A 55,231-nucleotide genomic window follows, 5' to 3' on the forward strand; every position below is an offset into this window, starting at 1 on the left:
TCTTAACATAGTCAGCGTGGCCTGGGCAGTCGACGTGTGCGTAGTGACGGGTCTCGGTTTCGTACTCAACGTGAGCGGTCGAAATGGTGATGCCGCGTGCTTTTTCTTCAGGTGCGCCGTCGATCTGGTCGTATGCGCGGAAGTCACCAAAGTATTTGGTGATTGCTGCGGTCAATGTGGTTTTACCGTGGTCAACGTGGCCAATCGTGCCGATGTTAACGTGCGGTTTGTTACGTTCAAACTTACCTTTAGCCATCTGGTTGGCGCCTCGTGATTTCGGGGGCCTATCCACAGGCCCGTTTCAACATCGCGGGCGATGTATTGGCAAAAGGAACGGAAATCAAGAGTCAGTTGACGGGTTCTTGCGGAACTTGTGTCGGTGTTTCCAACGAAACCGTCCCCTCAATGATCGTCGGGTCATCCTCAAGAACCTCTGGAACGCCACCGAATTGGTCAGCGTGCTCGCGCATGTATCGCTCAATAGCTCTTGCTGCGTTGAACGCGAGCCCGTCGATTTGTTCTTCGCGGGATCGTGTCAGGCCAGAGCCCAGAATTGGCGTGCAGCACGGCTCAAAGACCGTCATTTGAATCGGCTCTTCGTTCAATTTTGATTGGGTGGCGTCCTCGATGAAGGTCACGCCAATCACCAGAACGGATTTCGGCGAATAGATCAGAGGAATGCCGGGCATGGCAACGACGTAGCCCTGAACTCCGACAGCGACATGAAACCAAGCGTCGCCATCATACCGACCGAGGCGATTCTGGATCGCGCCTTCGACGGCTGCTTTCCATTCCTCATTTGTCACATCGCGGGAAAACGGCCCTTTGGTCGGGTCATTCGCAACGGTGATATTGTACCCCATTAGGAAATTGCCGATCGGCTCCGGAGCCTCCGTAAGGTCATCGCGCATCCGCCCGCAGGCGCTGACAAGAACGCACAGGGCGAGCATGGACAGAACTTTGCGCATCAAATGACCTCCGAATGTTTCAACCTTGATCGGTAAATGACGGGACAGCACCACACAAGCGTGTCCAGCCTTCACATTTTAGGTAAAGCGGTTGTCACGCGGGAAGCCGCGCGGCGCCATTCGACCAGACCCCGCCCGTTTGCCGAGCCACTCGGCAAGATCAGGTTCGGTGCGGGTACGGCCTGCTGGATCGAGCCACGATAGCCCCTCGGCCAGCGCAAATGTCGTCGCATCCGACAAACCACCGTCTTTGTATTTCTGCAGTCGAACACCTTTACCGCGGCCCATTTCAGGCAGCTCATCAATCGCAAAGACGAGAACCTTACGGTTTTCACCGACAACGGCGACGTGATCGCCCGCGACTGGTTTCACGACCTTCAGCACAACGCCGTCTTTGACGTTCAGCACTTGTTTGCCTGCACGGGTCTGAGCGATCACATCGTCCTCTGCGACGACAAAACCATCACCATCCGACGAGGCAACGAGAAGCTTACGCCCTGCCTTAGCCGTAAAGATGTCGACGATTTCGGCTTCGTTGGGGAGATCGATAATCAGGCGGACAGGTTCGCCCATACCGCGGCCACCAGGTAGGTTCGCGCCGAGAACAGTAAAGAAGCGGCCATTCGACCCAGCCACGATCAACTTATCGGTCGTCTCCGCATGGAATGCAAAACGCGCCTCATCACCGTCTTTGAACTTGAATTCGGAATCGAGGGCCTGATGCCCCTTCATCGCGCGGATCCAACCCATTTTCGAACAGATCACCGTTATCGGTTCACGTTCGATCATCGCTTCCATCGGTACGTCTTCGACCATGCCTGCTTCAGCAAAGGTCGTCAGACGCTGGCCGCGTGGAGCGCTATTCCCGAACTGTTTGCGCGTTTCACGCAGTTGTTCAGAAATTTTCGCCCATTGTTTGTCTTCGTCACCCAAGAGCTCGGCGAGCTCTTCGCGCTCCGCCAACAGCGCATCACGTTCGCGGACCAGTTCCATCTCTTCGAGACGGCGCAAGCTGCGCAGACGCATGTTGAGGATAGCTTCGGCCTGAACCTCAGTGAGTTCGCCGCCTTTAGACGGCAGAGGCGATACGTAGTCCTTTTCAGAGGTCGCACGCACTCGCTTGGTCGACCAATCCTCGCCCATCAAAGCGGCTTTGGGATCGTTGTCGTAACGAATAATGTCGATCACGCGATCAAGGTTGAGGAAGGCAATGATCAAGCCTTTCAACACCTCTAAACGGTGGTCGATTTTATCCATGCGGTGCTGGCTACGACGCTGCAGAACGTCGCGACGGTGATCGAGGAACGCCCGCAGGACTTCCTTCATCGAACACACCTTCGGCGTCAGCCCGTCAATTAGCACGTTCATGTTCATGCTAAACCGAACCTCTAGGTCCGAATTGCGGAACAGCATGCCCATCATCACTTCGGGATCGACGGTCTTTGCACGCGGCTCGAGCACGATGCGAACGTCATCCGCGGATTCGTCACGCACATCAGCGAGCAGCGGTACCTTTTTAGTCTGGATGACCTCGGCCAGCTTTTCGATCAGCTTGGATTTCTGAACCTGATACGGGATTTCCGTGACAACGATTTGCCACATCCCACGCCCAAGGTCCTCAATCTCGTATTTCGCACGCAAGCGGATCGAACCGCGGCCCGTGCGGTAGGACTCAGCGATGCTCTCACGGGTCTCAACGATCACGCCACCTGTCGGGAAATCTGGGCCCGGAACGTAGTTGAGCAGCGTTTCATCCCGCGCATCTGGCGCTTTGATCAGATGCAGACACGCGTCAATCAATTCGTGGATGTTATGCGGCGGGATGTTCGTCGCCATACCGACTGCAATGCCCGACGACCCGTTTGCCAACAGGTTCGGGAACGCCGCAGGCAGAACAATCGGCTCCTCAAGCGTACCATCGTAGTTCGGACGAAAATCGACAGCGTTTTCGTTCAGACCATCGAGCAGCGCTTCAGCAGCAGCAGTCATCCGCGCTTCGGTGTATCGGCTCGCCGCTGGGTTATCGCCATCGATGTTACCAAAGTTACCCTGACCATCCACGAGTGGATAACGGACGTTAAAGTCTTGCGCCAAACGCGCCATCGCATCGTAAATAGCCATATCGCCGTGCGGGTGATAGTTCCCCATCACGTCACCGCTGATCTTAGCAGACTTACGGAAACCGCCTGTCGACGACAGTTTCAGTTCGCGCATCGCAAAAAGGATTCGGCGGTGAACAGGCTTTAGACCATCACGCGCATCGGGCAACGCACGGTGCATAATCGTGGACAGTGCGTATGTCAGGTACCGTTCACCAATTGCGCGGCGAAGGGTTTCCTTATGCTCGGTAAAGCCGATTTCGGTGTTGTCTGTGCTGTCGGTCATACATGTTGTCTAACGGCTGGTCTTTTCTGTTTCCAGCGCGATTTGCGCCAAAGTCATTTTCGACCATTTTACAACACTTTCAGAGACCACTCATTCTCTGGTTTTCAATCGTGACGCTATGCGCGAAAAGTGATACATTAATCATGTTACGGTTGTGTTGGGGGATGTTTCCGTGCGTATTTTTTTGACTGCCAGTTTTCTATTTTTAGGTCTCGCGTTTTATGAATTGTCAGGCGGGGCCGATTTCGAAGCCGAAGTGCGGCCCGAACGTAGTCGCGAAGCGATTATTGACGTAACTCGCGATTCCGCTGATCTGCCAGACGGCTTTGCCTCTAGCACCGTTTTGGTGTCATTAGATCAGACCGAAGTGGCCGAAATTGCCGATCCGACCCCAGTTCCAGAGGTTATCTTTGACGTCAGAACCGTCGCTGGTGCGGGTGTGAACATGCGGACTGGTCCGGGAACCAGCTATGGCATTTCGGCTAGGCTAGATCGCGGCACCGAGGTTGAGGTTCTCGAAACCCTCAGCAACGGTTGGGCACATTTGCGCGTTATCGAGACGGGGCGCGTTGGTTGGATGGCTGCACGCTTTCTTGATGCAAACGACGCTTGAGATCGGCGCGACATCAAGCGACAAGTCGGTATGACACAGAAAACCATTCTCATCACCGGCTGCTCTTCTGGAATTGGCTACGACGCGGCACATGGCCTTCGTGAAGCGGGCTGGCGTGTCTTTGCAAGCTGCCGCAAGGCCGAAGACTGTGACCGTCTCAAAGCGCAAGGTTTTGACGCGCCGCAGATCGACCTTGCCGATCCAGAATCGATCCGCAGAGGTCTAGCCGAAGTTCTCGCCACGACAGGTGGCACACTGGACGCGCTCTATAACAACGCTGCCTTTGCTTGCCCTGGCGCCGTTGAGGATCTGCCCGCCGGTGCATTGCGTGAAATTTTCGAAACGAACCTCTTCGGCACCCATGACCTAACCCGCGAAGTGATCAAGGTCATGCGCGCCCAAGGCCACGGACGCATCATCAACTGTTCCTCCGTTCTCGGCCTCGTAGGTCTCAGCTGGCGGGGTGCCTACGTTTCTACGAAATTCGCGCTGGAAGGATTAACCGACGTACTGCGGATCGAAATGCGCGACACGCCAATCAAAATCATCCTTATTGAACCCGGCCCAATCACGTCCAAGATCAGGGCAAATGCCATCCCGCATTTCGAAAAATGGATTGATACAGCAAACTCTGCACGCGCAGCCCAGTACGAAACGCTAAAGTCGCGCCTCTATGAGGACAATGGCCCCGACAACTTCGAATTGCCCGCTTCAGCCGTAACGCAAAAAATCTTGCATGCTCTGACTTCAACCAACCCAAAGCCGCGCTATTACGTCACAACACCGACCTATCTTATGGGTTCTCTCAGACGGTTACTGCCTACGCGCCTTCTGGATTGGGTGATCGCAAAAGGCTGAAACCCTTTTCTTTCCAACCTTGCGTGATACATCGGTATCAAATCACAGGGGGAGCCCGTTATGTTCAACGAGCCATTTAAATTCATCGTCCTGATTGCGGTTGTGGCCGTAGCCCTCATTTTGATGTGGGGCCTCGGGACTTTTGGCGTTGGCAAAGCGGACTCTGGCAAGCAATCGAACAAGATCATGCGATATCGCATCTACGCGCAGGCCGTTGCGGTCGCTTTGATTGCTGCAATTTTTTACCTGCGCAAATAACAGGGGTTCAGAATGGTCGTTCTCAACAAAATCTACACTAAAACTGGCGATGCGGGTGAAACTGCTCTCGGTAACGGTAGCCGCGTGGCCAAACACTCTGCCCGCGTTACGGCCTACGGAACTGTGGATGAATTGAATGCGACCGTGGGTATGGCCCGCCTGCATGCAAGCGCCGAGATCGCGGCGCAACTTTCGGCGATCCAGAACGACCTGTTTGACCTTGGTGCAGACCTGTGCCGCCCTGACATGGAAAAAGATGCAGACGCGCCCTACCCTGTGTTGCGCATGGTCGAGAGCCAAGTTGATCGCCTTGAGGCCGAGATTGACGCCATGAACGCGCAACTCGAACCGCTCCGCAGTTTTATTCTGCCGGGTGGGTCGGCCCTGTCGGCCCATTTGCACCTATGCCGCACCGTTGCCCGCCGCGCTGAACGTCTTTCGGTCGAATTGGCGAGCATGGAATCGGTCAATGATATTGGCGTGAAATACTTGAACCGTCTGTCAGACTGGTTCTTTGTTGCCGCTCGCATGGCGAATGACGCGGGCAAATCCGACGTTCTTTGGGTGCCTGGCGCGAACCGTTGATCGCCTGATTCCAGCAGAATCAGTCGCCCAGCCAAACTCTACGACCAATTGCTCATTCCGCGGCGCAACATAGTTGCGTCGCTAACAGTCCTATTATCATGAGCTATACGCATTGAACCGATGCAAAACGTGGCGTCTTAGCGTCTTGCCGCGTCGATTTTGCACTGTTTTCCATGTTCTGCGCTTGCTAACAACCTACCGAGAGTGTCCCTTGAGTGGCACATTTAAAAGGGAGATTACCGCCGATGAAGGTCCTCGTGCCTGTTAAGCGCGTGATTGACTACAACGTGAAAGTTCGCGTGAAAGCGGACGGCACGGGAGTTGATCTTGCGAACGTAAAAATGTCGATGAACCCGTTCGACGAGATCGCTGTCGAAGAAGCGATCCGCCTGAAAGAAGCCGGCAAAGCTGACGAGATCGTCGTTGTTTCGATCGGCGTAAAGCAAGCGCAGGAAACTCTGCGGACTGCTCTGGCGATGGGTGCTGACCGCGCGATCCTCGTGACCGCTGCGGACGACGTTCACACGGACATCGAACCTCTCGCTGTTGCGAAGATCCTCGCCGCTGTTGCGAAAGAGGAAAATCCGGGCCTGATCATCGCGGGCAAACAAGCGATCGACAACGACATGAACGCAACTGGCCAGATGCTGGCAGCGCTCTTGGGTTGGTCGCAGGCGACTTTTGCGTCGGAAGTTGCTGTTGATGGCGACACCGCAACGGTTACCCGCGAAGTCGACGGCGGCCTGCAGACCGTTAAGGTTAAAATGCCTGCCGTTATCACCGCTGACCTTCGCCTGAACGAACCGCGTTATGCGTCGCTGCCGAACATCATGAAGGCGAAGAAAAAGCCTCTCGATGAGAAAACCGCAGCAGACTACGGCGTTGACGTGTCTCCGCGCCTGACCGTTGTCAAAACCTCCGAGCCGCCGGTTCGTCAGGCTGGCATCAAGGTTGGTTCGGTTGACGAACTGGTATCGAAACTCAAAGAAGCGGGGGCACTCTAATGGCTGTTCTTCTTCTCGCAGACGTTGCGAACGGCCAATTGGCCAAAGACGCAGTATCCAAGACCGTTTCCGCGGTTGCGGCGCTGGGTGATGTGCATGTTCTCGTTGCTGGCGAAGGCGGTGACGCTGCTGCTGCCGAGGCTACGACCATTGCAGGCGTGGCAAAGGTTATCTTTGCTGGCGATCACGGTTTCTGCCACCTTCTGGCCGAACCGACCGCTGACCTTATCGTGTCGATGGCTGGCGCATACAGCCACATCGCAGCGCCTTCGGCGTCGGATGCGAAAAACATCCTGCCGCGCGTTGCAGCCCTGCTCGACGTGATGATCCTGTCGGACGTGACCGCTGTCGTTGACGGCGACACATTCGAACGCCCGATCTACGCAGGCAACGCGATTCAGACCGTGAAATCGGCTGACAGCGTGAAGGTTATGACCATCCGCACCACCTCGTTCGAAGCAGCGGCTGACGGCAACTCTGCACCTGTTGAAGCACTGGGCACCGCAGCCTCCGCCGGCCTGTCGGAATGGGTTGAGGACAAAGTTGCAGCAAGCGACCGTCCGGAACTCACCTCGGCCAAGATCGTCGTATCGGGTGGACGTGGTGTTGGCTCCGAAGAGGACTTCAAAATCATCGAAGCTCTGGCAGACAAACTGGGTGCAGCTGTTGGCGCATCGCGCGCAGCGGTCGACTCTGGCTTTGCGCCGAACGACTGGCAGGTTGGTCAAACGGGTAAGGTTGTGGCGCCAGAACTCTACATCGCTTGCGGTATCTCGGGCGCGATCCAGCACCTTGCTGGTATGAAAGACTCGAAGATCATCGTCGCGATCAACAAAGACGAAGAAGCCCCGATCTTCCAAGTCGCAGACTTCGGCCTCGTCGCCGACCTCTTCGACGCCGTGCCGGAACTGACCGCGAAGGTCTGATCCTTCGGGACAAATGACATAATAACAAAACCCGCGCTTTTAGCGCGGGTTTTTTCATGGCCGATTGATCAACGGAACGATCTTCTGAGCTGCAATCGCATGGGCACTGACAGGAAGACGTTCGGCAGCGGCTGGCATCTCACCATCAGGCACAATCAGCCCAGCGCATCCGTCAGGAACCATGGGTTCAACCTCAACAATCCCTTTCACCAGCGGCCTCAACATTTGCACCATCGATCGCGTAATAAACATCGGGTCGCCGCGAAACGGGTCTGATCGCTGATACCAAGGGGCATTCGTGAGCGGCCGATCCGACCACCAGAGCAGCACCACACGCCGCCCGACCGTCGTCAACATTGTCCGCATCCGCGACAACCACGCCAATTCGAGCTCTGCTTGGATCGTTGCAAAACGCTTAGGTGATTTCAGGAAAAGCGCGGACAGCATATGCCGCGTAAAACTATACTCAGTGAAATCGATATCAGGATAAAGTGCGCGCATTACGGTCGACGCCTCAATTAGGCGATCATTCCTGCGGGGATGAACGCGATAGAACCTATTCGATAGGTTTTGAGCACCTGTAATTTGGATCACGGAAAGCTCCGCACGACGACAAAGCTCCATCATCGTGGGATCATTCAACTGAACGTCCACTGATCCGTTCGGAACCCCTAAGTTGACGCAACTGCGCTTTATTTCACGTTCAACCAAAACTGGAAGCGGCCTCTCGACATACTTCCCAAAGACATCCGTGCCGCCCACAAAAGTGATATACGGCTTGTCCGTCGGACGCTTGGGCCCGCGAAACAGTAATCGCGACCCACCATACCTACACACAGCATAATCGAGGCCCGCTGCCTCCAGTTTTTCATGTCTCATGGCTCCCACCAGTTTTCACTCACCACTGCTGAGAGTCGGCCCCAAACCTTGCCAAATGGATAAACTTGGGAATTAGAACAATGTTTAAGGAAACTGCCGCCTTGAACGTTTGCCCATTGCGGACATATGGTTCCCCAGAACAGATCAGAGGGCAAAGCCATGGCGATTAACAAAGTAGGCGTTGTCGGCGCAGGACAGATGGGCAACGGCATTGCTCACGTGTTTGCGTTGGCCGGATACGATGTGATGATGACTGACATCAGCGCGGACGCCTTGGCCGCTGCCGTCGCATTGATCGACAAGAACATCACGCGCCAAGTGTCCAAAGGTGTCGTCACCGAGGAAGACAAAGCCGCCGCAATGGGCCGTATCTCGACGACGCAAACGCTCACTGATCTTGGGCCTTGCGATCTGATCATCGAGGCAGCGACTGAACGCGAAACGGTCAAGCAGGCGATTTTCGACGAACTGCTCCCTCATATCACGCCGACAACGATCCTCGCATCAAACACGTCGTCCATTTCGATCACGCGTCTCGCCAGCCGCACGGATCGACCCGAAAAGTTCATCGGCTTCCACTTTATGAACCCAGTGCCCGTGATGCAGCTGGTCGAATTGATCCGTGGCATCGCAACCGATGACGAGACTTACCAGCAATGTCAGGAAGTCGTTGAAAAGCTCGGCAAAACCTCCGCAACGTCCGAGGATTTCCCTGCATTCATCGTGAACCGCATCCTGATGCCGATGATCAACGAAGCCGTCTATGCCCTTTATGAGGGCGTGGGTAATGTGTCCTCCATCGACACATCGATGAAACTGGGCGCCAACCACCCGATGGGCCCACTGGAGCTTGCCGATTTCATCGGCCTCGACACTTGTCTGGCGATCATGAACGTTCTGCACGAAGGTCTCGCGGATACGAAATATCGCCCTTGCCCATTGCTGACCAAATACGTTGAAGCGGGTTGGCTGGGTCGCAAAACCAAGCGTGGTTTCTACGATTATCGCGGCGATAAGCCCGTTCCGACCCGTTAATCACATGCGTTCGATCCCGCTATGATCGAATGGCAGGACGAAGGCGCTCTTCTTGCTTCGCGCGTGCATGGCGAGACCTCGATGATTATCGAGGTTTTTACGCCGTCCAGAGGGCGTCATGCAGGCGTAGTGCGTGGGGGTGCAAGCCGCAAAATGGCGGCAACGCTTCAGCCCGGCTCGCAGGTTTCAGTGACATGGAAAGCCCGCCTCGACGATCACCTTGGTAGTTTTACGATTGAACCGCTGCGTAGTCGGTCGGCGCAGGTGATGTCAGACCGGCTCGCACTTAGCGGGCTTGGGGCAGTTTGCGCCCTACTATGCCAATCCTTACCAGAGCGTGAGAAACATGAACCGCTCTATAACCGGACTGTGCAACTTCTCGATCTTCTAGGTCAGAACGACGTTTGGCCGCTCGCTTACCTGCATTGGGAAATGTCACTCCTCGATGAGCTCGGCTACGGATTAGACCTTTCCGCATGCGCTGTGAGAGGCGTGAACGAGGACCTTTCCTATATTTCACCCAAATCTGGCCGAGCGGTAAGTAAAGAGGGCGCTGGGGAATGGGCGAACCGCCTATTGCCCTTGGTGCCCGTGATGAAGGGCGAAGGCGATGCATCTGGCGGGGAAATCGCGCGCGCCCTCGGAACGACCGGATATTTCATCGAAAATCGTCTATTCGGAACGCAAACGAGCCGCGAAGTTCCCGCGGCTCGTCAGAGATTGATCGACGCAATAGCGCGCCTTGATTAACCCAGAATACGGCGTGCGATAACCTGCGCCTGAATTTCGGCAGCACCTTCAAAGATGTTCAGGATGCGAGCATCACATAGGATACGGCTGATCTTGTATTCCAGAGCAAAGCCGTTGCCGCCGTGGATTTGCAGACCGTTATCCGCACAGGCCCATGCAATACGCGCACCGAGAAGCTTTGCCATACCAGCTTCGAGGTCACAGCGACGATCCGCGTCTTTCTCGCGAGCCGAGAAGTAAGTCAGCTGACGCGCGATCATAATTTCAACAGCCATCATCGCCAACTTGCCCGACACACGCGGGAAGTTGATTAGGGATTTACCGAACTGTTTGCGGTCAATCGCATACTGCATCGCCACATCCAGAGCGGACTGTGCAACACCGATCGCACGCGCTGCGGTTTGGATACGCGCCGATTCAAACGTCTGCATCAACTGTTTAAAACCATTACCCTCTTCACCGCCGAGAAGGTTTTCGCCCTTAACTTTGAAGTTATCAAAGCCAAGCTCGTATTCCTTCATCCCGCGATAACCGAGAACCTCGATCTCACCGCCCGTCATGCCTTCGGTTGGGAACGGATGTTCGTCAGTTCCCGGTGTCTTTTCAGCGAGGAACATGGACAGACCTTTGTAGTCCGTCGTATTTGGATCGGTCCGAGCCAGCAGGGTCATCACATGCGTACGAGCCGCGTGGGTGATCCATGTCTTGTTGCCCGTGATGCGGTAATCACCGTTTTCGTCTTTCACAGCTCGGGTGCGGAGCGAACCAAGGTCAGAGCCCGTGTTAGGCTCAGTGAATACCGCAGTCGGAAGAATCTCAGCAGACGCAAGTTTTGGCAGCCAGTTTTCCTTCTGCTCTTGCGTACCGCCTGCAAGGATCAGTTCCGCCGCGATTTCGGAACGAGTGCCGAGCGAACCGACGCCAATGTAACCACGGGACAGTTCTTCGGAGACGACGCACATGGACGCTTTGGACAGGCCAAAACCACCAAATTCTTCGGGGATGGTGAGACCAAAGACACCCATTTCGGCGAGTTCTTCGATGATCTCCATCGGGATCAATTCGTCCTTGAGGTGCCATTCATGGGCGAACGGCTCAACTTTTTCCAACGCGTAGCGGCGGAACTGGTCGCGGATCATCTCCAGCTCTTCATCCAGACCGGATGCACCAAACATGGTCGAACCGGCTTGATCCTGCATGATCTCGACCAAGCGGGAGCGAGCCGCTTGAGAGTTCCCAGCGCAAACGAGTGTAACGACCTCTGGCTGGGCAAGCGTATCCGCAACACCGAGATCAGAGAGGCGCAGAATTTCGCCCTGCGACATTGGGATGCCGCCTTTGATCTGCGCGAGGTATTCGCCAAATGCGATCTGGAGGATGATCTGTTCGACTTCGCCGAATTTGCCCTCGGCATTCAAACGATCAGCCCAGCCGTGCATTTCTTTCAACGCTTCGACATATGTCGCCAACCACGCGAGGCCATGCGCAACCGACTGATGTTCCTCGACCAAACCGCCAGACACGCGACCATCGACGCTCACCTTGGATCGCACTGTGTCTTTGGCCGTCGAAAGAAGTTCTTCGAGGGGTGCAAGCGTTGCACCAGTTAGACCCAAAAGGTTCTCAAGAATGGGCGAGGTTGTCATAACGATATCCTGTCCGTCGTGGGGCATGTCGCGCTCCTTATTGTGCTAGTGCAGAGATAAACTCTTCGCAACTGCAGCGCAACTTAATTTCGTTTAGACAAAAGTCAAAGAACATAAATGTCGCGCGGGATTTTTCGTGCGAAGCGAACAACTTAGCGATATGCACCTAGCCTATGGATAGTATTTTTTCCCTGATTTCGCCCGAACTTCTGGTCTTTGCCTTCGCTGTGACGCTCGTTGCGGGCGTCGTTAAGGGGGCTATCGGATTCGCGATGCCGCTCATCATGATCTCGGGAATGGGCATTCTCATTGACCCGAAAGTCGTGGTGGCGGGGATCATTCTGCCTATCGTGATGTCCAATATTTTGCAGATCGCAAAGGCGGGTTGGGCAGAGGCAAGAGACGCGCTGCGCGAGTATGGCCTGTACGTTCTGATCGTCTGCGTGATGATCCTAATCACCTCGCAATTCGTGGCCTATGTTTCGCCTGACACGATGCTCTTGGGCCTTGGCATCGTCGTGACCGTGCTCTGCATCATTCAGATTTCTGGCGTTAAGCTGCATATCAAGCCCGAACATCGGCGGAGCGCGTCCATCGTTGCTGGTTTCTTATCAGGCACGCTTGGTGGTTTTGCGGGCACGTGGGGCCCAACAACAGTTCTTTATCTGGTTGCCGTCAACACGCCCAAGGCACGGCAATTCGTTGTTCAAGGCGTGGTGTACGGATCTGGCGCTTTCATGCTTCTGGCTGGGCACCTCAAGTCTGGAATTCTCAACATGAATACACTGCCGTTTTCCGCGATCTTGCTCTTGCCCGCATTCGCTGGCATGTGGATCGGGTTCCGTATCCATGATCGCATTGATCAGGCCTTGTTCCGCAAGGCGACCCTATGGGTGCTGCTCATAGCAGGTGTAAACCTAATCCGTCGCGGCTGGATGGGGTGACTAGGACAGAAGTCCCTCACCCGAGCAAAGCGCATCAATTGTCAGCCCAGCCGGCGGCGGCACGACATCGAATTCAGCGATGAAATGCGTCTGGCCGCCCTGCTCGACAGAGAACGACCATGTTCCGACCAGCAATTCGTACGGAAAATCGAAGCGATACATACTCAGTGAATAGGTTTGATCGTTAAAGTTCGGATACCAACGCTGTTCTGTCACGCCCTCTGCCCCCATCGGCGGATGACGCACGACAATCTCAGCACCAGGGAGCGTGACGCCTTCGGCCAGACGAAGCTGCACCCCAAACCCAAGGTCAGGAATAGCTGGAACAGTCGTTGTATGCGCAATGACCTGCGGTTCGCCGCTGATGGTATCAATGACACCATTTTCGGTATTTGGCGCAGGTTCGCTGCCCGTAATCTCGTACGGGCAATGCAACCCAATGTCCCCAACAACGATGGTGGGCTTTGACCGATACCCTTCGGCAAAGGAAACGGCAGGCATACAGAACAAAGCAACAAGGGACACATATTTCATCATGGCTGCATGGTGCCCTTTCATTGGGCGAAGTCAATAAAAAGGGCCGGACAGTTTCCCGTCCGGCCCCTCAATTTTCTGCGACGTGGCATTAGCCGATTGCAGCAGCCTTAACGTCCTCATCAATGTAAGGAACATACTGAGCAAAGTTCTCAGCGAACATTTCGACCAGTTTGTGAGCCTGCGCATCAAACGCAGCCTTGTCGCCCCAGGTCGCGCGCGGATCGAGAAGTTTCGCGTCGACGCCTTCAACAGTGACAGGCACGTCAAAGCCAAAGTTTGGATCCTTACGGAAGGTTGCTTCGTTCAGCGAACCGTCCAGCGCAGCGGTGAGCAGAGCGCGGGTTGCTTTGATCGGCATACGGCTACCTGTGCCGAATGCACCACCAGTCCAGCCAGTGTTCACCAACCAGCAGGTCGCGCCATGGGATGCGATTTTTTCTTGCAGCAGCTTACCGTAGACTTCCGGACGACGCGGCATGAACGGCGCACCGAAGCAAGTCGAGAAGGTCGGGATCGGTTCGGTCACGCCAATCTCGGTGCCTGGGGTTTTCGACGTGAAGCCCGACAGGAAGTGGTACATCGCCTGCGCAGGTGTCAGACGCGCGATCGGAGGAAGAACACCATATGCGTCACAGGTCAGCATGATGATGTTTTTGGGGTGACCGCCCAGCGCAGTGTCAGATGCGTTGGAAATGTAGTGCAGCGGGTAAGCGCAACGCATGTTGTCGGTGATCGAGTTGTCTTGGAAATCAAGAACCTTGGTCTCGTCGTCGTAGACCATGTTTTCGATGACGGTGCCGAACATTGAACAGGTCGCGTAGATTTCAGGCTCAGCTTCTGCCGACAGGTTGATCGTTTTTGCGTAGCAACCGCCTTCGAAGTTGAAGGTGCCACGATCGGACCAGCCATGCTCATCGTCGCCGATCAGAACGCGATCAGGGTCAGCCGACAGGGTGGTCTTACCAGTGCCCGACAGACCAAAGAAGATCGCAGTATCCACTGGGTTGCCAATCGCGTGGTTGGCAGAGCAGTGCATCGGCATGATGCCTTTTTCAGGCAGCAGGTAGTTCAGAAGGGTAAAGACCGACTTCTTGTTCTCACCTGCGTATTCAGTGCCACCGATAAGGATCATCTTCTTGTCGAAGTTCAACGAGATGACAGTCTCGGTGCGGCAGCCGTGCTTTTCAGGGTTCGCCTTGAAGGTCGGGCAGTTGATGATGGTCCATTCAGGGGTGAAGTTATCAAGCTCTTCACGCTCTGGACGGCGCAGCATGGTGCGAATGAACAGCGAATGCCATGCAAGCTCGGTCACCATACGAACGTCCAGACGATGCGCAGGATCAGCGCCACCGAAAAGGTCCTGAACAAAGTAGTTCTTGCCCTTCATGTGCTCTAGCATATCGGCGTAGAGAACGTCGAATTTGTCGGCTTCCATCGGAGCGTTGTTTTCCCACCAAATGGTGTCTTCTACAGACGCAGTGCGAACAACGAATTTGTCTTTGGGCGAGCGACCAGTGTGTTTACCAGTCGACACGAGAAGCGCGCCGCCGTTGCCAAGTGTGCTTTCACCTGCCTTCAACGACTGCTCAATCAGCGCCGGCTCCATCAGGTTATAATAGACATAGCCCAGTCCAGTGATGCCCTGATGTTCAAGCTTCATGGTTGGGTTGACCCGTCCGTGGTCCATTGTCTCTCTCTCCTGATTGCGGGCGATGCGCCCTAGATAGAGGTCCACATAGCACTATGATTTTTCATCAGAAAAGGCGGCTTTGTCGCAGTTAGCGCAATCATTTTCGTGTTAGCGCAACCATTTAGCGCGACCATAGTCGAGTGTGACCCGAAAGTCCTCGAACGGGTTTTTTTGGCACAATCATGTTGCCGCAAACATAGCCGAATTCAGTTTCTGATTGATTCGCTCAGCCAAAAAAGGGACAACGGTCTCAAAAAGAGCAGTATAAAAAATCAGGCTGAAGAGGCGACACCCCATGCATCGTATTGCGTTGGTCGATGACGACCGGAATATTCTAACTTCTGTAGCAATGACCCTCGAAGCCGAAGGCTTTGAGGTCGAGACATATAATGACGGCCAGCAAGCGCTGGACGCTTTCAATAAAAAATTGCCCGACATGGCAGTGCTGGACATTAAAATGCCCCGCATGGACGGCATGGACCTTCTGCAGCGTCTCCGCCAGAAAACCACGATGCCGGTGATTTTCCTCACCTCCAAAGATGACGAAATCGACGAGGTATTGGGGCTTCGCATGGGCGCTGACGACTACGTCAAAAAGCCCTTCAGCCAGCGTCTTTTGGTCGAACGCATCCGAACCCTTCTGCGCCGTCAGGATGCCATGAACGGCATCACGCCCGAAGAGGTCGATGAAAACAACAAGGTGATGGAACGTGGCCCGTTGACCATGGACCCACTGCGGCACGCCGTAAAATGGAAGGGTCGCGATGTATCGCTGACCGTTACCGAATTTCTGTTGCTGCAAGCACTAGCCCAGCGCCCCGGCTTTGTTAAGTCGCGTGACCAGTTGATGGACGTTGCCTACGACGATCAAGTCTACGTCGACGACCGGACCATCGACAGCCACATCAAACGTCTGCGTAAAAAGATGCGTCAGGTAGACGACGAGTTCGGTGCGATCGAGACCCTCTACGGCATCGGTTACCGTTACAACGAAGAATAAGACATGAACTCGTCTCCCAAAATTGACGTTCGTGATCTCCGCTCGGTTCGAAAGGCCGCAGCGGACACGGATGTCTATTTGGGGGATGAATATGTTTCGCCAGAAACAACGCTCGACCGCGAGATCGTCGACAGGCGGCGCCGTCGTGGCGTGATAACCCTGAACCGATCGCCGCTCGCCCGCAAAATTATAACGTTTAACCTGCTGGCTATTATGGTGCTGGTCAGTGGTGTGCTTTGGATGAACCCGTCCCGCGACAACCTCGCGTTTCAGCGGGCGAACGGGCTGGTCAACGAGGCCGAACTCATCGCTGATGTGTTCGAAGCTCAGCTCCCCGATGCGGCACCCGTTAACCTACTGACAGGTGACGGTATCGACGCGACCGCGACCTTACAGGGCTTGGACCTGCGCGGCGGTGTTAAGGTCTATATTTTTGATCCGTCAGAAACCTTGATCGTGACGGCGACCGCCCCGATGGGCCCCGACGTGACGGGCCTCAATACCCAAGGCGGCGGCACCATTATCACCGACTTCCTCAACGGCGCGTGGGAGGGATTGGCGAGCCTCATTTCACCCCGTTCCGCTGATCAGACGGTTGTAGATCCCGAAGTCGCTGCGCAGACTTCGGTCGCGGATGCGCTTGCCAATGGCACACGCGTGCATTCCGAATACGATAGCGCAGGCCGCACGGTGTTCCGCGTGAGCACGCCAATCCTTCAGGGCGAAACCCCCGTGGGTGTCGTCGTTCTGCAAGGCGCCGCTGGCGAACTCGACATCTTGGTCCGTCGTGAACGTGAGCAGGTTCTGCAGATGTTTGTGATCGGCATCTTGGTGTCCATCGGTCTATCGCTCATTCTTGCCTCAACAATTGCGAACCCGCTTTCAGACCTTGCCGCGGCGGCAGAGGCTGGACGTGACCGCAACGCACGGAAAATGTCACCCGGCAGGGTCCGCATCCCCGACCTGACCGCCCGTCCTGATGAAATTGGTCGCCTGTCGGGCGCACTTCGCGGCATGGTCGCGGCTCTCTACGATCGGATTGAGGCCAACGAACAGTTCGCCGCCGACGTTGCGCATGAGATCAAAAACCCGCTCGCGTCCCTCCGCTCTGCTGTTGGTACGATGCGCGTTGCGAAACGCGACGATCAGCGGGAAAAACTGCTCGAAGTGATTGAGCACGACGTGATCCGCCTTGACCGTCTGGTGAGCGACATTTCCAACGCGTCACGTCTGGATTCCGAACTCGTCAAAGAGGATGAGGAAGACTTCGATCTTCTCAAAATGCTCGGCAACCTCAATGAATTCTTGGGTGATCAGGCACGTGACAAAGGGATCGAATACCTCACCGATCTACCTAAAGAGTCAATCACCATCACTGGTCTCGAAGGCCGTTTGGCACAGGTCTTTGTGAACCTCATCACCAACGCGATTTCGTTCTGTGAAGATGGTGATGCGATCCGCGTGTGGGCTCGCAAACGCGAAAACCGCGTTCTTGTGGTGGTCGAAGATACTGGTCCCGGCATCCCTGACGGCGCACTTACTAAGATCTTTAAACGGTTCTATTCCGAACGCCCCGAAGGCCAATTCGGTAACAACTCTGGCCTCGGCCTCGCGATTTCGAAGCAGATCGTCGAAGCACATGGCGGCGTGATCTGGGCCGAAAACATCCGCCCAACCGATGCAGATATCACCTCTGACCCGCTCGGTGCGCGGTTCGTGGTTGGTCTTCCGGTCTAAGGGATGTCTGACGCGCTTTGCCTCCACGCGTCTTCCGTCGCTTATGATGGCCGTGCGGTTCTCATCCTTGGTAAATCTGGCGCTGGAAAATCTAGCCTAGCCCTCCAACTTCTCGGTCTTGGGTGTGATTTGGTGGCGGATGACCAAACCCTGATCGATCCAGACCTGACGACACGGTGTCCCGACAACATCGCCGGAAAAATCGAGGCGAGAGGTGTCGGCATCCTAGCGGCACCCTATGTCACGGCTAAGATCACGCTCGCCGTGGATTTGGATACGGAAGAGACGGAGCGCCTGCCCGCATGGCACAACCTACATCTTCACGACGCAGACATACCACTTTTGCGCAAGTCAAACGCCATTCACTTCCCTTTTGCGATCCTGCAGTATCTCAAACATGGGCGGATTGACTAAGCGAGATATGACATGACGTCGAAGCAGAGCATTATCCTTGTCACTGGTCCATCTGGTGCAGGTCGCACGACAGCTGTTCGCGCACTCGAGGATATCGGCTTTGAAGTCATCGACAACATGCCCCTCTCACTCATCGATCGCGTTATAGAAGGCCAGCCGCTTGATCGCCCACTCGTTCTCGGCCTCGACGTTAGGAATCGCGATTTCACCGTAAATGCGGTCATCGGGGTGATTGACCGTCTGGGACATGATGAACGGTTCGACCTTCAGGTGGTTTATATGGACTGCTCGGACGACGTGCTGATCCGCCGCTTTTCCGAAACCCGTCGGCGCCACCCCCTATCGGTCGAAACTGCCCCGACAGAGGGTATTATCAAAGAAAAGGACCTGCTGATTCCGATACGAAGCCGTGCGGACATCCTGATCGACACCACGTCGATGACCCCGCATGATTCTCGGGCGGAAGTGCAAAGCTGGTTCCAAAAACCTGACGGCCACCCCCTCGCGATTACGGTGCAGAGCTTTTCTTACAAACGCGGATTGCCCCGCGGGTTGGATATCGTGCTCGATTGTCGGTTCTTGCGTAACCCACACTGGGAACCAGAACTGCGCGCACTGAACGGCCAAGATGCTGCCGTCGTGGAATATATTGCAAAAGACGAACGTTTCGACGCATTCTTCACGGGCGTCAAAGCCATGGCCGCGCTATTGCTGCCTGCCTTTGAGGAAGAAGGGAAAACGCACCTCTCTGTTGGCTTTGGATGCACCGGAGGGCAACACCGTTCTGTCGCAATGACAGAACTCCTTGCGAAAGCCCTTGCAGAAGACGGATGGCAGGTGTCAAAACGCCACCGAGAAATGGAACGCCACACAGACGGTGGGGCGGCAGATCGGGGTTAAAAACGCGTGATCGGAATCGTGATCGTTGCTCATGGTGGCCTAGCAGGTGAATACCTCGCGGCGATGGAACACGTTGTGGGCCATCAAGCGGGCGTCGTTGCTATCGCAACCCGCCCTGAAGACGACCGTAGCGCCAAACAAGCCGAAATCTGCGATGCCGCCGATTCCGTTGATACGGGTGCAGGCGTTGTCATCGTCACCGATATCTTTGGCGGATCGCCCTCAAACCTTTCGCTGATGGCCTGCGGGCCAAGCAACCGCCGTATTCTCTACGGCATGAACCTTCCCATGCTGATCAAGCTCGCGAAAAGCCGTCAACGTGACGTGCCAGACGCCGTCGAGGCCGCATTGACCGCCGGACGTAAATACATTGATTGCCATCAAGTACAGAGTGACTGACTTCTATGACTGTTTCCCGCCGGCTCCAGATTGTGAACATCAAAGGGCTTCACGCCCGCGCGTCCGCGAAATTGGCCGAAGTGGTCGAAGATTTTGATGCCACTGCCACCGTCTCTAAAGATGGCATGAGCGCATCAGGCGACAGCATCATGGGTCTTTTGATGTTGGCAGCTTCCAAGGGAAGTTTTATTGAGGTCCAAACCGATGGGCCGGCAGAACTTGAGCTTGCCGATGCGATTGAGGCGCTGGTGGCTGACATGTTCGGCGAAGGCAACTGACCTAGGTCAGCCCATCAATTCAAGGACGTGAACTTTGTCAGACGTAACCCCGGACCAAACAGCGGATGAATCCAACGTGCAGGATGGGCAAAAGTTCTATGACCGCCGTAGCCTTACCTACTCCAACACATTCGACAGCGGCCTAAAGCGCAACTTTATCCGCGCGGTCGAATGGCTGACGGGCAAGATCACGATCATCCAGCGTGTTAAGAAGTTCGAACGCCTTGGTGCTCCAACGGGTCAAGCATTTTGGCCTGCAACCATGGAAGCCATGGGGATCGAGCTGCAAACCCCGCAGGAACAGATCGATCGCATTCCCGCTGAAGGCCCCGTTGTGTTTGTCGCGAACCATCCGCATGGGCTCGTCGACGGGATGATCCTTGCAGACCTTATTGGGCGTCGCCGCGATGATTACCGCATTCTGACACGCTCTTTGCTGACAGGCATCGATGAGAGCGCGGCGAGCTACATGATCCCCGTGCCCTTCCCACACGAGGAAGACGCGCAGCGTAAAATGATCGAGATGCGCAAAATCGCGATGGAGCATCTGGCGAAAGGCGGGTTGATCGCACTATTCCCATCGGGCGTCGTCGCTGCAGCGAATAAACCCTTCGGTCCCGCCATTGAGGCGGAATGGAACGTCTTTACCGCAAAGATGATCCGCACGTCGGGCGCTTCGGTCGTGCCTTGTTATTTCCCGGGATCGAACTCGCGAGCCTACCAAATCGCGAACTGCATATCGCCCACGCTTCGTCAGAGCTTGCTCTTGCACGAAGTGGCACATGCGTTCGACAAACCGCAAAAACCAATCATCGGAGAGCCGGTCTCTGCTGAAGAGGCCGCTGAGCGCAGCAAAGACCCCCGTGCGTTTATGGCGTGGCTGCGTGAACGGACGCTGTCTCTCAAGGAATGAGCCTAGCTCAAACCGTCCTCGTCCAATAACGTGCGGCCCTGACGGTCCTCAACCTCGATCACCCAGAGATCGCAGTCAAAACTGCGCTGTTTCGCAACAGATACATCAACGTCTTGCTCAGCACCCTCGGCCAGCACCATCCATATGCGCTCGCCGGTCATCATATCGAACGACCGATGAAACGCTTTGGCATTGCCATCCAGCGTATTCAGCTTAACCAGAACAGCGCCCGCGGTTTCGTCACCGCGTGCCACGACAAACGCAGGAATATCAGCCAGCCTGAGCCGCGTTAGATAGGCCGAAACCCAAACGCCGCTGGCCAGTCTCACGCGTTGCCGTCCTTAAAGTCGAGGCCCATTTCGGTGTAACGGTCTTTCTCTTCGAGCCAGTTCGGGCGCACCTTCACCTGCAGGAACAGGTGAACCTTACGGCCCAAGAACTCTTGCAGCTCTTCGCGTGACGCTTTGGATACGGCCTTAGCAGTCTCGCCACCCTTGCCCAGAATGATGCCCTTGTGGCCATCGCGTGACACATAGACCACCTGATCGATGCGGGCGGTCCCATCAGGACGTTCCTGCCAATGCTCGGTCTCTACGGTCAACTGATAGGGCAGTTCCTGATGCAGACGCAGGGTCAGCTTTTCACGGGTAATCTCTGCCGCAATCATGCGGAGTGGCAAATCCGCGATCTGATCCTCGGGATACAGCAACGGTCCAGCAGGCACCTGATCCGACAACCATGTCTTCAGCGCCGCACATCCATGGCCCCGCTCTGCCGAGATCATAAAGGTCTCTTCGAACGGGAATGCCTCGTTCATTTTCTGCGACAATTCCAACAGGTCTTCGGCTTTGACGCGGTCGATCTTGTTGATGGCAAGAGCCACTTTGGCTTTACCAACCCGTTCAACGAGCGCCTCAAGGATCGCTTTAACACCGTCGGTCAGTCCGCGATGCGCCTCGATCAAAAGCACGACGACATCGGCATCAGATGCACCACCCCATGCAGCAGCAACCATCGCACGGTCCAGTCGACGGCGCGGGCGGAACAGGCCGGGGGTGTCGACAAACACGATCTGTTTGTTGTCGCCTTCCATCGCAACACCACGGATGCGGGCGCGGGTGGTCTGAACCTTGTGGGTCACGATCGACACTTTCGCGCCAACCATCCAGTTCAGAAGCGTGGATTTTCCAGCGTTCGGTTCGCCAATCAGCGCGACAAAACCTGCGCGGGTCTGAGTTTCGGTCATGATGATACCTTTGCAAGCAGCGACTTCGCTGCGGCCTGTTCGGCCTGTCGTTTCGAGCCGGCGGTTGATCGCTCTGTTTCACCGCTCTCCAATTGGACTTCGATGGTAAAGATCGGCTGGTGATCGGGTCCGTCACGGCCCACCTCTACATACTTCGGTGGGGTCTGACCACGGCCTTGTGCCCATTCCTGCAATGCAGTCTTTGCATCGCGCGCGTCTTCTTCAACGGAGTTAATACGTTCGCCCCAAAGCCGCAGGATTGTTGCCCGCGCTACGTCGAAACCCGCATCTAGGTAAACCGCAGCAATCACGGCTTCCATCGCATCGCCCAAAAGCGCCTCTTTGCGACGACCGCCAGACTTTTGTTCAGAGCGTCCGAGTTTCAGCACAGCCCCGATATCCAGTTCGCGTGCTACGGCGGCGCAGGTCTCTTTGCGGACCAGCGCATTAAACCGAGGAGCGAGAACACCTTCGGAGGCAGTCTTATCCGCAAGGAACAGCGCCTCAGACATGACGAGACCCAGAACGCGGTCGCCGAGGAACTCCAAACGCTGGTTGTTATCGCGATGAGGCGACGACATCGACGGATGCGTCACTGCCCGAACCAATAGTTCAGGACGCGAAAACCGGTGTCCCAGTCGAGCGCTGAAGGACTCCAATTCAGCAGACAACTTCATCGTACAGCTTTCAAAAAACGCCCAAGGCGCCAATTCCAGATCAGGGCGGGGCTCTGCCCCTCGAAGGAGTAGAGTATCCGAACAGCGCGCCCAACAACAGAGCCTTGGCTCACCATCCCAACACCGCCCGCCAAAACAGCGATCCGGCTATCCGCAGAGTTGTCGCGATTGTCACCCAAAACGAAATATTGACCCACAGCCACGCGGTATATTTCTGTCGCGTCTTGGGGGCCAGCGGGCAGAATGTCCAGCACCTCATACGAACGCCCGTCTTGGTTTGTCTCAATCAGCTGCTCTTTGCGGCAGGTTGCACCTTGCCCGACTGCACCATTGGCGCAGCGCGGCAGGAGGCGGAGCGGTCCTTGGGGAACCATAGGCTCTAAGAACGGATCGGTGGTCGACTGCGCCCAAGCAACGCCATTCACCACGACCCGCCCATCTACGATCTGCACCTCATCGCCGGGCAGACCTATCACGCGTTTGAGGTAGACGTCGGTAGATCCATCAGGGCGAAATGCGATCACATCTCCCCGATCAGGATGACGCGACAGGCGGTTCACAGCAATGACATCCCCAACGTAAAGCGTCGGCTTCATCGATCCCGCAACGATCGTGTATGGGCTCCACGCAATACGGGAGAAAGCAACTGCCGCGAGGCCAAAGGCGAGCACGTATGCCGCCATCCGCAAAGGCGTCATCTCATAGAGGCGACGCTGCCCCTGACCTTTCAATAGAACGACCAGCATCACGACGGTGCTCACATAGGGCACGAACAGCAGCGCAATCACCCAGAACGGCCAACGCATCTCGTTTAATCGTCGGACCGTATGCCCGAGGACAGGAACGACGAGCATCGACAATGCAACCCATATGGTCACTTCGACGAGGCGTGCACCTGCACCAAAAAGGTCGAGCAAAAGCAGCGGCGCGGCCACCAAAGCCCACACCGCATAGACTACAAACAGACGCGGGCGCGAAGTGCGCCCGGTCCAATCATAACCGTCTAGGTAAATGCGTATTGGATTATAGGATTGCCGCATCGGTCCTATTCGATTGCTTTAAAGAACCGATCGCTGCGCCATGTCCAGAACGCCAAGATCGACTGCCCAGCAGACGAGAAGATAACCCGATCCGCACGTCCGACGATATCTTCGCGACGCACAAAGCCTACGCCAGACCCACGCACAGGATCCCATGCAACACGACTGTCGATAGAGTTGTCACGGTTATCGCCCATGAAGAAATAGTGATCTTCGGGCACGACATAGATTTCGGTATTGTCGGTATCGACGGCTGCCGAAACACGGTTTCCATCACGAACGTTTAGGATGTGGTGCGAAACGCCATTCGGGAGAGTTTCGATATACATATCCTTGATACAGTCGGTGCCTTGCACGTCCATACACTGCGGACGTAGCTGCTGTGGACCCTGCGGACCCGCGACTTCGATGAACTGACCTGCGGGTTCGAGGCCGACAGGCTCCCCATTGATTTGGAGGTGACCGTTGATCACTTGGATGCGGTCTCCGGGCATACCAATCAGTCGCTTGATGTAGTCTTCGCCCTTGCCGCGATGGCGGAATACGACAACGTCACCACGTTCAGGTTCGCTCCCGAACAGACGGTCGTCAGCCCCCATAAAGGCGCCACAGAAATCATCGGGGCCAAGGTCGATGCCAAGGCTCGGCACTTTAACCGCAGGGCACGATGCATAAGAGTAGCCGTAGGCCATCTTATTCACGAACAAGAAGTCGCCGATCAGCAGCGTGTCTTTCATTGAACCCGACGGGATCCAGAACGGCTGGAACAGAATGGTACGGAATGCGCCTGCGATCAAAAGGGCATAGACAACGGTCTTTACCGTCTCTTTGATGCCCGCCCAGAGGCTGCTTTCTTCGGACATAGTCTGCTCCTGCAAGTTTGTTGAGGTTACATGCTGCCGTGCGTGGGAGGTGTCAACCCGCTGATCGGGCGGGCTTCGATCACGACAAAGGCCTGTGCCCAAGGATGATCGTCAGTGAGAGTGACGTGAATGACGGCTTCGTGACCCTCTGGCGTCATCGCCTGAAGCCGCTCTGCCGCCCAACCCGTCACACGCATAATCGGTTGTCCCGTTCCGAGGTTGGACACGGACATGTCTCGCCACGAAATCCCCATCCGAAGCCCAGTGCCCAGCGCCTTTGAGCAGGCCTCTTTCGCAGCCCAGCGCTTTGCGTAAGTACCAGCAGTATCAGCGCGACGTTCGGCTTTGTTCTGCTCTTCGGGCGTAAAAACACGGTTCCGAAAACGGTCACCAAACCGTTCAAGGGTGTTTGCGATACGCTCTATGTTCGCAAGATCAGTTCCGATACCAAGGATCAAGCGCGCGCCTCGTCCATCAGGCGGCGCATCTCACCGATCGCATCTGCCAACCCGCGGAAAATCGCTTCACCGATCAGGAAGTGACCAATGTTCAGCTCCATGATCTGCGGAAGGGCGGCAACAGGTTGCACCGTTTCATAGGTCAAACCATGACCAGCGTGCACTTCGAGCCCGAGGCCGTCAGCAAACGCGGCCATATCTGTTAGGCGTTTCAGTTCGTCGTCGCGCTCCGCGAATTTACCCTCGGCGTGATAGTCACAATACGCGCCTGTGTGCAGTTCGATGACCTCGGCACCGATGCGGTGCGCTGCTTCAATCTGACGTTGGTCTGCGGCAATAAAGATCGACACACGCGAACCCGCCTCCCGCAGTGGCGCAATGAAATGAGCTAGACGGTTTTCCTCACGCGCCACCTCAAGACCACCTTCGGTCGTGCGTTCCTCACGTTTTTCAGGGACGATGCAGACCGCGTGGGGCTTATGACGCAAAGCGATGCGCTGCATTTCTTCGGTCGCTGCCATTTCAAAGTTCAGCGGCTTTGTCAGCGCGGCCATCAATCCTTCTATGTCAGAATCAGAGATATGACGCCGATCTTCACGCAGGTGCGCTGTAATCCCATCAGCACCGGCCTCTTCGGCCAGACGCGCAGCACGCACGGGATCAGGATATGCGCTCCCTCGAGCGTTACGCACTGTTGCGACATGATCGATGTTTACGCCAAGGCGCAGTTTACCTTTGCTCATCGGGATCTCCTGACTCGAACCGTTTGGCCGAACCCTATCGACAATTCCGACCGCCGTCAGTGCGATTTTTAGCTTATTTTGTTCAATTGCTTGAGACGGGATTTCAGACGCTTTCGACGGCTGTTCTGATAGACCTTAATCACGGGTAATGTGACGTAATACATGACGACGGCAGCGGTGAGGCCAGGAATAATGGACCCGACCGCAAACGGCAGAAACACATCCTCAAAAAAGATAGAAAGCGCATGCCAATCGGCCTTGGCGTCAGTGAAGATCGCTAGAAAATTGTGCCAGAGATCGCTCCACGCTCCGCTAAATTTACCCATGAGCGACACATGAACCGTGCGATCTGGACGCGTTCCCAGCAGGAAATGCCCCATCGTCAGTGACGAAACCGCAATTGGCACATAGGTCAGCGGATTGCCGAAAAACGTCCCGAGCAAGGCGGCAGGCACGTTGCCACGCAATGTCCGCGCAAAAAGCCACGCCATGATGAAGTGCATCCCGAAGAACGGCGTGAAACTGGTAAATACGCCTGCGCTGATGCCGCGCGCGATCTTTTCAGGGGTGTCGGGCAGACGGCGCAAGCGGTGCTTTACATATTCAAACGCGCGGACCCAGCCACCTTTCGGCCAAATCAAATGCCACAGCGACTGCCAAAGTGGTTTTCTATCGCGCCGCTTGAACACTATTTCCGATCCTCTGAAGGCTTGCGGTTTCGGGACGGATCCCGAAGCCGTGCGATCGAAGATACGTTACTCTCTGCCTCTAACGCCGTCATGACGCGGTGCAGATGTTCAATGTCGCGTAGGTCGACATCCACAAACAAACGGTAGAAATCGGGCTTGCGATCGATGAAGTTGAGGTCCGAGATATTTGCGGCCTGCTCCCCAATAATCGTGCAAATCCGCCCCAAAACACCCGCATCGTTGCTGATCGTAAGATCAAGAGTAACCGTATGTTTCGGTTCGTGGCGTCCGTCTTGCCAGTGCAAGTCGACCCAACGTTCTGTCGTGTCCTCGAAATCTACCAGCGACGGACAATCGATCGTATGGATCACGACGCCCTGACCACGATAGGCGATCCCGACAATGCGCTCCCCCGGCACGGGCTGGCAGCATTGTGCGCGGGTGTAGGATTGATCACCTGTTAGACCGACGACCGCCTTGGCGCGCTCAATCTCGTCACCCTTGCGTTCGGCCAAATCGGGATAAATCGCCCGAACAACCTCGCGCGAGGTAACTTCCGCACTACCCAACCGAGCGAGCAGTTCATCAACGCTCTCAAGCGCGAGTGTCTTTGCCGCCGTGCGAAGCGCCTTTTCGGTCGCTTTTTTTCCAACGTTTTCAAAGGCAACGCGAGCCAACTCTTGGCCGAGTTTGATGTAGCGCTCACGATCTTCTTCGCGGAGCGCACGACGAATAGCCGTTTTCGCCCGCCCAGTGACGGCAATATCAATCCATGTTGCTTCGGGCTTTTGACCTTCAGCTGTGATGATCTCGACCGACTGACCGTTTTTGAGACGGGTCCACAGCGGAACGCGCAAACCGTCCACCTTTGCACCGACGCAGGCGGCACCGATCCGCGTGTGGATCGCATATGCAAAGTCGATGGGCGTGCCGCCGCGTGGCAGTTTGTAAACGTCACCCTTGGGCGTGAAGCAGAACACTTGGTCTTGATACATCTCGAGCTTCACAGCTTCGAGGAACTCATCGTGATCCGTGTCATCATCCAGACGCTCGGACAGCTGCGAAATCCAGCGCACGGGATCAACGGCAAAGCGGTTTTCGACACGTTCACCGTTCTTGTAAGACCAGTGCGCCGCGACGCCCGTCTCAGCAACCTCGTGCATTTCGCGGGTGCGGATTTGCACCTCAACCCGTTTACCATCACGGCCCGAAACCGTCGTGTGGATCGAACGATAGCCGTTCGATTTTGGTTGGCTGATGTAGTCCTTAAACCGTCCGGGAACCGCGCGCCAACGCTGGTGGATCGCACCGAGGACGCGGTAACAATCAGACTCGCATTCTGTCAGGATACGGAAACCCCAGATGTCGGACAGTCGGCTAAAGCCCTGATCCTTCTCCTGCATTTTCCGCCAAATCGAATAGGGGCGCTTAGCACGGCCATAGACCTCGGCCTTAATGTCCGCCTTATCCAATTCAATCCGCATGTCGGTGGTGATCTTTTCGATCACATCGCCGGACTCTTTTTCCAGCATAACATAACGGCGAAGGATCGATTGGCGTGCATCAGGGTTGAGAACCTTGAACGCCAGATCTTCGAGTTCCTCGCGCATCCACTGCATACCCATACGGCCAGCGAGTGGTGCGAAAATCTCCATCGTCTCGCGGGCCTTTTGGGCCTGCTTTTCTGGACGCATAGATTTAATCGTCCGCATGTTGTGCAGACGGTCGGCAAGTTTGACCAAGATAACGCGCAGATCGCGCGACATCGCCATGAACAGCTTGCGGAAGTTCTCAGCTTGTTTTGTTTGGGTAGAAGTCAGCTGAATATTGGTCAGCTTTGTAACGCCATCGACGAGTTCGGCGATTTCACGGGTAAAGAGGCGTTCGACCTCAGAGAAGCTGGCCTTGGTGTCTTCGATCGTATCGTGCAAAAGTGCCGTCACGATTGTGGCATCGTCCATCTGTTGATGAGCGAGAATACCTGCGACGGCCACCGGATGGGTGAAATACGGTTCCCCAGAATGACGAAACTGCCCCTCGTGCATTTCTGCGCCAAAGGCAAATGCATCACGGAGCAGTTTTTCATTAGTTCTAGGGTTGTATGCGCGGACCAGCGCGATCAGTTCCTCGACTGTCGAAATCTGGTCCTGCCCCATAGTTGACTAGAGCCGCGATTAACGCTGGCCCTGCGCCTCCATCAATTGACGAAGAAGTTTCTCTTCGGACATGTCGTCATCAGACGGTTTGTCAGCTTCTGCACCCATGAGAAGCGCCATAGCGTCATCTTCAGGTTCGTCAACTTCGATCTGGGTCTGGTGCGATTCGATCATGCGCTCACGCAGATCGTCAGCCAGCTGGGTTTCGTCAGCGATTTCGCGAAGCGAAACAACGGGGTTCTTGTCGTTGTCGCGATCAACAGTGATCGGGGAACCAGCCGCAATTTCACGTGCACGGTGTGCAGCAAGCATCACCAGCTCAAAGCGGTTAGGAACTTTATCAACGCAATCTTCTACCGTTACGCGGGCCATAAGCGCACTCCACTCTCTGTCGTGTGGTCCTAGGAAGCCCTCCGTTTAGTCGGTCGCCCCCCAAAACACAAGTCGATTCCGAAACGTATTAGGTCACGAGATAGGGACAACTTGATCGATTTCGTCCCGAGGCAATTGTTCAAGCATTTCAAGGACGGTTTTCCCGAGGATCGGGTGTTTCCAGTCGGGTGCAACATCGACCATCGGCACCAAGACAAAGGCGCGATCCTGAAGACGAGGATGTGGTAGCAATAGCTGATCAGGCGCTTCAGCCATCTGTCGGTCGAGTGGCAGGTTGATCCACTGGCTCACTGTCGTTTCATCAGGGCACACCACGTCATCAGCCGCCAGCAAATCGAGGTCGAGCGTCCGCTGCCCCCACCGCACCGTCCGCACGCGACCAAAGTCAGCCTCAATCGCATGAAGCGCGTCCAGAACGCCTTGGATATCGAGTTCGGTTTCCACCCGAATCACCGCATTCGCAAAATCGGGGCCTGCCCCTACTGGAAAACACGGCGTACGGTAATTTTTACTTCTTAAGAATATTTTACCTACACTTTTGGATATTTCACCCATCGACTCATTGAGTAGCTGGTCTGGCGACGTAGAAAGTGACGTTACGTTAGAACCAAGGGCGATGAGCACGTTTCGACGCATAAGTGATCGTATCCTGACTTGCGATAGACAGCCAAACATCTACGTTTGTGCAAGTTTCGTCACAATACATTTCACTCACGGACTTTAGACGGAACGAATTCGGAAGGATTTATTATGTTTTATCGTGACGAGCGATTGGCGCTCTTCATCGATGGATCAAACCTATACGCGGCCGCAAAATCGCTCGGGTTTGACATCGACTACAAGCTATTGCGGAGCGAATTTATGCGCCGTGGTAAGCTGCTTCGTGCGTTTTACTACACAGCCCTGCTTGAAAACGACGAGTATTCACCGATCCGCCCGCTGGTTGATTGGCTGAACTACAACGGCTTCACCATGGTGACCAAGCCCGCCAAAGAATACACCGACAGCATGGGACGCCGTAAGGTTAAAGGGAACATGGACATCGAACTCACTGTCGATGCTATGGAACTGGCCCCTCACGTCGATCACATCGTCCTTTTCTCGGGCGATGGCGATTTCCGTCCGTTGGTTGAGGCCATCCAGCGCAAGGGCGTGCGCGTCTCTGTCGTATCGACGATTCGTAGCCAGCCGCCGATGATCTCAGACGAACTGCGCCGTCAGGCCGACAACTTCATCGAACTCGAAGAGTTGAGAGATGTGATTGGTCGCCCCCCGCGTGAACCGCGCGATGACCAACCCGCATCGGCAGACGTTGAATAAAATTGGGCGGGGATTTCCCCGCCCTCTCTTTTTCATCATTCACTTATGCCGCGCCGCTGGACAGGGCCCCACCGTGCGACTACCTCTCTGACTATGACCAAATCGCCTTTGACACTGTATCTCGCTGCACCCCGCGGATTTTGCGCTGGTGTAGATCGCGCTATTAAGATCGTGGAAATGGCGATCGAAAAATGGGGGGCGCCTGTCTATGTGCGCCATGAGATTGTCCATAATAAATTCGTGGTCGACAGCCTACGCGATCAAGGCGCTGTCTTTGTCGAAGAATTAGACGATTGCCCGACAGATAGACCCGTCATTTTTTCGGCCCACGGCGTCCCCAAATCCGTGCCCGCCGACGCGGAACGTCGAAACATGGTCTATGTCGATGCCACCTGCCCTCTGGTGTCCAAGGTTCACATTGAGGCCGCCCGCCATGCGGATGAAGGCCTGCAGATGATTATGATCGGCCACGCTGGGCACCCTGAAACCATCGGCACCATGGGACAATTGCCCGAGGGTGAAGTCCTCTTGGTCGAAACCGTGGATGATGTCTCAACGGTTGAGGTGCGCGATCCAGCCAAACTGGCCTACGTGACGCAAACCACGCTGTCCGTTGACGACACCAAAGACATCGTCGCTGCGCTGCATACCCGCTTTCCAGCGATTGTCGGCCCCCACAAAGAAGACATTTGCTACGCAACAACGAACCGCCAAGAAGCGGTCAAAGCCATCGCCCCGAAATGCGATGCTCTCCTTGTTGTTGGCGCACCAAATTCATCGAACTCAAAACGATTGGTCGAAGTCGCAGCAAAGAACGGGTGTTCTTATGCCCAACTCGTCCAACGCGCGTCTGACATTGATTGGCGTGCGCTCGACGGCATTCGCACCATTGGCATCACCGCTGGCGCCTCTGCGCCCGAAGTATTGATCAACGAAGTCGTCGATGCCTTTAGCGACCATTACGACGTGACGGTCGAACAGGTTGTCACGGCCGAGGAAAACATCGAGTTCAAGGTTCCACGTATCCTAAGGGTCCCAGCATGAACCGCATTCCATTCGCGCCCCTCGCTCTTGGCCTCGCGGGCCTGATCCCTTTTGTCTTTGGCGCGCTAACGTCGCTCGGTTGGCTGCCATCGGTTTGGGGCATGGGCGGCCCGATGTTCACTCTGGCCTACGGGTCGGTCATCCTCTCGTTCATGTCTGGTGTGCTGTGGGGCTTTGCGACAAAGACCACAGGCGCACGCGCCGCTGCGGGCTTTGCCCTCTCGGTGCTCCCCGCACTTTGGGCATTCTTCGTGCGTGGTGACACGCTGTTTTCTGCGGCAACCTATCAAATAACGGGCTTTATCGGGCTTCTACTGCTTGATTTTCAGTTCTCGAAATGGGACCTGACCCCGACGTGGTGGATGCGCCTTCGCGTACTCCTCTCCACCATCGTCATTGTCTGCCTTGCGAGCCTTCTACTCTAATGCCTGATCTCTTTGCCTACACAGACGGAGCTTGCTCTGGAAATCCCGGTCCTGGCGGATGGGGCGCTCTCCTTCAGGCGAAATCGGATGGGGCCATTATCAAAGAGCGCGAACTCTTTGGCGGTGAAGCCGACACAACCAACAATCGGATGGAGCTCTTGGCCGCCATCAACGCGCTCGAAGCGCTTGAGCGTCCGTCATCCCTAACTGTCGTGACCGATAGTGCCTATGTCAAAGGTGGGATCACTGAATGGATGTGGGGTTGGAAGAAAAAGGGATGGAGAACATCCACCAATAAACCCGTTAAAAACGAAGACCTCTGGAAGCGTTTAGACGAAGCTGCCCGCCGTCACAAAGTCACGTGGGAATGGGTCAAAGGCCACGCAGGCCACCCAGAAAATGAACGCGCCGATGAACTCGCTCGTCGCGGCATGGCACCATTTAAATCCTGAACTCTGCCTTTGTGCCTCGAATATCCCGGGGGTGAATGGCCGTAGGCCAGAGGGGGCAGCGCCCCATCTTACCGTTTTTTCACCCCGATATGCCGCCCAACTGTTTGACTCTACCTGCTGATCAGGGTGATGTGAGGCATAGCGCAACGCTGGACGAGCCATGCAGATCTACCTGCCAATTGCCGAAATTTCGGTGAACATTTATCTCCTTTTGGGGATCGGGGGCCTTGTCGGGGTCCTCTCGGGTATGTTCGGTGTTGGGGGTGGCTTTCTGATTACCCCGCTCTTGTTCTTTGTCGGCATTCCGCCGGCTGTTGCTGTAGCGACCTCGGCCAACCAAATCGTTGCCTCCTCGGTGTCCGCACTTATGGCGCATATCAAACGCAAAGGCGTCGATTGGTGGATGGGCACGGTCCTCTTGATCGGCGGCCTCATCGGATCCGCAATTGGCGTCCAAGTCTTCAACCTGTTGAAAGAACTTGGTCAGGTCGATCTACTCGTGAACCTTTGCTACGTCGTCTTTCTTGGTGTCGTGGGCGGCTTGATGATGGTCGAAAGCCTACGCGCGCTCCGCCGCAGCAAGAACGCACAACCCGCAAAACGCAAACGCCACAACTGGGTTCACAACCTACCATTCAAGGTCAAATTCCGCGTCTCTGGCCTGTATATCTCGGTCATTCCACCGCTTTTGGTGGGCATGTCGGTTGGTGTTCTTGCCGCGATTATGGGCGTTGGCGGGGGCTTCATTATGGTGCCTGCCATGATCTATGTGTTGGGGATGCCAACCAAAGTGGTGATCGGCACCTCTCTCTTTCAGATCATTTTCGTCGCTGCTTTCACGACAATGATGCACGCGATTACCAACCAGACCGTCGATATTGTCCTCGCGCTTCTCTTGTTGATCGGTGGCGTGATTGGTGCCCAATTCGGCACCCGTATCGGGATGAAACTGAAAGCCGAACAGCTTCGTATTCTATTGGCAGGTCTGGTGTTGCTCGTCTGCCTGAAGCTCGCATTCGACCTGCTCATTGAACCCTCCGAACTGTTCTCGATCGGTGACGCGCTATGATCCGGCTGGTCACTTTCCTTCTCATGCTTTTGCCATCGCTTGCCTTGGCTCAAGAAAAGCTAGTGTTGGGACTGAGCCAAGACGAGGTTTCGATCACCGCGACGTTTACAGGGTCCGAACTGTTGATCTTTGGTGCGATCAGCCGCGAAACGCCACCACCACAGAATTCTGATTTAGGTGTCATTATCGCCGTTGCTGGCCCGAACGTCCCTGTCACGATCCGACGCAAGGAACGGGTCGCGGGCATTTGGATCAATACCGATTCCGCAAACATCGACATTGCGCCGTCCTTCTATGCTGTCGCGACCTCTGGCCCGTTGAACGAAGTTCTGCGCCCGCTCGAAGACCTTCAGCACGCGATTACGTGGGACCGCGTGGTGCGCTCCGCAGGGCAAGACGCCTTTTCCACGACGGAGTTTTCCGAAGCCTTTGCACGCATCAAAGAAAGTAGCGACTTGTTCCAGATGCTCGAAGGTGCTGTCGCGCTTGAGGATGATACGCTGTTCCATACAGCCATTACGTTGCCATCGAACTTGACCGAAGGCCCCTATCGCACTCGAATTTTCCTGACGCGTGGCGGGCAAGTGATCGATACGCTGGACACCAATATTCCAGTGTTCAAGGTGGGAATGGAACGCTGGCTGTATAACCTGAGCCGCGAACAATCCGCGCTTTATGGTCTACTCGCACTGCTGATCGCGATTATCGCGGGTTGGACCGCATCTGCTGCATTCAACGCGATGCGCCGTTAATCATCGTCGCTCTGCACGGTGAGTTTCAGCTCGGCGGCATGCATATGCAGGTCATCCACGCCCAACGGCCTAGACGGACGCGCGAGGCGATTTCGGACGACCCAGCGCAGTTCACGTTCCGCCCGTGTGATAGCCACATAGGCCAATCGTTTCCAAAGCGGCTGCCCCGACTCTGACCTCCCCATTTTGGCGGCAACTTCGATGTCTGGCGCAAAGACTTGAACCGTGTCCCACTGGCTGCCTTGCGCCTTGTGGATCGTGACCGCAGCGCCGTGCAAAAATGCAGCGCCCATGCGAGCGGCGTATGGGATAAACGGTTCTTCTTCGCCTTCTTTTTCGATCTTAACGATGCTAGCGGCTGATAGCTGAGGTTCTTCCGCGCCCATCACCCAGAGCTTTGAAAACCCAGGTTTTGAGCCTGGCCCACGGTAGATCACCTGCGCACCTTTGATCAGCCCTCGTGCCTCAAGGTCGAGCCGTTTTTTGCGGTGCTTCATCGGCAATTCGATGCCGTCACAGATCAGCGGCTCTCCCGGGATCAATGCATCTTCGGGCGCGCCATACGCTCCGCGAAACGCGTGGATCAATCGGATGCGCGTGGCATTCCGCCAAACAAGGACTGGTGACCGCGCCATCAGATCGGACTCAACTCGCTGAGCCAAAACGACCCTCGGGTCTTTTTCCGCTGCTTCCGCGACAAGCCGTTCGAATTTGTAAAAATCGACCGACGGGTCGGCGAGCGCATGGGCCAAATCGAGGATCGGGTTACCCGCCTCTTGGCGGTGGATACGGTTCAGGATCAGTCGATCCTTTTCGGGCAGTTTTTCAAAGACCATTCCGCCCGTCCCTTGGACAGGTGGCAACTGCGCAGGATCGCCAAATAGCACGAGCGTCGGGAAAATCTCCTTGAGATCATCGAGCGCCTTTTGATCCAGCATCGAGCTTTCATCAATGAACCCGATATCAAGCGGGTCCTCACGACGTTTCCAACCTGTGATAAAGTCAGAGCCACGTAGCCCAGCGGCGGCAAGTGCCGCAGGGACCGAGGTGTTTATCTGATACGACGCCCAAGCGCGATCTAGCGCCACATCCGTGAGCCCCTCAATCTCGGGCCGTGTGCCTTCACCCGCGAGCCATTCGGCAATCCGCTCATATTCCGGATCATAGACGGGCGTGTAGAGGATGCGGTGAATCGTCGTTGCGGGCACACCGCGATTTCGCAAAACCGCTGCAGCTTTGTTGGTCGGAGCGAGGACCGCGAGGGTTCGACGGTCTTTTTTCCGTTTACCTTCCCAGTCACCAGACACTATTGAAACGCCCGCCTCTTTCAGCGCCTTGGTCAACTCTGCCAAAAGCAAGGTTTTGCCTGACCCTGCCTTCCCGATAACGGCCATGACGGCGCTGTTGTCCCCCATCGGTGGGGTCAGCAACGCGTCCGTCAGATTCACGCCGTTTGCAGCGAGCAAATCAGCGATACTATCCCAAGCCTGCGCCTGATCTTCGGAAAATTGGAGTGCCGGAGTTGTCATGGCGGGACCCTATCCTTAACCCAAGAAAGGGACCAGAGGGGTTAGGCCACCAACTGCAATCGCGGTTCAAACCCAAAGCTTTTGAGGAACCATTTTTCGGATAGTTCGGGTGGGATACCTGCGCGACGCGCCACGCTTTCGCGCGCCTTATCATCGTAGTCCCAAAGACCCACAGCAATCATATCGCGCCCTTTGCCCGTTTGCCCTAGTATTTCGGGCGACGAACCAATCATCCGATAAATGCGCACCATCCGCGCATCAAAGACCCCTACGAAATATCGAACGTCAAAGGCCCGCATCAGTTCACCCCCAGCCAACATCAGGGCTGCCGCCACGCGACTTTCGGCGGATGGGTTCAAACAAAACCGCGTGCATTCCCAGATAAAGGGACTTTGCAATTCGACCCCGTCCATCAAATCAACAAAATGGTCATTCACCATCGTCTGGCCAGTCGTCGGCAAGAACCGCATTGAACCACCATGGCTCCCATCCTCGGTTTCCCAGATAACGTAGAGCGGGTTGAGGTCGTCATACGCGTCCCTTTCCCATCCATGGTCATCGACGGCAACGTCCCAGCCGAGCCGTTCATGAAATTGAGCAGCTCGATCGCGGAACATGCTGTCCGTCAATTTCGGGTAATTGCAGAGTTGATCGCCGTATAGGTACCGCAGCATGACACATCCCTTTTGTGATCCAAGGAACAGTCTGCCGTAAAATGGTTAATCTTCGGCCTATGCACCGTTCGGTGCCTTGCCAGGCCAATCACCTGAGGTTCCACGAGCGGCGCCACCAATCACAATCAACCCTTCGGTTATTGCCTTCGCAACGGCGTGAGTTGTGTTGGTCGCACCCAATTTGAACCGCGCACTTTCGATGTAAACCCGCAATGTATGTTCTGAAATCGACAACATCTCTGCCACTTGGCCACGACCATACCCCATCGCCAAATAGGTCAGGGCATCCGTTTCACGGCGCGACAGGGACTTTACGATTTCGGGCCTACGCCCCTTCGCAATCTTCAGGGCACTTTTGTTGAAATAATGCGCAAGAAGGATCAGGTCGCGCTGATGGCTCTCGGTAAAGACCTCCCACTCTTCGTCCGAGCAGGTGTGTGAAACCGTGAAAAGCGCATATTGCCCGTTCGGTCCACGGATGGGGATAGACATGCCTTGATTGCCCACACCTGCCGCAATCGCTTCTTTCTGAAAGGCCCGCGCTTGTTTAGAGGACCAGTCGAGCCGTTTCCAATTCACTGGGTGAAACCGCTGATAACAACCGATGACGACGGGATCGACGCGTAGGTAGTCATTGTCTACGTAGGTCTGAACCCAATCGGTCGGATAGGTTCCGCATCCAAACTGCTCACCATCGCTGCTGATCCAATGGTAAACCGCGTGGTCAATGCGGAATTGATCACGCAGTGTCAGGATGATCGATTGTAGATCATCCAGTGTGTCCGCCTGATCCAGTTGCCCAATCAGACTTTGTATGTTTTGCCCCATGCCCCATCAGCACTGTCTGTGCCGTCCCGATTTTCGACGCCAATTCGCGTCGCGCCACATCTGACGTGCGATCCAGTTCAGTGACGAGGGCCGGCATCCCATTGAGGTCTGCAAAGGCCCGTAGATCGTCAAGAACGTCGAGTATCCACGTTTTTCCCATGACCAGACTCCTCTGCGATGGTTAATGGAACATTAACAACCAAGCCTAGCACACAACTTCTGAACGAATTATTCGCACATTCGCCCTCCCCACAAATAGGGAGGCACCTAATTCGCAACTATTTGTTCTGAATGTGACTAAAATAAAGAGGCGACCCAATCGGATCGCCTCTCGGTTGATTGTGCTGGGCCGAATCAGAGTTAGGCTTTGGACTCTGCGATAACCTCGGCAAAGGTGGTCATGCCTGTTTTCTGAGCCTGAACCAAAACCGCCATGTTGCCCGGCAGGTGCTGGTTTTTCATCATCTTCATGTGCGCTGTCGGGATTTCGTCCCATGGGAAGACTTCGGACATGCAAGGATCAATGCGGCCTTCGCAGACCAAACGGTTGGCTGCTGCGGCCTGCTTCAGGTGAGCAAAGTGCGAACCCTGCAAACGCTTCTGGTGCATCCATGTGTAGCGCACGTCGAAGGTGCAGTTGAAACCAGAGGTACCTGCGCAGATCACAACCATACCGCCTTTTTTGCAGACGAGGTTGGACACAGGGAAGGTGGACTCACCCGGGTGTTCGAACACGATGTCGACGTTGTTGCCTTTGCCCGTGAATTCCCAAATGGCTTTGCCAAAACGGCGGGCCTCTTTGAACCATGCGTCATATTCAGGGGTGTTTACCTTCGGGAGTTGGCCCCAGCAGTTAAAGTCTTTGCGGTTGATGACGCCTTTCGCGCCCATCGACATCACAAAGTCGCGCTTGGATTCATCAGAAATTACACCGATCGCATGAGCGCCCGCTGCCTTAGCCAGCTGAACAGCAAACGAACCCAGACCACCAGATGCACCCCAAACCAGAACGTGCTGGCCCGGTTTGATGTCGTGCGGTGCATGACCGAACAACATGCGATAGGCGGTTGCCAAGGTCAGGGTGTAGCAAGCCGACTGTTCCCAAGTCAGGTGCGAAGGGCGCGGAAGAAGCTGTTGCGCCTGAACGCGAGTGAACTGAGCGAACGAACCGTCTGGCGTCTCGTAGCCCCAGATACGCTGAGTGGGAGAGAACATCGGATCGCCACCGTTGCATTCCTCATCGTCGCCATCGTCTTGGTTACAGTGGATGACGACCTCGTCACCGACTTTCCAGTTCTTCACCTTATCGCCAACAGCCCAAACGATACCCGAGGCATCCGAACCAGCGATGTGATATTCAGCGCCGTGACCGTCAAAAGGCGAAATCGGAACGCCAAGACCAGCCCAAACGCCGTTATAGTTCACGCCAGCAGCCATAACGAGCACGAGAACTTCATGCGCATCAAGCTTGGGGGTTTCTACAACTTCAACCTGAAATGACTTGTCTGGCTCGCCGTGGCGTTCACGACGAATGGCCCATGCGTACATTTTTTCAGGAACGTGGCCGAGAGGGGGGATTTCACCAACTTCGTACAGATCTTTTTTAGTCGCGGTATAGTCGAGTGCCATCGATCTAACTCCTCCAAAGGATAATTTTTTGCCGCGCCGCAGAATCGGCGAGATTACCCAAGAATTATGATCGAGAGAGTAACTTTGCAACCCCACCAAAGTGTAAATTGTAATTTTATTACCTTGCGGATGCAGAAAATCCCGAAATTTACGCTGCGTCTGCACAAAAATGATGCGCAATCGAGGCTGCATAGTAGTCGAGCAGGGACCGTTCATCAGGGACGATCTCGTAGGTATCGCCCATTTTTCGGATCATTTTCCGAGCCAGCATGAGCGCCAAACCTTCGGTGGCGAGCTCGGCTGCCGACCGCCGTGGCAGCGTTACCCCCCGTGACCGAAGAGAGGCCAAATCAGATGCGATGGCTTCGGTAATTGAATCTTTGGAAAAGTGCCCCTGCAACATCGCACGAGCGACGAGAGGGACCGGGACGAGAGGGACCACCTTTGCAATATTTTCCATCAACACGTCAGCTAATTCATCAATCGAGCGATCTGGCGACGTCGCAAGAAACTCTGACAATACAATCGGCGACCCGAAGCCTACGGATGCGGTCCCAAACGGCGTGAACTTTAGCCTTACGGCCCGCCACAGTGTCGCAGGCAAGGCCAAGAGCGCTGACCATAGCGACGGCCGGAACTTGCGTTCCCCCGTTATCGCCGCGCGGATCAGTAACCGATCCTCGGGCACGCGATCATAGTTCAGCGCAACGGGCACAAAGATCACATCGCGTCCATCTGGTTTAGACGCATCCACGATGTAGCTGAGCAGCCCCATTTTGGGCTTCGCTATCGCTCCGGTAAGGCTAAGCCCGCCTTCGGGAAAGAACGCTTGAGTCACGCCGTTCTCAGTCGCCATCCGAACATATCGAGATAAAACAGCGCGATAGAGCTGACCACGAGAGCCCCGCCGAATGAAATAGGCCCCCATTGCGCGAACCAACCATGACAACGGCCAAACGCGCGCCCACTCCCCGACAGCATAGGCGATCGTGCTCGAACTACTGATCAGGTGGGTCACCAGCATATAGTCCATATTGCTGCGGTGGTTGATCACAAAGACGAGTGTGGCGTCCCGATCAATGGCGCCAAACTCATTCTGGACCATCGCACCCAATCGGATCTTGTACATCGACCGAGAGACCAATTTCGCGAGCCTCGCGCCGAAGCCGAAATAGACCGAAGCCGAGAAGGATGGGACGATCTCGCGGGCGTAACGTTTCGCGCGTTCAAAAGCCACGTTGTCAGGAATGCCTTCAGCCGTCGCCGCTTTGTGGATCGCTTTTGCGACATCGGGATCATAGATCAGTCGCTGAATCGTATCGAAGCGCCGGGCCAATTTGAACGGCTCAATCGGCCGCGCAAGGCGCTCATTTAGTCGCGCCACAGCACGCTCCATCCGTTTACGGAAAAACCAGCGGACGGATGGGAAAAGGAAATGCGAAGCAAAAGTGACCGCTGCAAACAGCAGGATCAGAACCAAAAGCCAAAGCGGGAGAGTAACGGGGGCATTCATGCGCCGACAGTGACCTGAACTGAGGTATAGGACAATAGGCTCACGCCGCAACGCAGCGAATTGACAGGGATGCAATCTTTCCGTTATCCATTCTCCGACGAAATAAAATTACCCGACCGGATTCTCTGGAGGCCCATATGTCGCAACCGCAGAAAGATCGCCCGTGGCTGTTCCGCACCTATGCGGGGCACTCGACCGCTGAGGCGTCGAACGCACTGTATCGTTCAAACCTCGCAAAGGGTCAGACCGGCCTTTCCGTGGCTTTCGACCTTCCCACCCAGACGGGTTACGATTCAGATCATCGCCTCGCTCGCGGTGAAGTGGGCAAAGTTGGCGTTCCTGTCTGCCACCTCGGTGACATGCGCGCATTGTTCGACAATATCCCGCTCGAACAGATGAATACGTCGATGACAATCAACGCGACGGCTCCTTGGCTTCTGTCCCTTTATATCGCCGTAGCAGAGGAGCAGGGCGCCGATATATCTGCGCTTCAAGGCACGGTTCAGAACGACATTATCAAAGAGTATCTTTCGCGCGGCACCTACATTTGTCCGCCGAAGCCATCCCTGCGGATGATCACGGACGTTGCGGCCTATACCCGCGAAAACTTGCCCAAATGGAACCCGATGAACGTCTGCTCCTACCACCTTCAAGAGGCTGGCGCGACACCCGAAGAAGAACTGGCCTTTGCATTGGCGACCGCGACTGCTGTTCTCGATGATCTCAAGGGCAAAGTTCCTGCAGAGCACTTCCCGAACATGGTTGGCCGCATCTCGTTCTTCGTGAATGCTGGCATCCGCTTCGTGACCGAAATGTGCAAAATGCGGGCGTTCGTCGAACTTTGGGACGAAATCTGCAAAGAGCGCTATGGCGTCGAAGACCCCAAAATGCGCCGCTTCCGCTATGGTGTTCAGGTGAACTCTCTCGGCCTGACGGAGCAGCAGCCTGAAAATAACGTCTACCGTATTCTGATCGAAATGCTGGCTGTGACTTTGTCTAAAAACGCTCGTGCTCGTGCGGTTCAGTTGCCAGCATGGAACGAAGCATTGGGCCTTCCGCGCCCGTGGGACCAGCAGTGGTCGCTCCGCATGCAGCAGATCATGGCCTATGAGACCGACCTTCTGGAATACGATGACCTGTTCGACAACAACCCTGCCGTGGACCGCAAAGTTGCCGCCCTTAAGGCAGGCGCTCGCGAAGAGCTCGCAACCATCGACAGCATGGGCGGCGCGGTTCAAGCCATCGAATACATGAAGTCACGCTTGGTCGAATCGAATGCGAAACGCATCAACAACATCGAAGCGGGCGAAACGACCGTCGTTGGCGTAAACAAATGGCAGAACGGGGAACCATCGCCTCTCACCTCGGGCGAAGACGCAATCATGACCGTCGATCCTGCCGTAGAAGCTGAACAAATCTCTCGCTTGAACGCTTGGAAAGCAGGCCGTGATGCAGCTGCCGTTGCCAATGCGCTGGCTGCCCTTACAGCGGCTGCAAATGACGGCACCAACATCATGATCCCGTCGATTGCGGCAGCAAAAGCGGGTGTCACGACAGGCGAATGGGCAGAAGCGATCCGTCAAGCGTTCGGCCAGTATCGCGCACCGACTGGTGTTTCAAAGAACCCATCTAACCGCACCGAAGGTTTGGATGACATTCGCGACCGCGTTGCGACAGTGACGGGTAAGTTGGGTCGTCCGCTGAAATTCATTGTCGGCAAGCCTGGCCTAGATGGTCACTCGAACGGTGCTGAACAAATCGCAGCGCGTGCCCGCGATTGCGGCATGGACATTACTTACGAAGGCATCCGCCTCACGCCTGACGAAATCGTCGAAGCCGCGAAACGCGATGATGCGCACGTCGTTGGCCTGTCAATTCTGTCCGGCTCTCATTTGCCGCTGATCGCCGAGGTCATGGAAAAAATGAAAGCAGCCGGATTGCACCACATTCCAGTTATTGCGGGCGGCATCATTCCAGATGAAGACGCGAAAAAGCTAATGGAAATGGGGGTTTCGCGCGTTTATACGCCCAAAGACTTCGAATTGAACCGAATTATGGGCGATATCGTAACGCTTGTCGATCCAGCAGAAAAAGCCGCTTAATTAAAGGCAAAATCATTAATAAATACCCCGATTGCCAATTGTCGCATTCGGGGTATTATGCGTTTCGTATTTTAATCTTGCATTAAAGGCTCACGGAATGACCCTCAATCTCGATACCCTATCCCGTAAAGAACTCGAAACGCTTCGTGCTGATGTTGAGAAAGCACTGAGCCGCGTTGGCGCGCGCGAATTGAAAGCAGCTCGTGACGCAGCAGCCAAAGCTGCAGCTGAATTCGGGTTTTCGCTGGACGAACTGACAAGCGGAGCAAAAGCGCCAAAGGCCAAAGCGGCTGCGAAATATCGCAACCCTGCGGATGGCTCCCAAACTTGGTCCGGCCGTGGTCGCAAACCCCAGTGGATCAAAGACGCCGAAGATGCAGGCAAAGACATCGCATCTTTCGCGATCTAATTTCAAAACAGCGGCGCGGTAATCCCGCGCCGTTTTGCTTTTAGGGTTCCCAGAATGACTGTTCATATCGGCGCTAAGAAGGGCGATATTGCCCCCACAGTTTTAATGCCTGGCGATCCCTATCGTGCTAAATGGGCTGCGGAGACATTCCTCGAGAACCCTCGCTGCATTAACGAAGTGCGCGGCATGCTCGGATACACAGGGACGTGGAACGGCAACCCCGTTACCATCCATGGTTCGGGCATGGGGATGCCGTCGCTGTCGATTTACGCGAATGAATTAATTCGCGATTACGATGCACAGACGCTCATTCGGATCGGATCAGCAGGTGGCATGCAAGACCATGTCAAAGTGCGCGACATTGTATTGGCGATGACCGCTAGCACCATTGGCACGCCGTCCTCATCGATTTTCCGTGAATTGAATTACGCGCCATGCGCTGATTTCGGCCTGTTATCTGCCGCTGGAAAAGCAGCAGCAGAATTAGACATTACCCATCACGTTGGCGGAATTTTTTCATCCGATACGTTTTATGATGAACGGTCCGATCTGACGGAACAATTAATGCGCCACGGAACGTTGGCAGTCGAAATGGAAGCGGCAGAGCTTTATATTTTGGCTGCGCGTTACAAACGTCGTGCGCTGGCGGTTCTGACAATCTCGGACCATCTGGTCACACATGAGGCACTCCCCAGTGACCAACGTGAACGTAGCTTTGGCGATATGGTACAGATTGCTCTTCGCGCTGCTTTCACATCCTGATCGGCGCGATAATCGCCCTGTTCATGATGGACGCTAACACGCACCTGCGCTAAGACGCTGTCGAAGCTGAAAGAGGTGTTACATGTCAGGCCACGGCAATCCTATTCCAATGATTTCCCGCAACTGCGGACCGCTCAAGGGCGTGGCGAATGTGCCTGGCGATAAATCGATCTCGCATCGGTCACTCATTCTTGGCGCATTGTCGGTTGGTAAAACCGAAATTACGGGCCTGCTGCTGGGCGAAGACGTGCTGGATACGGCTAAAGCGATGCGTGCCTTTGGCGCGACCGTCGTTGATCACGGCGAAGGCAAATGGAGCGTCGAGGGCGTAGGCGTAGGCGGGTTCAAAGAACCTGAAAACGTCATCGACTGCGGCAACTCTGGCACTGGCGTGCGCCTGATCATGGGCTGCATGGCCACCTCTCCGATCACCGCAACATTTACTGGCGACGCATCCCTGAACTCCCGACCGATGGGGCGCGTCACAGATCCGCTGGCGCTCTTTGGTGCAAAATCTTACGGACGCAAAGGTGGCCGCCTACCGCTCACCATCGTTGGTGCAGAAAACCCAGTGCCCGTGACATACGCGACGCCAGTCCCGTCCGCGCAGGTGAAATCGGCTGTTTTGCTGGCTGGTCTGAATGCCCCGGGCAAGACTGTCGTTATCGAAAAAGAAGCCACCCGCGATCACACCGAACGGATGCTGGTTGGTTTCGGTGCGGAACTGACGGTCGAAACGACCGAAGAAGGACGCGTTATCACGTTGACTGGACAGCCTGAACTGAAGGCTCAAAAGATTGTCGTCCCTCGCGACCCATCGTCGGCTGCATTCCCTGTTTGCGCTGCGATCATCACCGAGGGCTCTGACGTGCTCGTCCCGAATATCGGCTTGAACGACACCCGCGCTGGTTTGTTCACAACGCTGCGCGAAATGGGCGCTGATCTGGAATACGAGAACCTGCGCGAAGAAGGCGGCGAACCCGTTGCCGACCTGCGTGCAAAATACTCACCGAACCTCAAAGGGATCGAAGTTCCGCCTGCTCGCGCTGCCTCGATGATCGACGAATACCCTGTTCTGTCCGTTGTCGCGTCCTTCGCTGAAGGCGACACCGTGATGAAGGGCGTAAAAGAACTGCGCGTCAAAGAATCTGACCGCATTGATGCGATGGCCAAAGGTCTGCGCGCTGCTGGCGTCGAAGTTGACGAAGGTGACGATTGGTGGATCGTCAGAGGTCGCGGCTTTGGCAACGTTGAGGGCGGCGTAACGGTTGAATCTCGCCTCGATCACCGCATCGCGATGTCGTTCATGGTGATGGGTATGGCCACGAACAAACCGATGTCGGTGGACGATGGCTCGCCGATTGCGACCTCCTTCCCGATCTTTGAACCCCTCATGGCGGACTTGGGCGCAGCGATCGAACGGTCTAATCCCTAATGAGCGAAAGCCACAACGGAACTGGCGGACCACCATTGTGACAGGCATTTTGATCGCATTTGGTGCCGTCCGCTTGTTCGAGATGTGGGTGCAAGGCGGCGCACGGCTCCCTTAAGTAAGAGGCGAACATGACTTTCACAGTAGCCATCGATGGCCCAGCCGCTGCAGGCAAAGGGACGATTTCCAAAGCCGTCGCTGCGAAATTCGGCTTTGCACATCTCGATACCGGATTGCTCTACAGAGCCGTGGGCGCGAAAGCTGCGGATGGCGTTGATCCGATTACTGCGGCCCAAACGCTGAATAACGATGACCTGAGCCGCGATGATCTGCGGTCGTTGGCGGCTGGGCAAGCGGCATCCAAGGTCGCAGTTATCCCAGAAGTCCGCGCTGCTTTGGTAGATTTTCAACGTCGCTTTGCCACGCAAGACGGCGGTGCGGTCCTCGATGGTCGCGATATTGGGACGGTCATTTGCCCTAAGGCTGATGTAAAACTCTTTGTTACTGCGAGCGCCGAAGTTCGCGCCCATCGTCGGTGGCTGGAGGTCGGTGGCGACGAGGCACAGGTATTGGCCGAGGTACGGGAACGCGATGACCGCGATATGAATCGCGCCGATGCGCCGCTGAAACCTGCCGACGATGCCCTTCTGATCGACACAAGTGATCTGTCTATTGAAGACGCTATTACCGCCGCCGTGAATGCGATCAACGCCGCACGTTAAGCCGCGTTTTTCCGATCATACTCTGCGCGAGCACGGTCAATCTCGGCCAAGTGCTCAACAGCCCATTCGCCCATCACACCGATAGTTTCTGCAAAAGACTGGCCCAAATCGGTCAATTCATATTCGACCGTCGGCGGCACCGTGGCATAGGCCGTACGGTTCACGAGCCCGTCACGCTCTAGCTCTCGCAAAGTCAGGGAAAGCATGCGCTGCGTGATACCCAGATGTCGCTTTAACTCATTGAAACGCATGACCTGACGCCCTTTGAGAGCAATCATCACAAGGATGCTCCATCTGTCACCGATCCGGGACAAAACACTATTGATTTTCTCGCATTGAAGCGGGCAGTGGCCGACGTCCTTCATGGTTCCCTCTTTGATACTGAGTATCCAAAATGTGCCTTCTTGAAGGCCATATTGGTCACAAATATATACCCAGTATCGAATTAATACCACCCTCCTCGAAAGGTAATCGGATGTTCTACGAAAAACTCGACTGGCGCTACGCAACCAAAGCTATGGATGCGTCCAAGGTTGTTCCAGCTGAAAAAATCGAACGCATTGTTGATGCGGCCCGCCGCGCGCCGACATCGTCTGGCCTGCAGCCGTTCCAACTGATCCTCGTGACCAACGATGATGTGCGCGCAAAGCTGTCTGCAGCCGCATTCGGTCAAAAGCAAATCACTGACGGAACCGCAGTTCTCGTATTTGCCGCGTGGGAAAACTACACCGACGAAAACATCAGCAGTGTTGTTGACCTTCACGCAGAAATTCGCGGCGAAGAAACCCGTGAGGCGCTAAATGGCTACTATGACAACCTCAAAGGCATGTATCTGGCTCGCGATGCTCAGACCAACTTTGAACATGCGGCACGTCAGGCCTACATCGCACTCGGTTTTGCCTTGATGGCAGCCGCCGAAGAAGGCGTCGACACGACCCCGATGGAAGGTTTTGACCCTGCGCAATTCGACGAAATTCTCGGCCTCAAAGAAAAGGGCCTGAAGTCCGTCGTCACCCTCGCAATCGGCTACCGCGATGAGCCGAACGACTGGCTCGCCCCGCAGAAAAAAGTTCGCCGTTCGCGCGACAGCATCGTCACCGATGTAAAGTAAGCTGCACCTGCCGGGGCAAGGTTGGATTCCGTCCTTGCCCTGTTGGGGTTTCTGCGGTAAACGCGCCCCTGTCTAAAGCAGGGGTTACACCTGTGGACGCAGGATCAGGCAGGGTCGGACATTCCGGCCCTCTTTGTTTTGCGTTTACCGACGCCAATCAAAAGACCGGCGGATCCAACCGCTAGGCCAGAAAAACCGTGAAAAGGATTAACGCCAGATGGCTAACGTATCGATGGAGGAATTCGAAGCCCTCCTACAAGAAAGCTTCGAAATTGACACCCCGGCTGAAGGTTCGGTTGTCAAAGGTAAGGTTATCGCGATTGAAGCCGGTCAGGCTATCATCGACGTCGGCTACAAAATGGAAGGCCGCGTAGACCTCAAAGAATTCGCAAACCCGGGTGAAGCTCCCTCGATCGCTGTTGGCGACGAAGTGGAAGTGTTCCTGCGCGCGGCTGAAAACGCCCGTGGCGAAGCTGTCATTTCCCGCGAAATGGCTCGCCGCGAAGAAGCATGGGATCGTCTGGAAAAAGCATACGCTGCAGAAGAGCGCGTCGAAGGCGCAATCTTTGGCCGCGTCAAAGGTGGCTTTACTGTCGATCTGGGCGGCGCCGTTGCGTTCCTTCCGGGTTCGCAGGTCGACGTACGTCCCGTACGCGACGCTGGCCCGCTGATGGGTCTGAAGCAGCCGTTCCAAATCCTGAAAATGGACCGCCGTCGTGGCAACATCGTTGTATCGCGTCGTGCGATCCTCGAAGAGTCGCGCGCTGAACAGCGTGCTGAAGTCATCGGCAACCTCACCGAAGGTCAGGCTGTTGAAGGCGTGGTCAAGAACATCACCGAATACGGTGCGTTCGTTGATCTGGGCGGCGTTGACGGCCTGCTGCACGTCACCGACATGGCATGGCGCCGTGTTAACCACCCGTCGGAAATCCTGTCGATCGGCGAGACCATCAACGTTCAGGTCATCAAGATCAACAAAGACACCCACCGTATCTCTCTGGGCATGAAACAGCTTCAGGACGATCCGTGGGATGCAGTTGAAACTCGCTACCCGCTGGAATCGGTACACACTGGCCGCGTAACCAACATCACCGACTACGGTGCATTTGTTGAGCTCGAAGCTGGCGTTGAAGGTCTGGTTCACGTTTCCGAAATGTCCTGGACCAAGAAAAACGTCCACCCGGGCAAAATCGTTTCGACCTCGCAAGAAGTCGAAGTCATGGTTCTCGAAATCGACTCGTCCAAGCGTCGCGTTTCGCTCGGCCTCAAGCAGACCCAGCGCAACCCATGGGAAGTCTTTGCTGAGACCCACCCAGAAGGCACACAGGTTGAAGGTGAAGTTAAGAACATCACCGAATTCGGTCTGTTCATCGGCCTGCCTGGCGACATCGACGGCATGGTTCACCTCTCCGACCTGTCGTGGGACGACCGTGGCGAAGACGCGATCCAAAACTACCACAAGAACGACGTTGTTAAGGCTGTCGTTACCGAAGTCGACGTTGAGAAAGAGCGCATCTCGCTCTCGATCAAAGCAATGGAAGGCGACCCGTTCGCTGAAGCCATTGGCGGCGTAAAGCGTGGTTCGGTGATCACCGTTAACGTAACCGCAATCGAAGATGGCGGCATCGAGGTTGAGTACGAAGGCATGAAGTCGTTCATCCGTCGTTCGGACCTGTCGCGTGACCGTGCCGAACAGCGTCCTGAGCGTTTCGGCGTAGGCGATAAAGTCGACGTTCGCGTGACCAACGTAGACAGCAAGACCCGCAAACTGGGTCTGTCGATCAAAGCACGTGAAATCGCAGAAGAGAAAGAAGCAGTAGAACAGTACGGTTCGTCCGCTTCTGGCGCTTCGCTCGGCGATATCCTCGGTGCAGCTCTGAAAGGTTCGGACGAATAAGTCCCCTTTCGAGTGCAAGAATGAACCCCGCTGTCGTAAGGCAGCGGGGTTTTTCTTTGGCGAATCGCTGCGTCAGTGCTGCGATGCAGCGTTTGAGCCCAAACTGGAAGTCGCTGCCGAAATTCCTCAATCACCAGCCAAAGGCCCGAAATTGATGCAATTTTCGCGATTTACACCCTATGACGGCTATTCCCCGATGGGTTCTGTTTTCCTATAGTCGTGCAGTGAGCAGGGTGAACCTGCCGTCTGTTTCATACCCGGGGGGTCCACGCCTATGATCAGGTCAGAACTGATCCAAAAGATCGCCGACGAAAATCCTCACCTCTACCAGCGTGATGTAGAGAAGATCGTGAATACGGTCTTTGACACCATCACTGAAGCGATGGCCGATGGTCATCGGGTTGAGCTGCGCGGTTTCGGCGCATTCTCTGTCAAGAAACGCGATGCGAGAACGGGCCGTAACCCGCGCACCGGCGAATCTGTCGACGTCGAAGAAAAGCACGTGCCGTTCTTTAAGACAGGCAAGCTGCTGCGCGATCGACTGAACGACGAATAAGAGAACCGAATGAAAACGCTTCGCTACGCCTTTTGGGGCATTGTTGCCCTTTGTCTTGTGCTTGTTGGTTTGGCAAATCGTGACATCGTGACGATCCACGCCATGCCGAACTTGCTCGCTGACTTCATCGGCGTAGCGCCGACCGTTCAGGTGCCTTTGTTCATCGCGATTTTCCTAGGTGTTGGTGTTGGTTTGCTCATCGGGTTTCTCTGGGAATGGCTGCGCGAACACAAAACCCGTTCCGAAGCCCGTGCACGTGGCAAAGAAGCAAAGCAGCTTCGTCGTGAATTGGACCGTCTCCGCGATGCAGATGGCGACGGCAAAGATGACGTTCTCCAACTGCTCGAACGTTCGTAATCATGCCTGATGTCAGAGTGAAAATCTGCGGGCTTCGCGATGCGGCCAGCATTCAGGTCGCCTGTGATGCTGGGGCGGCTTACCTTGGGTTCGTCTTCTTTTCCAAGAGTCCACGCAATGTCACCATCGACGAGGCCGCAGTCTTGGCGCTTGAGGTCCCGCTTGGCGTCGCAAAGGTAGCGCTCGTTGTCGATGCGAGTGATGAATTCTTGGATGAATTAACGGCCAAAGTTCCGCTCGATATGCTGCAGCTTCACGGCAAAGAAAGCCCAGAGCGCGTGACGGAAGTTCGAGAGCGCTATGGTCTGCCTGTTATGAAGGCTATCGGCATTTCGTCCCCAGACGATCTGTTCCAGATCGACCTTTATGCCCAAGTCGCCGACCAGATCCTCGTTGAGCCGAAACAGCCGATAGACTCTGACCGTCCAGGTGGGAACGGCGCAGCGTGGGATTGGAAAATGGTGCGGCGCAAATATTGGACCCGTCCGTGGATGCTGGCCGGCGGCTTAAATGCTGACAACGTTGCGCAGGCAATCGATATGACTGGCGCGCGTCAGGTAGATGTATCGTCAGGCGTGGAATCGGCTGCAGGCGTAAAAGATGCCGAAAAAATCCGCGCATTTATCGCAGCAGCACAAGCGTAACGGTTCCTCCCTTTACCCCTTAGCGCATTGGCGCTAACTGTTCTGCTGAACTTCGGGGAGGCCACGATGGCAGACGATCTATTCAACAGCTTTATGAACGGTCCGGACGAACAAGGCCGCTTTGGCAATTTCGGCGGTCGGTTCGTTGCTGAAACACTTATGCCTCTGATCCTTGATCTGCAGGCTGAGTACGAAAAAGCAAAAACCGATGCGACCTTCTGGGCCGAAATGGACGATCTGTGGAAACACTACGTAGGCCGCCCTTCCCCGTTGTATTTTGCAAGCCGTATGACCGAAGAGCTAGGTGGCGCGAAAATCTACCTCAAGCGTGACGAGCTGAACCACACTGGCGCGCACAAGATCAACAACGTTCTTGGTCAGATCATCCTTGCTCGCCGCATGGGTAAATCGCGGATCATCGCTGAAACGGGCGCAGGTCAGCACGGCGTAGCAACGGCAACTGTCTGTGCGAAGTTTGGCCTGAAGTGTGTGGTCTACATGGGGGCGCATGACGTTGAACGTCAGCAGCCGAACGTGTTCCGCATGAAGCTGCTTGGCGCCGAGGTTATTCCAGTGACCTCTGGCCGTGGCACACTGAAAGATGCAATGAACGACGCGCTTCGGGATTGGGTCACCAACGTCGAAGATACCTTCTACTGCATCGGCACCGTTGCTGGCCCGCACCCCTACCCTGCCATGGTTCGCGATTTCCAATCGATCATCGGTAAAGAAGTCCGCTGGCAGCTGCCCGAACAAGAGGGCGAAGGCCGCCTGCCCGATACCGTGATTGCCGCGATTGGTGGTGGTTCGAACGCGATGGGCTTGTTCTATCCGTTCCTCGATGATCCATCGGTCAATATCATCGGCGTCGAAGCTGGTGGAAAAGGCGTGAACGAAAAGATGGAGCACTGCGCGTCGCTGACAGGCGGCCGTCCGGGCGTCCTGCATGGCAACCGCACCTATCTGCTCCAAGACGAAGATGGTCAGATCCTCGAAGGTTTCTCGATCTCCGCTGGCTTGGACTATCCGGGCATCGGGCCAGAACACGCGTGGCTGCATGACATCGGTCGCGCAAAATATGTGTCGATCACCGACAAAGAAGCGCTCGAAGCATTCCAGTTCTCGTGCCGCACCGAAGGCATCATTCCTGCTCTGGAACCGTCTCACGCGTTGGCTCACGTGATGAAAATCGCGCCGACTCTGCCCAAGGACCATATCATCGTGATGAACATGTGTGGTCGCGGCGACAAAGACATCTTTACCGTTGCGCGCCACCTAGGAGTCGATATGACCAGTGGCAACGAAGGTCGCAACAGCGACTAAGTGTCTGCAATACTATGATAAATCAAAGCCCCGCCATTGCGCGGGGTTTTGTTTTTCGGCGCATAAACTCTGGTTTATAGCCATACAACCTATGGATCATTAGGCTATAATAAACTCTGCGCGGATAGATCGACGGTCATATTTCAGGCGACGCTGTCTCCACGGATTACCGTTAATCAGGGAGAGTATTATGAAAAAGATAACCTTTGCCGCTGCGATTTTGATCGCCGCATCCACACTAACCGTCAAAGCCGATCCACTGATCGACAACATCATCTCCGCTTACCAAAATGGTGGCTTCACAGGTATTGAAATCTATAACTCCGCCAGCACGGTCAAAGTCGAAGCCTATCGTGATGGCATGAAATATGAGGTTATATATGACCGAGCGACAGGCGCCGAAATTTCGAGCGAAGTCAGAACTCGAACAGAACGCGATGGCGAACGTGGTGCCTCGGGTCGGGTTCGTGGAAGCGATGACGGCCCTTCGCACGATCTAAACGACGATCACGGTCGGAATGGTGGTCACCACGGCCGCGGCCATGACAACGATGATCACGATGATGACCGCGACGACAGCGGTGATGATAGTGACGACGATAGCAATGACGACTCGTAACGCTTCATGCTAACATATTTGGGTTCTGGCATTTTGTCAGAACCCCCTTCTGGTGAACAAATGAAATTCGGGACCAAATCTCTTTCGATTATGATCACAATCGCCCTTTTGGCGTTTGGGGCGCCTGTGCATGCGCAGTCGATCCAAGACAGCATCGTCATGCAGCTGCAGGAGCAGGGCTATACCGACATCGTCGTAAATCGCACCCTTTTGGGCCGCGTTCGAGTGGTAGCGCGCAATCAGACCCACGAAAGAGAACTTGTGTTTAACCCAACCACGGGCGAACTGCTGAGGGACTATTGGCGTGCGATTGGCGAAAGCAAGCGATCCAATATGACCATCATCCCCCGCATTGCGGAGCTCGAAGAAATTGAATCCGACGACGATCACGACAGACACGGAAATGACGATGATCGCAGCGATGATGAGGACGATGAAAGCTCTGACGATGATCATGATCGTGGCCGTAATCGAGGTGGTGACGATAACGACAGCAAAGACGACGAAGATAATGGCGATGGCAAGGACGACGATGATTAACGGGATAGGTTCCAATTAATGGACAAGCGGGCAGTCACAGCTGTCCTCGTGGTGCAAATCATTTGCGCCACCTTTTTCCTATGGAACATCCTGTCGTCGGTGTTTGGCGTTGCTGCATTCTCGTGGCAAGTCTCGGAATATATCGAACTCGGCGCCGCATTCGGCCTTTTGATCGGTGTCGGCTTTGGTGCGGTCATCTTGCGACGGTCCTCCGCACGTGCTCGACTGGCAGAAAATCGTCTACGCGCGGCATCGGGTGCCTTTATGGAACTCATGCACGAACGGTTCGATGCATGGGGCCTCACCGCCGCGGAACAAGACGTCGCGTTGTTTGCCATCAAAGGGCTGAATACCGCTGAAATCGCCGCGCTTCGCAATACGTCAGAAGGCACGGTTAAAGCGCAGACGAATGCAATTTACAGGAAGGCTGGCGTTACAGGGCGGCCCCAGCTTCTCAGCCTGTTTATTGACGATTTGTTGGATGAAACAGCCTTTGCTGTTCCCGCTCAAGCGGCAGAGTGAGCCTCTAGGACAGCCAAAGGCACAATCTCAAGCGCCCGCATGTGAGTGGCATTGAGATTAACCAAAGGCGCGCACCCTTCGTCGGCGGCTTGCAGAAAGCGTCCAGCGCAAAGGCACCATTGATCGCCAGCTTTCAGGCCTACGAAATTGAACTCGGGCCTCGGTGTCGACAGGTCATTCCCCACGTATTTCGAAAACGCGAGGAATTCATCGGTCATGACTGCGCAAACGGTGTGGCTCCCTTGGTCCTGCTCGCATGTATTGCAGAACCCGTCGCGGAAAAATCCGGTCATCGGATCGGTGGAGCACGAAATAAGCGGTGCGCCGTATACGTTAAGAGATTGGTCCATTTGAGTCATCGGGGCCTCATCACACAGGTGGGGTCCATTTAACCCAGCGACCATGGAAATCAACACGACCCATTTTGAACCGCAGTTCTCCCGGCCAAATGCGCAACGTCAGGGCTGCGCTCCCGCTTTGACCGTCAGCTTCCATCTGGAACCATGCAAGCGGACTTTCTGCAGTCGCTGCACGACCAACAGTTTCGATAATCGACCGACCACGCTCTTGGGCATCGGCTGGCAAATACTGCCAAGCCACCGTCGAATAGACCATCGACAGGGCGCCACACGTCGTTTGAAGACTGGCATTCAACCACTCGACGGCGTCACCCTGTTCAACGCTGACTTCACACAGCCTGATTGCTGCCTCTGTGAGTGCCACGCGCTCGAACTGATCAGGCCAAATGTACGACTTGAGGCGCAACCGATCTAGCGGGTTCTGGACATCAATCGGGCTCAGGTCCACGCCACGACGATCTAATATCCGCAGCTCTGACCTCGGCGGATAGGGCCCTGTCCACTCAGGAGCCAACCGAACGGGACTATCGTCGTCGCCATACACAATCTCTCCCAAATACAATGCGAACCTATCCCACATGAGGTTCAAACCAGCGCTCGCACCGACTTCGAAAACATTCATCGGGAGCTTGAACCGCTTTGTCAGCCAGTGAGAAACCGCAATGAGAACGGCAGAGCGGCGGACTTCATTTGTTTGCGGGGGACTATCGATAAACGTCGATATGAAAGGGGCTTCTTCAGTCAAAGCACGTTCTACAGCCACCCAAAGCGCATCAGGATCGGTCGCGTAGTTTTCGTAGGCGTCTTCCAACCCACACCGCCCCAACATTCGAAGTGCGTTCAACGCCCCCGCGAGCCGCAACGGGACTGAGTCTGCCGATGGCCCCATATCACCCGGCCAATTAAACAAACACGCAGTGAGCGGGGAGCTAGGTGTGAGCCTCTCGGCCAACAAGCTCAGTAGATTCGCAGTCAACGGTGACCCAAGAGCCTCGCAGGCCTGCGCCTGAGTTAAAAGAGCCTCGGGTAAGCGACCTGTCATCTGAACCTATCCACCAACTTTTCCATCGGACTGCGGGTATCTTCCTCAACCGTCGGTTCGTTTTTGACGAGCTTTTCGGGCTTGTTCTTCGACTTCGGGGCCTGAGCCGTCCCTGTGCCAGAGCGAGGCGGAGCAACACGCAATGCAACGGCATTTAGGAATTTAGGGCCATCACCCTCTGCCAGAGCACCTGCCCCGTCACTGATTCCACGCATCATATCATCGAGCCAATCCTGCTCTGCTTTCGCAAAGTCAGACAAGACATAGCCAGCGACGCGATCTTTGTGCCCAGGGTGACCGATGCCAAGCCGAACGCGGTCGTAAGCTTCACCGATATGTTGGTGGATCGAACGAAGCCCGTTGTGGCCCGCATGGCCGCCGCCCGTTTTCAAACGACACTTGCTCGGCGCGAGATCGAGTTCATCGTGGAACACGACTACATCTTGGGGCGTGAGCTTGTGAAACCGCATCGCCTCGCCAACAGACTGGCCAGATAGATTCATAAAGGTGTCCGGTTTCAACAGGATAACCTTTTCGGACCCCAGTCTACCTTCGCTCGTTTGGCCTTGGAATTTGGCGCGCCACGGCGAAAACCCGTGATCGCTCGCGATACGT

At 55.3% G+C, this 55,231-nt stretch carries 64 protein-coding genes (1 of these 64 only partly in view); 36 read left to right on the forward strand and 28 right to left on the reverse strand.

What is annotated here, in order from left to right; all coding sequences use genetic code 11:
* The 3 genes from AC1QQ2_RS09305 to parC all read right to left on the reverse strand — a co-directional run.
* The coding region (locus AC1QQ2_RS09305) for a GTP-binding protein (protein WP_479712921.1) at nt 1–256 on the reverse strand (256 nt) is incomplete at its 3' end.
* 91 nt (nt 257–347) lie between these two features.
* Nucleotides 348–968: a hypothetical protein gene (locus AC1QQ2_RS09310; RefSeq protein ID WP_479712922.1), complete on the reverse strand. Its 621-nt coding sequence runs from the start codon at nt 966–968 to the stop codon at nt 348–350.
* A 78-nt stretch (nt 969–1,046) separates the two neighbouring features.
* The gene (parC, locus tag AC1QQ2_RS09315; RefSeq protein WP_479712923.1) at nt 1,047–3,353 is read right to left on the reverse strand and encodes a DNA topoisomerase IV subunit A; all 2,307 of its coding nucleotides are present in this window, start codon (nt 3,351–3,353) and stop codon (nt 1,047–1,049) included.
* A 172-nt stretch (nt 3,354–3,525) separates the two neighbouring features.
* On the opposite strand from parC, the gene AC1QQ2_RS09320 reads away from it, so the two are divergent.
* From AC1QQ2_RS09320 to AC1QQ2_RS09345, 6 genes are all read left to right on the forward strand, one after another.
* Nucleotides 3,526–3,966, forward strand: a complete 441-nt coding sequence (locus AC1QQ2_RS09320) for an SH3 domain-containing protein (RefSeq protein WP_479712924.1) — start codon at nt 3,526–3,528, stop codon at nt 3,964–3,966.
* Nucleotides 3,967–3,996: 30 nt separating this feature from the next.
* Nucleotides 3,997–4,824, forward strand: coding sequence for an SDR family NAD(P)-dependent oxidoreductase (locus AC1QQ2_RS09325; protein WP_479712925.1), 828 nt, complete (start codon nt 3,997–3,999; stop codon nt 4,822–4,824).
* Between the two features lie 60 nt (nt 4,825–4,884).
* The gene (locus tag AC1QQ2_RS09330; protein WP_067548148.1) at nt 4,885–5,082 is read left to right on the forward strand and encodes a twin transmembrane helix small protein; all 198 of its coding nucleotides are present in this window, start codon (nt 4,885–4,887) and stop codon (nt 5,080–5,082) included.
* Nucleotides 5,083–5,094: 12 nt separating this feature from the next.
* Nucleotides 5,095–5,667, forward strand: a complete 573-nt coding sequence (locus AC1QQ2_RS09335) for a cob(I)yrinic acid a,c-diamide adenosyltransferase (protein WP_105234106.1) — start codon at nt 5,095–5,097, stop codon at nt 5,665–5,667.
* Between the two features lie 245 nt (nt 5,668–5,912).
* Nucleotides 5,913–6,671, forward strand: coding sequence for an electron transfer flavoprotein subunit beta/FixA family protein (locus AC1QQ2_RS09340; protein WP_067548142.1), 759 nt, complete (start codon nt 5,913–5,915; stop codon nt 6,669–6,671).
* The gene (locus AC1QQ2_RS09345; protein ID WP_479712926.1) at nt 6,671–7,597 is read left to right on the forward strand and encodes an electron transfer flavoprotein subunit alpha/FixB family protein; all 927 of its coding nucleotides are present in this window, start codon (nt 6,671–6,673) and stop codon (nt 7,595–7,597) included. The genes AC1QQ2_RS09340 and AC1QQ2_RS09345 overlap by 1 nt, the downstream gene beginning before the upstream one ends.
* Before the next feature lie 54 nt (nt 7,598–7,651).
* Here AC1QQ2_RS09345 and AC1QQ2_RS09350 read toward each other — a convergent pair whose 3' ends face one another.
* Nucleotides 7,652–8,476, reverse strand: a complete 825-nt coding sequence (locus AC1QQ2_RS09350; RefSeq protein WP_479712927.1) for a DUF6473 family protein — start codon at nt 8,474–8,476, stop codon at nt 7,652–7,654.
* A 159-nt stretch (nt 8,477–8,635) separates the two neighbouring features.
* On the opposite strand from AC1QQ2_RS09350, the gene AC1QQ2_RS09355 reads away from it, so the two are divergent.
* Both AC1QQ2_RS09355 and recO read left to right on the forward strand, forming a co-directional pair.
* On the forward strand, nt 8,636–9,511 hold the full coding sequence (locus tag AC1QQ2_RS09355; protein WP_105234103.1) for a 3-hydroxybutyryl-CoA dehydrogenase: 876 nt from the start codon (nt 8,636–8,638) through the stop codon (nt 9,509–9,511).
* Nucleotides 9,512–9,532: 21 nt separating this feature from the next.
* A complete protein-coding gene (recO, locus tag AC1QQ2_RS09360; protein ID WP_249946072.1) occupies nt 9,533–10,261 on the forward strand; it encodes a DNA repair protein RecO in 729 nt (242 codons plus the stop codon).
* Here recO and AC1QQ2_RS09365 read toward each other — a convergent pair.
* Nucleotides 10,258–11,934 (reverse strand): acyl-CoA dehydrogenase family protein, encoded by a 1,677-nt coding sequence (locus tag AC1QQ2_RS09365; protein ID WP_479712928.1) that lies wholly within the window; start codon nt 11,932–11,934, stop codon nt 10,258–10,260. The two genes, recO and AC1QQ2_RS09365, sit on opposite strands and share 4 nt — an antisense overlap.
* 146 nt (nt 11,935–12,080) lie before the next feature.
* Here AC1QQ2_RS09365 and AC1QQ2_RS09370 point away from each other — a divergent pair, with 146 nt between their 5' ends.
* The gene (locus AC1QQ2_RS09370; RefSeq protein WP_105234100.1) at nt 12,081–12,851 is read left to right on the forward strand and encodes a sulfite exporter TauE/SafE family protein; all 771 of its coding nucleotides are present in this window, start codon (nt 12,081–12,083) and stop codon (nt 12,849–12,851) included.
* Here the strand turns inward: AC1QQ2_RS09370 and AC1QQ2_RS09375 are convergent, their stop codons facing one another.
* Nucleotides 12,852–13,388, reverse strand: coding sequence for a DUF3859 domain-containing protein (locus AC1QQ2_RS09375; protein ID WP_479712929.1), 537 nt, complete (start codon nt 13,386–13,388; stop codon nt 12,852–12,854).
* Between the two features lie 88 nt (nt 13,389–13,476).
* Complete coding sequence (locus tag AC1QQ2_RS09380; RefSeq protein ID WP_105234098.1) at nt 13,477–15,075, reverse strand: phosphoenolpyruvate carboxykinase; 1,599 nt, start codon at nt 15,073–15,075, stop codon at nt 13,477–13,479.
* A gap of 298 nt (nt 15,076–15,373) precedes the next feature.
* Between AC1QQ2_RS09380 and AC1QQ2_RS09385 the strand changes: the two genes are divergently transcribed.
* The 7 genes from AC1QQ2_RS09385 to AC1QQ2_RS09415 are packed head-to-tail and all read left to right on the forward strand — an operon-like array spanning nt 15,374 to nt 20,719.
* Complete coding sequence (locus tag AC1QQ2_RS09385) at nt 15,374–16,078, forward strand: response regulator transcription factor (RefSeq protein ID WP_479712930.1); 705 nt, start codon at nt 15,374–15,376, stop codon at nt 16,076–16,078.
* Nucleotides 16,079–16,081: 3 nt separating this feature from the next.
* A complete protein-coding gene (locus AC1QQ2_RS09390; RefSeq protein WP_479712931.1) occupies nt 16,082–17,815 on the forward strand; it encodes a sensor histidine kinase in 1,734 nt (577 codons plus the stop codon).
* A 3-nt stretch (nt 17,816–17,818) separates the two neighbouring features.
* Nucleotides 17,819–18,229, forward strand: coding sequence for an HPr kinase/phosphorylase (locus tag AC1QQ2_RS09395; RefSeq protein WP_479712932.1), 411 nt, complete (start codon nt 17,819–17,821; stop codon nt 18,227–18,229).
* A 12-nt stretch (nt 18,230–18,241) separates the two neighbouring features.
* A complete protein-coding gene (gene rapZ, locus AC1QQ2_RS09400; RefSeq protein WP_479712933.1) occupies nt 18,242–19,129 on the forward strand; it encodes an RNase adapter RapZ in 888 nt (295 codons plus the stop codon).
* Nucleotides 19,130–19,135: 6 nt separating this feature from the next.
* Nucleotides 19,136–19,528: a PTS sugar transporter subunit IIA gene (locus tag AC1QQ2_RS09405; protein WP_067548106.1), complete on the forward strand. Its 393-nt coding sequence runs from the start codon at nt 19,136–19,138 to the stop codon at nt 19,526–19,528.
* 5 nt (nt 19,529–19,533) lie between these two features.
* Complete coding sequence (locus AC1QQ2_RS09410; protein WP_067548103.1) at nt 19,534–19,806, forward strand: HPr family phosphocarrier protein; 273 nt, start codon at nt 19,534–19,536, stop codon at nt 19,804–19,806.
* A 34-nt stretch (nt 19,807–19,840) separates the two neighbouring features.
* The gene (locus AC1QQ2_RS09415; protein WP_479712934.1) at nt 19,841–20,719 is read left to right on the forward strand and encodes a lysophospholipid acyltransferase family protein; all 879 of its coding nucleotides are present in this window, start codon (nt 19,841–19,843) and stop codon (nt 20,717–20,719) included.
* 2 nt (nt 20,720–20,721) lie between these two features.
* Here the strand turns inward: AC1QQ2_RS09415 and AC1QQ2_RS09420 are convergent, their stop codons facing one another.
* The 11 genes from AC1QQ2_RS09420 to folK all read right to left on the reverse strand — a co-directional run bounded on the left by AC1QQ2_RS09420 (nt 20,722) and on the right by folK (nt 29,659).
* A complete protein-coding gene (locus AC1QQ2_RS09420) occupies nt 20,722–21,048 on the reverse strand; it encodes a DUF1491 family protein (protein ID WP_479712935.1) in 327 nt (108 codons plus the stop codon).
* Entirely contained in the window at nt 21,045–21,965 is a 921-nt protein-coding gene (gene era, locus AC1QQ2_RS09425; protein ID WP_479712936.1) for a GTPase Era, read from the reverse strand. Before era ends, AC1QQ2_RS09420 begins: the two co-directional genes overlap by 4 nt.
* Nucleotides 21,962–22,642, reverse strand: a complete 681-nt coding sequence (gene rnc / locus AC1QQ2_RS09430) for a ribonuclease III (RefSeq protein WP_479712937.1) — start codon at nt 22,640–22,642, stop codon at nt 21,962–21,964. Before rnc ends, era begins: the two co-directional genes overlap by 4 nt.
* Nucleotides 22,639–23,682, reverse strand: coding sequence for a signal peptidase I (gene lepB, locus AC1QQ2_RS09435; RefSeq protein ID WP_479712938.1), 1,044 nt, complete (start codon nt 23,680–23,682; stop codon nt 22,639–22,641). Before lepB (AC1QQ2_RS09435) ends, rnc begins: the two co-directional genes overlap by 4 nt.
* A 5-nt stretch (nt 23,683–23,687) precedes the next feature.
* Nucleotides 23,688–24,545, reverse strand: coding sequence for a signal peptidase I (lepB, locus tag AC1QQ2_RS09440; RefSeq protein ID WP_479712939.1), 858 nt, complete (start codon nt 24,543–24,545; stop codon nt 23,688–23,690).
* A 26-nt stretch (nt 24,546–24,571) separates the two neighbouring features.
* Nucleotides 24,572–25,003 carry a holo-ACP synthase gene (gene acpS, locus AC1QQ2_RS09445; protein ID WP_105234088.1) on the reverse strand — a complete coding sequence of 144 codons (432 nt, stop codon included), beginning with the start codon at nt 25,001–25,003 and terminating at the stop codon, nt 24,572–24,574.
* The gene (locus AC1QQ2_RS09450; RefSeq protein WP_479712940.1) at nt 25,000–25,746 is read right to left on the reverse strand and encodes a pyridoxine 5'-phosphate synthase; all 747 of its coding nucleotides are present in this window, start codon (nt 25,744–25,746) and stop codon (nt 25,000–25,002) included. Before AC1QQ2_RS09450 ends, acpS begins: the two co-directional genes overlap by 4 nt.
* Nucleotides 25,747–25,814: 68 nt before the next feature.
* Nucleotides 25,815–26,387 carry a DUF2062 domain-containing protein gene (locus AC1QQ2_RS09455; RefSeq protein ID WP_353958936.1) on the reverse strand — a complete coding sequence of 191 codons (573 nt, stop codon included), beginning with the start codon at nt 26,385–26,387 and terminating at the stop codon, nt 25,815–25,817.
* 47 nt (nt 26,388–26,434) lie between these two features.
* On the reverse strand, nt 26,435–28,591 hold the full coding sequence (locus AC1QQ2_RS09460; RefSeq protein WP_479712941.1) for a RelA/SpoT family protein: 2,157 nt from the start codon (nt 28,589–28,591) through the stop codon (nt 26,435–26,437).
* A gap of 18 nt (nt 28,592–28,609) precedes the next feature.
* Nucleotides 28,610–28,963, reverse strand: a complete 354-nt coding sequence (gene rpoZ, locus AC1QQ2_RS09465; protein WP_067548079.1) for a DNA-directed RNA polymerase subunit omega — start codon at nt 28,961–28,963, stop codon at nt 28,610–28,612.
* 93 nt (nt 28,964–29,056) lie between these two features.
* Nucleotides 29,057–29,659: a 2-amino-4-hydroxy-6-hydroxymethyldihydropteridine diphosphokinase gene (gene folK, locus AC1QQ2_RS09470; RefSeq protein WP_478242288.1), complete on the reverse strand. Its 603-nt coding sequence runs from the start codon at nt 29,657–29,659 to the stop codon at nt 29,057–29,059.
* A 75-nt stretch (nt 29,660–29,734) separates the two neighbouring features.
* On the opposite strand from folK, the gene AC1QQ2_RS09475 reads away from it, so the two are divergent.
* The 6 genes from AC1QQ2_RS09475 (at nt 29,735) to AC1QQ2_RS09500 (ending at nt 34,046) form a co-directional block, all read left to right on the forward strand.
* Nucleotides 29,735–30,304, forward strand: coding sequence for a LabA-like NYN domain-containing protein (locus AC1QQ2_RS09475; RefSeq protein WP_479712942.1), 570 nt, complete (start codon nt 29,735–29,737; stop codon nt 30,302–30,304).
* A 93-nt stretch (nt 30,305–30,397) separates the two neighbouring features.
* Complete coding sequence (ispH, locus tag AC1QQ2_RS09480) at nt 30,398–31,348, forward strand: 4-hydroxy-3-methylbut-2-enyl diphosphate reductase (RefSeq protein WP_479712943.1); 951 nt, start codon at nt 30,398–30,400, stop codon at nt 31,346–31,348.
* On the forward strand, nt 31,345–31,773 hold the full coding sequence (locus AC1QQ2_RS09485) for a DUF3429 domain-containing protein (protein ID WP_479712944.1): 429 nt from the start codon (nt 31,345–31,347) through the stop codon (nt 31,771–31,773). Before ispH ends, AC1QQ2_RS09485 begins: the two co-directional genes overlap by 4 nt.
* Entirely contained in the window at nt 31,773–32,225 is a 453-nt protein-coding gene (gene rnhA, locus AC1QQ2_RS09490) for a ribonuclease HI (protein WP_479712945.1), read from the forward strand. Before AC1QQ2_RS09485 ends, rnhA begins: the two co-directional genes overlap by 1 nt.
* Before the next feature lie 160 nt (nt 32,226–32,385).
* A complete protein-coding gene (locus AC1QQ2_RS09495; protein ID WP_067548066.1) occupies nt 32,386–33,294 on the forward strand; it encodes a sulfite exporter TauE/SafE family protein in 909 nt (302 codons plus the stop codon).
* The gene (locus tag AC1QQ2_RS09500; RefSeq protein WP_479712946.1) at nt 33,291–34,046 is read left to right on the forward strand and encodes a TIGR02186 family protein; all 756 of its coding nucleotides are present in this window, start codon (nt 33,291–33,293) and stop codon (nt 34,044–34,046) included. Before AC1QQ2_RS09495 ends, AC1QQ2_RS09500 begins: the two co-directional genes overlap by 4 nt.
* On the opposite strand, the gene AC1QQ2_RS09505 is transcribed toward AC1QQ2_RS09500, so the two are convergent.
* The 6 genes from AC1QQ2_RS09505 to AC1QQ2_RS09530 form a co-directional block, all read right to left on the reverse strand.
* Nucleotides 34,043–35,575: an ATP-dependent DNA helicase gene (locus AC1QQ2_RS09505; protein ID WP_479712947.1), complete on the reverse strand. Its 1,533-nt coding sequence runs from the start codon at nt 35,573–35,575 to the stop codon at nt 34,043–34,045. The two genes, AC1QQ2_RS09500 and AC1QQ2_RS09505, sit on opposite strands and share 4 nt — an antisense overlap.
* Nucleotides 35,576–35,616: 41 nt before the next feature.
* Nucleotides 35,617–36,249, reverse strand: coding sequence for an acyl-homoserine-lactone synthase (locus AC1QQ2_RS09510; protein WP_479712948.1), 633 nt, complete (start codon nt 36,247–36,249; stop codon nt 35,617–35,619).
* A gap of 57 nt (nt 36,250–36,306) precedes the next feature.
* Nucleotides 36,307–37,077: a helix-turn-helix transcriptional regulator gene (locus AC1QQ2_RS09515; protein ID WP_479712949.1), complete on the reverse strand. Its 771-nt coding sequence runs from the start codon at nt 37,075–37,077 to the stop codon at nt 36,307–36,309.
* Nucleotides 37,019–37,237 (reverse strand): hypothetical protein, encoded by a 219-nt coding sequence (locus tag AC1QQ2_RS09520; protein ID WP_479712950.1) that lies wholly within the window; start codon nt 37,235–37,237, stop codon nt 37,019–37,021. The genes AC1QQ2_RS09515 and AC1QQ2_RS09520 overlap by 59 nt, the downstream gene beginning before the upstream one ends.
* Nucleotides 37,238–37,437: 200 nt before the next feature.
* Nucleotides 37,438–38,706, reverse strand: coding sequence for a crotonyl-CoA carboxylase/reductase (gene ccrA / locus AC1QQ2_RS09525; protein WP_479712951.1), 1,269 nt, complete (start codon nt 38,704–38,706; stop codon nt 37,438–37,440).
* A 148-nt stretch (nt 38,707–38,854) separates the two neighbouring features.
* Nucleotides 38,855–40,219 carry a 1-acyl-sn-glycerol-3-phosphate acyltransferase gene (locus tag AC1QQ2_RS09530; RefSeq protein WP_479712952.1) on the reverse strand — a complete coding sequence of 455 codons (1,365 nt, stop codon included), beginning with the start codon at nt 40,217–40,219 and terminating at the stop codon, nt 38,855–38,857.
* 137 nt (nt 40,220–40,356) lie between these two features.
* Between AC1QQ2_RS09530 and AC1QQ2_RS09535 the strand changes: the two genes are divergently transcribed.
* The 5 genes from AC1QQ2_RS09535 to AC1QQ2_RS09555 all read left to right on the forward strand — a co-directional run bounded on the left by AC1QQ2_RS09535 (nt 40,357) and on the right by AC1QQ2_RS09555 (nt 45,646).
* A complete protein-coding gene (locus tag AC1QQ2_RS09535; RefSeq protein ID WP_479712953.1) occupies nt 40,357–42,321 on the forward strand; it encodes a methylmalonyl-CoA mutase family protein in 1,965 nt (654 codons plus the stop codon).
* Between the two features lie 97 nt (nt 42,322–42,418).
* Nucleotides 42,419–42,730, forward strand: coding sequence for an H-NS histone family protein (locus AC1QQ2_RS09540; protein WP_105234074.1), 312 nt, complete (start codon nt 42,419–42,421; stop codon nt 42,728–42,730).
* A gap of 54 nt (nt 42,731–42,784) precedes the next feature.
* Nucleotides 42,785–43,492 carry a purine-nucleoside phosphorylase gene (deoD, locus tag AC1QQ2_RS09545; protein WP_479712954.1) on the forward strand — a complete coding sequence of 236 codons (708 nt, stop codon included), beginning with the start codon at nt 42,785–42,787 and terminating at the stop codon, nt 43,490–43,492.
* A gap of 82 nt (nt 43,493–43,574) precedes the next feature.
* Nucleotides 43,575–44,927, forward strand: coding sequence for a 3-phosphoshikimate 1-carboxyvinyltransferase (gene aroA, locus AC1QQ2_RS09550; protein WP_479712955.1), 1,353 nt, complete (start codon nt 43,575–43,577; stop codon nt 44,925–44,927).
* Between the two features lie 128 nt (nt 44,928–45,055).
* Nucleotides 45,056–45,646, forward strand: a complete 591-nt coding sequence (locus AC1QQ2_RS09555) for a (d)CMP kinase (RefSeq protein ID WP_479712956.1) — start codon at nt 45,056–45,058, stop codon at nt 45,644–45,646.
* Here AC1QQ2_RS09555 and AC1QQ2_RS09560 read toward each other — a convergent pair.
* A complete protein-coding gene (locus tag AC1QQ2_RS09560) occupies nt 45,643–46,011 on the reverse strand; it encodes a winged helix-turn-helix transcriptional regulator (RefSeq protein WP_067548032.1) in 369 nt (122 codons plus the stop codon). The two genes, AC1QQ2_RS09555 and AC1QQ2_RS09560, sit on opposite strands and share 4 nt — an antisense overlap.
* Before the next feature lie 110 nt (nt 46,012–46,121).
* On the opposite strand from AC1QQ2_RS09560, the gene AC1QQ2_RS09565 reads away from it, so the two are divergent.
* From AC1QQ2_RS09565 to AC1QQ2_RS09605, 9 genes are all read left to right on the forward strand, one after another.
* Complete coding sequence (locus tag AC1QQ2_RS09565; RefSeq protein WP_479712957.1) at nt 46,122–46,757, forward strand: NAD(P)H-dependent oxidoreductase; 636 nt, start codon at nt 46,122–46,124, stop codon at nt 46,755–46,757.
* Between the two features lie 217 nt (nt 46,758–46,974).
* Nucleotides 46,975–48,654, forward strand: a complete 1,680-nt coding sequence (rpsA, locus tag AC1QQ2_RS09570; RefSeq protein ID WP_067548027.1) for a 30S ribosomal protein S1 — start codon at nt 46,975–46,977, stop codon at nt 48,652–48,654.
* 274 nt (nt 48,655–48,928) lie between these two features.
* Complete coding sequence (ihfB, locus tag AC1QQ2_RS09575) at nt 48,929–49,210, forward strand: integration host factor subunit beta (RefSeq protein WP_067548024.1); 282 nt, start codon at nt 48,929–48,931, stop codon at nt 49,208–49,210.
* Between the two features lie 9 nt (nt 49,211–49,219).
* Nucleotides 49,220–49,567 carry a LapA family protein gene (locus tag AC1QQ2_RS09580; RefSeq protein ID WP_067548021.1) on the forward strand — a complete coding sequence of 116 codons (348 nt, stop codon included), beginning with the start codon at nt 49,220–49,222 and terminating at the stop codon, nt 49,565–49,567.
* 2 nt (nt 49,568–49,569) lie between these two features.
* Nucleotides 49,570–50,211, forward strand: coding sequence for a phosphoribosylanthranilate isomerase (locus AC1QQ2_RS09585; RefSeq protein ID WP_479712958.1), 642 nt, complete (start codon nt 49,570–49,572; stop codon nt 50,209–50,211).
* 66 nt (nt 50,212–50,277) lie between these two features.
* Entirely contained in the window at nt 50,278–51,534 is a 1,257-nt protein-coding gene (gene trpB, locus AC1QQ2_RS09590; protein ID WP_067548015.1) for a tryptophan synthase subunit beta, read from the forward strand.
* A gap of 190 nt (nt 51,535–51,724) precedes the next feature.
* Nucleotides 51,725–52,153 carry a hypothetical protein gene (locus AC1QQ2_RS09595; protein ID WP_479712959.1) on the forward strand — a complete coding sequence of 143 codons (429 nt, stop codon included), beginning with the start codon at nt 51,725–51,727 and terminating at the stop codon, nt 52,151–52,153.
* Nucleotides 52,154–52,213: 60 nt separating this feature from the next.
* Complete coding sequence (locus tag AC1QQ2_RS09600; RefSeq protein ID WP_479712960.1) at nt 52,214–52,693, forward strand: hypothetical protein; 480 nt, start codon at nt 52,214–52,216, stop codon at nt 52,691–52,693.
* An 18-nt stretch (nt 52,694–52,711) separates the two neighbouring features.
* The gene (locus tag AC1QQ2_RS09605; protein ID WP_105234065.1) at nt 52,712–53,215 is read left to right on the forward strand and encodes a helix-turn-helix transcriptional regulator; all 504 of its coding nucleotides are present in this window, start codon (nt 52,712–52,714) and stop codon (nt 53,213–53,215) included.
* On the opposite strand, the gene AC1QQ2_RS09610 is transcribed toward AC1QQ2_RS09605, so the two are convergent.
* The 3 genes in view from AC1QQ2_RS09610 to pth are tightly spaced (at most 10 nt apart) and all read right to left on the reverse strand, a layout consistent with a single transcriptional unit that may run on beyond the window.
* Nucleotides 53,200–53,574 (reverse strand): DUF2237 family protein, encoded by a 375-nt coding sequence (locus AC1QQ2_RS09610; protein WP_479712961.1) that lies wholly within the window; start codon nt 53,572–53,574, stop codon nt 53,200–53,202. The genes AC1QQ2_RS09605 and AC1QQ2_RS09610 overlap by 16 nt on opposite strands.
* A 10-nt stretch (nt 53,575–53,584) precedes the next feature.
* Nucleotides 53,585–54,616 (reverse strand): DUF2332 domain-containing protein, encoded by a 1,032-nt coding sequence (locus AC1QQ2_RS09615; RefSeq protein WP_479712962.1) that lies wholly within the window; start codon nt 54,614–54,616, stop codon nt 53,585–53,587.
* A protein-coding gene (pth, locus tag AC1QQ2_RS09620) for an aminoacyl-tRNA hydrolase (RefSeq protein ID WP_105234062.1) crosses the window boundary here: on the reverse strand, nt 54,613–55,231 show its 3' portion. 80 nt of this gene lie beyond the right edge of the window; the window shows 619 of its 699 coding nt (coding positions 81–699); the start codon falls outside the window, past its right edge — the gene reads right to left on this strand; it ends in the stop codon at nt 54,613–54,615. The genes AC1QQ2_RS09615 and pth overlap by 4 nt, the downstream gene beginning before the upstream one ends.

The sequence above is a fragment of the Aestuarium sp. genome, from assembly GCF_023253315.1.
Taxonomy (GTDB): Bacteria; Pseudomonadota; Alphaproteobacteria; order Rhodobacterales; family Rhodobacteraceae; genus Marivivens; species Marivivens donghaensis.

Coding starts and splice junctions, on each gene's coding strand:
- AC1QQ2_RS09310 (WP_479712922.1), bottom strand. CDS start 968: ATGCGCAAAGTTCTGTCCATGCTCGCCCTGTGCGTTCTTGTCAGCGCC.
- parC (WP_479712923.1), bottom strand. CDS start 3,353: ATGACCGACAGCACAGACAACACCGAAATCGGCTTTACCGAGCATAAG.
- AC1QQ2_RS09325 (WP_479712925.1), top strand. CDS start 3,997: ATGACACAGAAAACCATTCTCATCACCGGCTGCTCTTCTGGAATTGGC.
- AC1QQ2_RS09330 (WP_067548148.1), top strand. CDS start 4,885: ATGTTCAACGAGCCATTTAAATTCATCGTCCTGATTGCGGTTGTGGCC.
- AC1QQ2_RS09335 (WP_105234106.1), top strand. CDS start 5,095: ATGGTCGTTCTCAACAAAATCTACACTAAAACTGGCGATGCGGGTGAA.
- AC1QQ2_RS09340 (WP_067548142.1), top strand. CDS start 5,913: ATGAAGGTCCTCGTGCCTGTTAAGCGCGTGATTGACTACAACGTGAAA.
- AC1QQ2_RS09345 (WP_479712926.1), top strand. CDS start 6,671: ATGGCTGTTCTTCTTCTCGCAGACGTTGCGAACGGCCAATTGGCCAAA.
- AC1QQ2_RS09350 (WP_479712927.1), bottom strand. CDS start 8,476: ATGAGACATGAAAAACTGGAGGCAGCGGGCCTCGATTATGCTGTGTGT.
- AC1QQ2_RS09355 (WP_105234103.1), top strand. CDS start 8,636: ATGGCGATTAACAAAGTAGGCGTTGTCGGCGCAGGACAGATGGGCAAC.
- recO (WP_249946072.1), top strand. CDS start 9,533: ATGATCGAATGGCAGGACGAAGGCGCTCTTCTTGCTTCGCGCGTGCAT.
- AC1QQ2_RS09365 (WP_479712928.1), bottom strand. CDS start 11,934: ATGCCCCACGACGGACAGGATATCGTTATGACAACCTCGCCCATTCTT.
- AC1QQ2_RS09370 (WP_105234100.1), top strand. CDS start 12,081: ATGGATAGTATTTTTTCCCTGATTTCGCCCGAACTTCTGGTCTTTGCC.
- AC1QQ2_RS09375 (WP_479712929.1), bottom strand. CDS start 13,388: ATGATGAAATATGTGTCCCTTGTTGCTTTGTTCTGTATGCCTGCCGTT.
- AC1QQ2_RS09380 (WP_105234098.1), bottom strand. CDS start 15,075: ATGGACCACGGACGGGTCAACCCAACCATGAAGCTTGAACATCAGGGC.
- AC1QQ2_RS09385 (WP_479712930.1), top strand. CDS start 15,374: ATGCATCGTATTGCGTTGGTCGATGACGACCGGAATATTCTAACTTCT.
- AC1QQ2_RS09390 (WP_479712931.1), top strand. CDS start 16,082: ATGAACTCGTCTCCCAAAATTGACGTTCGTGATCTCCGCTCGGTTCGA.
- AC1QQ2_RS09395 (WP_479712932.1), top strand. CDS start 17,819: ATGTCTGACGCGCTTTGCCTCCACGCGTCTTCCGTCGCTTATGATGGC.
- rapZ (WP_479712933.1), top strand. CDS start 18,242: ATGACGTCGAAGCAGAGCATTATCCTTGTCACTGGTCCATCTGGTGCA.
- AC1QQ2_RS09410 (WP_067548103.1), top strand. CDS start 19,534: ATGACTGTTTCCCGCCGGCTCCAGATTGTGAACATCAAAGGGCTTCAC.
- era (WP_479712936.1), bottom strand. CDS start 21,965: ATGACCGAAACTCAGACCCGCGCAGGTTTTGTCGCGCTGATTGGCGAA.
- rnc (WP_479712937.1), bottom strand. CDS start 22,642: ATGAAGTTGTCTGCTGAATTGGAGTCCTTCAGCGCTCGACTGGGACAC.
- lepB (WP_479712938.1), bottom strand. CDS start 23,682: ATGCGGCAATCCTATAATCCAATACGCATTTACCTAGACGGTTATGAT.
- lepB (WP_479712939.1), bottom strand. CDS start 24,545: ATGTCCGAAGAAAGCAGCCTCTGGGCGGGCATCAAAGAGACGGTAAAG.
- AC1QQ2_RS09450 (WP_479712940.1), bottom strand. CDS start 25,746: ATGAGCAAAGGTAAACTGCGCCTTGGCGTAAACATCGATCATGTCGCA.
- AC1QQ2_RS09460 (WP_479712941.1), bottom strand. CDS start 28,591: ATGGGGCAGGACCAGATTTCGACAGTCGAGGAACTGATCGCGCTGGTC.
- rpoZ (WP_067548079.1), bottom strand. CDS start 28,963: ATGGCCCGCGTAACGGTAGAAGATTGCGTTGATAAAGTTCCTAACCGC.
- folK (WP_478242288.1), bottom strand. CDS start 29,659: ATGTTTGGCTGTCTATCGCAAGTCAGGATACGATCACTTATGCGTCGA.
- AC1QQ2_RS09475 (WP_479712942.1), top strand. CDS start 29,735: ATGTTTTATCGTGACGAGCGATTGGCGCTCTTCATCGATGGATCAAAC.
- ispH (WP_479712943.1), top strand. CDS start 30,398: ATGACCAAATCGCCTTTGACACTGTATCTCGCTGCACCCCGCGGATTT.
- AC1QQ2_RS09485 (WP_479712944.1), top strand. CDS start 31,345: ATGAACCGCATTCCATTCGCGCCCCTCGCTCTTGGCCTCGCGGGCCTG.
- rnhA (WP_479712945.1), top strand. CDS start 31,773: ATGCCTGATCTCTTTGCCTACACAGACGGAGCTTGCTCTGGAAATCCC.
- AC1QQ2_RS09495 (WP_067548066.1), top strand. CDS start 32,386: ATGCAGATCTACCTGCCAATTGCCGAAATTTCGGTGAACATTTATCTC.
- AC1QQ2_RS09500 (WP_479712946.1), top strand. CDS start 33,291: ATGATCCGGCTGGTCACTTTCCTTCTCATGCTTTTGCCATCGCTTGCC.
- AC1QQ2_RS09505 (WP_479712947.1), bottom strand. CDS start 35,575: ATGACAACTCCGGCACTCCAATTTTCCGAAGATCAGGCGCAGGCTTGG.
- AC1QQ2_RS09510 (WP_479712948.1), bottom strand. CDS start 36,249: ATGCTGCGGTACCTATACGGCGATCAACTCTGCAATTACCCGAAATTG.
- AC1QQ2_RS09515 (WP_479712949.1), bottom strand. CDS start 37,077: ATGGGGCAAAACATACAAAGTCTGATTGGGCAACTGGATCAGGCGGAC.
- AC1QQ2_RS09520 (WP_479712950.1), bottom strand. CDS start 37,237: ATGGGAAAAACGTGGATACTCGACGTTCTTGACGATCTACGGGCCTTT.
- ccrA (WP_479712951.1), bottom strand. CDS start 38,706: ATGGCACTCGACTATACCGCGACTAAAAAAGATCTGTACGAAGTTGGT.
- AC1QQ2_RS09530 (WP_479712952.1), bottom strand. CDS start 40,219: ATGAATGCCCCCGTTACTCTCCCGCTTTGGCTTTTGGTTCTGATCCTG.
- AC1QQ2_RS09535 (WP_479712953.1), top strand. CDS start 40,357: ATGTCGCAACCGCAGAAAGATCGCCCGTGGCTGTTCCGCACCTATGCG.
- AC1QQ2_RS09540 (WP_105234074.1), top strand. CDS start 42,419: ATGACCCTCAATCTCGATACCCTATCCCGTAAAGAACTCGAAACGCTT.
- deoD (WP_479712954.1), top strand. CDS start 42,785: ATGACTGTTCATATCGGCGCTAAGAAGGGCGATATTGCCCCCACAGTT.
- aroA (WP_479712955.1), top strand. CDS start 43,575: ATGTCAGGCCACGGCAATCCTATTCCAATGATTTCCCGCAACTGCGGA.
- AC1QQ2_RS09555 (WP_479712956.1), top strand. CDS start 45,056: ATGACTTTCACAGTAGCCATCGATGGCCCAGCCGCTGCAGGCAAAGGG.
- AC1QQ2_RS09560 (WP_067548032.1), bottom strand. CDS start 46,011: ATGAAGGACGTCGGCCACTGCCCGCTTCAATGCGAGAAAATCAATAGT.
- AC1QQ2_RS09565 (WP_479712957.1), top strand. CDS start 46,122: ATGTTCTACGAAAAACTCGACTGGCGCTACGCAACCAAAGCTATGGAT.
- rpsA (WP_067548027.1), top strand. CDS start 46,975: ATGGCTAACGTATCGATGGAGGAATTCGAAGCCCTCCTACAAGAAAGC.
- ihfB (WP_067548024.1), top strand. CDS start 48,929: ATGATCAGGTCAGAACTGATCCAAAAGATCGCCGACGAAAATCCTCAC.
- AC1QQ2_RS09580 (WP_067548021.1), top strand. CDS start 49,220: ATGAAAACGCTTCGCTACGCCTTTTGGGGCATTGTTGCCCTTTGTCTT.
- AC1QQ2_RS09585 (WP_479712958.1), top strand. CDS start 49,570: ATGCCTGATGTCAGAGTGAAAATCTGCGGGCTTCGCGATGCGGCCAGC.
- trpB (WP_067548015.1), top strand. CDS start 50,278: ATGGCAGACGATCTATTCAACAGCTTTATGAACGGTCCGGACGAACAA.
- AC1QQ2_RS09595 (WP_479712959.1), top strand. CDS start 51,725: ATGAAAAAGATAACCTTTGCCGCTGCGATTTTGATCGCCGCATCCACA.
- AC1QQ2_RS09600 (WP_479712960.1), top strand. CDS start 52,214: ATGAAATTCGGGACCAAATCTCTTTCGATTATGATCACAATCGCCCTT.
- AC1QQ2_RS09605 (WP_105234065.1), top strand. CDS start 52,712: ATGGACAAGCGGGCAGTCACAGCTGTCCTCGTGGTGCAAATCATTTGC.
- AC1QQ2_RS09610 (WP_479712961.1), bottom strand. CDS start 53,574: ATGACTCAAATGGACCAATCTCTTAACGTATACGGCGCACCGCTTATT.
- AC1QQ2_RS09615 (WP_479712962.1), bottom strand. CDS start 54,616: ATGACAGGTCGCTTACCCGAGGCTCTTTTAACTCAGGCGCAGGCCTGC.